Origin of the sequence: Labrys sp. KB_33_2 (assembly GCF_052114505.1) — a bacterium.
Classification (GTDB): domain Bacteria; phylum Pseudomonadota; class Alphaproteobacteria; order Rhizobiales; family Labraceae; genus Labrys.
In genome coordinates this window covers 168,241-224,780 of the sequence record NZ_JBFREW010000006.1, presented here as the reverse complement: position 1 = coordinate 224,780, position 56,540 = coordinate 168,241, and the positions used below count along the sequence as shown (strand labels likewise).

Here is a 56,540-nt window from a genome sequence, read left to right as displayed (position 1 = left end):
CTGTGAAGACTTCGGCCGAGACGGCTCTGGACGAGGCGTTCGGCGGCCTGCGCGAGGCGCTGCCGGGCGCCGGCGCCGTGCGCGGCCTGCGCGAAGGGGCGATTGCCCGCTTTCGCGAAAGCGGCCTGCCGCACCGCCGGGTCGAGGAATGGAAATATACCGACCTGCGTACCCTGATGCGCGACGCCAACCCTGTCGCGACCCGTCCGCAAGGAATGCCCAACGCGGGCGGCAAGGCCGAGGATTTCCTCGCCGGGCTCGATCATATTCGCCTGGTTGTGGTGGATGGTGCCTTTTCGCCGGCGCTGTCGAACATTGCGGCGCTGCCGGCCGGACTGAGGGTGATTTCTCTGGCCGAGGCACTGGCCTCGACGGACGAGAAACTCGTCGCCGATCTCAGTGCCGGCGCGCCCAATAACGCCGTGCTCGACCTCAACACCGCCTTCATGAGCGACGGCGTGGTGGTCAGCGTCGAAGCGGGTATCGAGATCGGCTTGCCCGTTGCGATCGAAACCCGTCACACCGGAACGGTTCCTCAGGCGACCTTCACCCGTTCCCTCGTGGCTCTGGGAGCCGGCGCCAGGCTGACGCTGATCGACAGCTACGAGGGGCCCGAGGGCGTCGCCCATCAGACCAATGCCGCCCTCGCCGTGAAGTTGGGCGATGGCGCGCAGTTGCAACGCATCAGCTTCCAGGTGCAAAGCCTTGAAGCACAGCATATTTCCACGGTTCTAGCCTCTCTTGGCAAGGAAGCCCTGCTGCAGAGCTTTGCGCTGGAGGCGGGGGCTGCCGTGGCGCGCAACCAGCTCTTCGTCACTTATGAAGGCGATAATGCCAAAATTCTGCTGTCGGGCGCAACGCTGCTGGCCGGCAGCCGCCATGCCGACACCACTTTGGTGGTGGATCATACCGCGCTGGGTGGCGAGAGCCGTGAGCTCTTCCACGCCGTGATCGACGACGAGGCTCGTTCGGTGTTCCAGGGCAAGATCGTGGTCCGCCCCGGTGCGCAGAAGACCGACGGGCGCATGATGAGCCGCTCGCTGCTACTGTCGGAAACGGCCGAGGCCGATGCCAAGCCGGAACTCGAGATCTTCGCCGACGACGTCGTATGCGCCCACGGCGCGACCTGCGGCGCCCTCGACGAGGATCTGCTGTTCTACTGCAAGGCCCGTGGCATCCCGCAGAAGGAGGCCGAGGCCATCCTGGTGCAGGCTTTCGTCGGCGAGGCCATCGAGACAGTGGAGAACGAGGAACTGCGCGAGCGGCTCAACGCCCTCACGCTGGCCTGGCTCGAAAAGCGGGTCTGAGGGAGTGGCGGCCTCTGGCCGCCATCCCAGAATTGCGATTGATGGGGTTGGTGGTCCCGCCATCTCGGCATGCCGAATTGGCTTGAGACCGCCACTCCGAGCGAAGGAATGGGAATGTGAACAAGCCCGTCGCCGCACTTCCTTATGACCTGACCAAGGTCCGCGCCGACTTTCCGGCCCTGTCCCTGCAGGTCCACGGCAAGCCGCTGGTCTATCTCGACAACGGTGCCTCCGCGCAGAAGCCTCAGGCGGTGCTCGATCGTATGATGCATGCTTACACGCATGAATATGCGAATGTTCACAGAGGTTTGCACTATCTTGCGAATGCGGCGACCGAGGCGTACGAGGCCGGTCGTGAGAGCGTACGCAAGTTCCTCAACGCGCCTTCGATCGAGCAGATCATCTTCTCGCGCTCGGCAACGGAATCGCTCAACCTCGTAGCCGCCTCCATGGGGCGCCTGCTCGAGATCGGTGAGGGCGACGAGATCGTGCTTTCCATCATGGAGCACCATTCCAACATCGTACCGTGGCACTTCCATCGCGAGCGCGCCGGCGCCGTATTGAAATGGGCGCCGATCCGGGACGACGGTTCCTTCGATCTGGAAGCCTTTGAAAAGCTGCTGGGTCCGCGCACCAAGATGGTGGCTGTAACCCATATGTCGAACGTGCTCGGCACTGTGACGCCGCTTAAGGAAATCGTCGCGCTGGCCCATGCCCGCGGCATTCCGGTGCTGGCCGATGGCAGCCAGGGCGCCGTGCATCTCGACGTCGACGTTCAGGATCTCGACGTCGATTTCTACGCTTTTACCGGCCACAAGGTCTATGGGCCCACCGGTATCGGCGTGCTCTACGGCAAGAAGGATTGGCTGGAGAAGATGCCTCCCTTCAACGGTGGCGGCGAGATGATCGGCGAGGTGACGGAGGACCGCATTACCTATGCCACGCCGCCGCACCGTTTCGAGGCCGGCACGCCGCCGATCGTGCAGGCGATCGGCCTGGGCGCGGCGCTGGACTACATGATGGCCCTCGGCCGTGATAACATCCGGGCTCACGAGGAAAAGCTCCAACATTATGCCCAGGAGCGCCTTTCCAAGCTCAATTCGATCCGGATCTTCGGTGAAGCGCCGGGCAAGGGCGCTATCGTGTCCTTCGAACTGAAGAATGCCCATGCGCATGACGTCGCGACCGTGCTGGATCGTTATGGTATTGCTGTGCGCGCGGGAACACATTGCGCTCAGCCGCTTTTGGCGCGATATGGCGTAACCTCGACCTGCCGCGCATCCTTCGGGCTTTACAATACGCTCGACGAGGTAGATGCACTGGTCGAGGCGCTGATCAAGGCGCAGAGCTTTTTTGCATGACGGAGGCAGTGATGGCCGACGGAAATCTGGCCGAGACGCGGCCCAATGAACCGGCGGTCGCAGGGGCGACTGCCTTGCCGCCGGAAGAGATCGATCGGTTGACCGATGCGATCGTGGCGGCGCTCAAGACCGTTTACGATCCGGAAATCCCGGCCGATATCTACGAACTTGGCCTGATCTACCGCGTCGAGATTGCCGATGACCGCAAGGTGAGCATCGACATGACGCTGACCGCGCCTGGCTGTCCGGTCGCGGGCGAAATGCCCGGCTGGGTGGAAAATGCCGTGGCGAGCGTGCCGGGTGTCGCCGAGGTCCAGGTGAAGATGGTGTTCGACCCGCCGTGGGATCAGTCACGCATGTCCGATGAAGCGCGGGTTGCGCTGGATATGTGGTGAGAGCAGCTATTTCCGCTGGCCAAATGCACATGCCTCCGACTAAGGACAGCCATTGGTTGTTTGTAGGTGGGGCAATTGGGTATGGGGACTGCGAGCAGGGTGATTTCGATCGGCGAAAGGATCAAGGGTGCCGCCCTGATGCTTATCGGTGGCGTGATCGTATATTTCGCCGTCGATAATTATCTCAAAGTATCCAACGCCCAGATTGGAACCGTGATTCGGATGCCTCGCATCCTGGAATGGTCCTACGACAATTTCGGTCTCGTGCCGTCCGTCATTCTACAATCCATCCTGGGCGGTGCCGTCGTGCTTTTCGGGCTTTTCAAGCTGGTCGCAACGAGGCGTTGACCGTGCCCTGACCGGGCAGGCTTTTTGATCGCTCACGCACTCGCATTTCCAACGGGGCAAGCCTATATTCATGGCGTGATGAAGCACCGGGCCTTGAACCCGGTGTTCTTGGAGTGTTTCAGTGAACAAGGTCCGTCCCAAGTTCAAGGTCGTTTCGCTGACAGATGCGGCGGCCGAGAAGATCAAGGCCATCATGGCAAATGCCGAGCAGGCCTATGAGGGCGTGCGCGTCGGTGTCAAGAATGGTGGTTGCGCCGGCATGTCCTACACGATGGAATATGCTGAAGCTGCCAATCCGCTCGACGAAGTGGTCGAGGACAAGGGCGTCAAGGTTCTGATCGATCCCAAGGCAGTGCTGTTCCTGCTTGGCACCGAGATGGACTACAAGACGGACAAGCTCGCGGCGCAGTTCGTATTCAACAATCCCAACCAAACCTCGGCCTGTGGCTGCGGCGAGTCGGTGGCGATCACACCGGCCGCGAACGGCACCCTTTAAGCGACGAATTGAGGCTTTTGCCGGATGGATCACGAGCATCTGCGCGATCTCTTCGCCGGCATGCCGCGCCTTTCCATCCGCCGCCTGTTCGGCGGGATCGGACTTTATTCCGATGGTATGGTCTTCGCCCTTGGCGGAGCCGACCAGATCTGGATCAAGGCGGATGCGCAGACGCAGCCTCTGTTCGAGGAAGCAGGTTCCCGCCCGTTTCGCTATCAAGGCAAGAACCGGACGGTGCAACTGCCCTATTGGAGCCTGCCTGATAAGGCGCTCGACGATCCGGACGAGGCCCTGAAATGGGCTCGTCTGGGTTTGGCTGCGTCCTTGCGCGCGCCAAGACAGGCGTCTAAAGCAAAGCGTTCTAGGAAGAGCCCGCCGCAGCCATCGTGAGCGTGCTTGCCTCGTCGATATTGGATCATTGCCATGTCCATCGTGCTCTCGATCGCTCTTTTCTTTGTCATCTGGTGGATGACCCTGTTCGCGGTGCTGCCGCTTGGCGTGAAGAGCCAGGTCGAGGGCGGGGAGGTGGTGCCGGGCACCGAAGCCGGGGCGCCTCAAAAGCCGATGCTGTTGATGAAGGCGGGAATCACGACGGCCATCGCCGTCACGATATTCACCTGCGTCTATCTCGTCGTGTCCAAGCACTGGATGCCGCACCAGATCTTCGACGTGGTGCCGGATCTCAAGCAGTAATGGCCGTACTCTCGCGAGATATCAGTGCAGACGACCATGTGAAGGGGCTGGCCGACGCGCCGGTCACCCTGGTCGAGTATGGCGATTTCGAATGCCCCTATTGCGGGGAGACCGTGGGCGTCATCGACGGGGTCCAACGCCTGATGGGTGAACGGCTTCGCTATGTCTTCCGGCATTTTCCACTGATCGAACCACATCCCCATGCCCTGCACGCCGCCGGGCTTGCCGAGGCCGCGAGCGAAATTGGCCGGTTCTGGGAAGCCCACCGCATTCTCTATGACAATCAGCACGCGCTGGACGATCGCGCCCTGCGCACTTACGGTCGCAGGCTCGGTCTCGGCACGGACACCGTCGAGGCTGCCCTGGCTGGTCACTATGCGGGCAGGATCGAACTCGATTTCCAGAGCGGCATCGCCAGCGGCGTGAATGCCACGCCCACTTTGTTCATCAACGGCGTTCGCCACGATGGTCGCCGCGACCTCAGGGGCCTGCATGCGGCCTTGCTGGCCGCGGCGGAGCAGCGGGGCTGAAATCATTGCGGGCTGTGGCTGTTGCCTCAATGCCGAAGCACGATCTTGCCGAAATGCGATCCTTCTTCGAGATGACGCAAGGCTTGGGCGATGTCGGTCCAGGGATAGCAGCGATCGATCACCGGTCGGAGCTTGCTGGTGTGGATTGCCCGATTCATGGCCTCGAAGGAGGCACGTGAACCGACCGGAATGCCCCGAACCGTCACCTGGCGCCGGAAGATATCGAGTGGATTGATCGCCCCCTCGGTGCCACCCAGATAGCCGATCACGCTGATCTGGCCGCCTCGACGCACCGCCTTCAGCGACTGGGCAAAGCTTTCGGGGCCGCCGACTTCCAGGATATGGTCGACACCGCGCCCGCCCGTTAGTTCGAGCACGGCCTCGCCCCAGTGCAGACGCTTCCTGTAGTTCACCCCGGCCGTCGCCCCCAGCGCCTTGGCGCGCTCGATCTTCTCGTCGCTGCTGGACGTGACGATCACGCCGGCGCCGGCATTGACGGCAAATTGCAGGGCGAAGATCGAAACCCCACCAGTGCCGAGCACGAGAACGGTGTCCCCGGCTTTGAGGTGTCCCGCCGTGACCAGGGCGTGCCATGCCGTTACACCGGCGCAGGGCAGGGTGGCTGCTTCGAGGTCGGTGAGGTCGGCGGGGGCGGGCACGACAGCCTGTTCATCGAGAGCCGCGTATTCCGCCAACAGCCCGTCGAGCGGACCACCGCGCTGATAGCTCGGTTCCGCCATGTCGAAGCTGCCGCCGACCCAGCGCTGCCAGAAGGTGCTGCAGACCCGGTCGCCGACCGCCACGCGGGTGACGTCCTCGCCGATCGCGACGACTTCGCCGACCCCGTCGGAGATCGGGATGAGCGGAAGCGGAAAACGCGTATGGTAGCTGCCTCGGACGATTTCGAGATCCCGGTAGTTCAGCGCGGTTGCGCGGACTCGGACCACGACTTCCTGGCGCCGCGGTGCCGGTATCGGTCTGTCGACCAGGCGCAGATTGCCGATGCCCGGCTCGCCGTCGACGATGATTGCCTTCATTGGGCTCTCCTTGCCTCACTCTGCTTGGCAAGGATGCGCATGCGGCACATAATATTCAAATTCATAATAGTAAGAATTAATATGCAGGAAATGTATGATGCTGAGCGAGATGCGCACCTTCGTCCTGTTCGCCGAGGAAGGATCGATCCAGCGGGTGGCTGAACGCCTGCCCCTGACCCAGCCGGCGGTCACTCGCCAGATCCAGCGGCTCGAACAGATCCTTGGTTTCGAATTGCTCGATCGTCGCCTGAAACCGCCCACTTTGGCACCCCTGGGTGTCGAGGCACTAGCGCGGTGTCGGAAAGTCCTGGCTGCCTATGACGAGTTGACCCGGATGGCAAGGCGGCGTGAGCCGGAGGGCGTGCTGCGACTCGGCATTGCGCACGGCATCGCCAGTGGAGCCCTGGCGCCGATCATTCACGATCTGCGGTTAAGATTTCCGGGCGTGATGCTGCGCTTGACCACCGGGTGGAGCCAGCCTTTGTCCGAGCAGCTTGCGCGCGGCACTCTCGACGCCGCCGTGTTGCTTTCGGCCGAGATAGTCGCCGAGCGCCTGACCATTCTCGGAAAAGAGCATCTAGCAATCATCACCGCCAGCGCCGATGCTGCCGGGAAGGGCGGCGTTTCGATAGACGAGGCTGGCTGGATTCTCAGTCCCGAACCATGCGATGCCCGCAAACGCCTGGCTTTCGAAATGGCTCGGCGGGGGCGGGCGCTGCAGGTGGTTGCGGAAGTCCAGGATTCCAGCCTGCAACTGGCCCTGGTGCGAGAGGGGCTCGGCCTCAGCCTGTTGCCGCGCCGGATCCTGGAACGGACCGCCAATGCGGGCATTGCCGTGCCGGAAGAGACAGGCGATTTCAACCTGGTTCTCGATGTGCAGATGCAGCGTTCACCGCATCTTCGCCTGCTGGATCCGGTCGTCGATATCTTTGCGCAGGCCGTCAGTGCCCAATTGCGGTGACGCGAGAGTGCTGCTCTTACCCCTTGGGCTTGCCCCTGGGCTTTTCCATCCACTTGATGATGAGCATGGCCGGGAAGACCCAGGCAAGGCCCAGAATGGCGTAGAGGATGGGCTGTAGCCAGGCTGGCGCGTCGGTGATACGACCTTCCGCCAGCGCCATGGCGAGGAGGGCGTAGACCACCACCAGGACCAGCATCGCCAATGAACCGACCAGTTTGCGCAGGGACGGGCGCTTGTAGTCCTGGGCCATGATCTCGAACTCCGTGGTCGGCGTCGTCTTCGCCAGCTGGAACGGCGTAAGCCGACATGCCGTCGGAGTGCGACGCGAGCGCGCGTTGCTCCAGGCCGGCGATTTCTATATTTGTGCGCCCTAGAGCAAAGCGCGTTCGTGACCGAACGCTTGTTTGCCCTAACTCTTTGTTTCGACGCGTCTTTGCGATTCTAGGTGATTTCCTATAATCACAAAACGCTTTAGAGCAAAGCGCGTTCAAGTGTGAGCGCTTATTTGCTCCAACTTTCTGTTTCCGAGCCAATCCGCTGGATTGGCTCGTGCGTTATTGCCCGTCCTGACGGTCCCGTCAGATCGCAAAACGCTGTCAGCCGGTCGATCAGGAAAGGCATGCGCGTGGCCGCCATCGCAGACAATCCCGCCATCATTGGCATGAGCCGCGGCCATCTCGCCGCTGTCCGAGCCTGGCTCGTCATCGTGGCCGTGTTGGTGATTGCGATGGTGGTGGTCGGCGGCGCCACGCGCCTGACCGAATCCGGGCTTTCGATCACCGAATGGCAGCCGATCAAGGGAACGATTCCACCGCTGTCGGACGGCGAATGGGCAGCCGAATTCGAAAAATACAAACAGATCCCGCAATATGTGAAGCTGAACCTCGGCATGTCGCTGGAGGAATTCAAGTTCATTTATTGGTGGGAATGGAGCCACCGCCTGCTCGGGCGCCTGATCGGCATCGTCTTTGCCGTGCCGTTCCTGATCTTCTGGCTGCGTGGCTGGCTGACGCCAAGGCTCACCGTGAAGCTGGTCGGCTTGCTGGCGCTCGGGGGCAGCCAGGGGTTGCTGGGTTGGTGGATGGTGAAGTCGGGCCTGGCCGACCGTACCGAGGTCTCGGAATACCGCCTGGCGATGCATCTCAGCCTGGCCTGTCTCATTCTCACAGCCATCGTCTGGGTTGCATCCTCGCTCAGGAATGAACGAGACAGCGGGGCCATTCCAGGGGCGGCGAAGGCGATTGCCTATCTGCTGGTGCCGCTCATCCTGGTGCAGATCTTCATGGGCGGGCTGGTGGCTGGTTTGCGGGCAGGGCTTGCCTACAACACCTGGCCGCTGATGGACGGCTATTTCATCCCGGCCCTGAACAATCTCTACATCATGGCGCCGACCTGGGTGAATCATTTCGAGAATGCGCTGACCGTGCAGTTCCAGCACCGCATGGTGGCCTATCTTATCGTGGCGCTGGCCCTGCTGCAGGCCTGGCTGGCGGTTCGAGGAGGCAACGGCCCGGCGCGGAGCCGGGCCCTGCTGGTGGCGGCCGCGGCGCTTGGCCAGGCCGCCATCGGCATCGTCACGCTTGTGCTGGTCGTGCCGCTATGGGCAGGCATCCTGCACCAGCTTGGCGGTGTCCTCCTCCTGACCGCTGCGACGGTGCACGCGCAGCGGCTGGTCGCAGGATCTGCTGCTCAGTTTCCGGCGAGGGCCTGATCGAGGTCGGCGATGATGTCCTTGACATCCTCGATGCCCACGGAGATGCGCACCACGTCCGGACCGGCGCCCGCTGCTTTCTTCTGCTCATCGGACAATTGCCGGTGGGTGGTGGAAGCCGGATGAATGATCAGCGAGCGGGTGTCGCCGACATTGGCGAGATGCGAGAATAGCTTGACGTTCGACACCAGCTGGATGCCGGCGTCATTGCCACCCTTCAGTCCGAAGGTGAACACGGCCCCGGCGCCCTTGGGGCAGTATTTGCGGGCGAGGGCGTTGTAGCGATCGCTGTCGAGGCCGGGATAGGACACCCAGGCCACGCTTGGATGCTCGGCAAGATAGTGTGCCACCGCCAGGGCGTTGTCCGAGTGCTTTTGCATGCGCAGCGGCAGCGTCTCGATACCCGTCAGGATCAGGAAGGCGTTGAAGGGCGACAGCGCCGGGCCGAGATCGCGCAGGCCAAGCACGCGCGTGGCGATGGCAAAGGCGAAATTGCCGAAAGTCTCGCCGATGACGATGCCGTTATATTCGGGGCGCGGCGCCGACAGAAACGGGTAGCGGCCGGAAGCCAGCCAATCGAACTTGCCGCCGTCGACGATGACGCCACCGATCGAATTGCCGTGTCCACCCAGGAATTTGGTGGCCGAATGCACCACGATGTCGGCGCCGAAGTCGATCGGACGGGTGAGATAGGGCGAGGCGAGCGTGTTGTCGACGATCAGGGGGACGCCGGCCTTCTTGGCAATGGCCGCGATCGCGGCGATATCGGTGATGATGCCCCCAGGATTGGCGATGGATTCGATGAAGATCGCTTTGGTCTTGGGCGTCACCGCGGCGGCGAAGCTGGAGGGATCGTTGGCATCGGCCCAGCGCACGTTCCAATCGAACGAGCGGAAGGAATGGTTGAACTGGTTGATCGAGCCGCCATAGAGCTTGTTGGAGGCGATGAACTCGTCGCCCGGCTGCAGCAAGGTGTGGAATACCAGCATCTGGGCGGCGTGCCCGGAGGCGACCGCGAGGGCGGCAGTGCCGCCTTCCAGCGCGGCGACGCGCTCTTCCAGTACGGCATTCGTGGGATTGGTGATACGCGAATAGATGTTGCCGAAGGCCTGCAACCCAAAGAGCGAGGCAGCATGGTCGACATCGTCGAAGACGAAGGATGTCGTCTGATAGATCGGGGTGGCGCGGGCGCCGGTGGTCGGATCGGGCTGTGCGCCCGCGTGCACCGCAAGCGTTGAAAACCCTGGTTGTTGCTCAGCCGACATCATGATCCTCCTTGGATGTTCTTGCAGGATATTTGGCCGCAATGACACGGCGTTGGTGAATTGGTGTCATTGCGAGCGCAGCGAAGCAATCCAGTTTTTGCAGGAGGGCTCCGGATTGCTTCGCCGTGCTCGCAATGACAGGCAGTATCAACAGCCTACCGGCGCAGGCCGAGGCGCTGGAAGCCACGCGGATCGCGGGTGGCGCGTTTGGAGGAAATCGCTCCGGAATTGACACCGGCCCAGCCGATCTCGCCGGAAAGCCGGCCATATTCGATCTTGGGGCAGCGGTTCATCACCACCTCGATGCCGGCGGCTTCGGCTTTCGCGGCTGCGGCATCATTGCGCACCGTCAGTTGCATCCAGATCACCTTGGGCAGGACAGGCAGAGCGAGAACCTCGTCGACGACCGCACCGGCTGCTTCGGAATTGCGGAAGATGTCGACCATGTCCACGGGACCGGGCAGGGTCGCCAGGCTGGCGTAAACCGGCAGGTCCAGGATGGTCTTGCCGGCGAGGCCCGGGTTGATCGGGAACATCTGATAGCCGCGCAGGTTGAGATATTTCAGCACGAAATAGCTCGGCCTGACCTCATTGGCCGAGGCGCCGACCATGGCGATGCTGTGAACCTTGCGCAGGATGTCGCCGATATAATCGTCAGAATAGCTGTCGTGGTTCATTTACAAATCCGCCGGTCGTCGACCGCACAATCAATTGGCTTCGGCTATCGGTTTGAGTTTGTCGAGGAAGGGCTTCACTACTTCGGCATTGCCGGGAAGCGGCGTCAAGGCTTGCAGCGAAGCAAATTGCTCGTCGAGTTGCTGCAACGCTTCCTTCTTCTTTTCGGGGGCGAGACTGTGATCCGCCTCGATCTCGGCCCTGGCCTTGGCCTTGTCGGCTTCGGGATCGTTCGGGGCGTTGTCGGCCGTGCCGTTGTTGTCGGGGACGTCGGCCTGATAGGCGAGCATCACCGAATTGGTAACGACATCGAGCGTGTCGAGATCCTTGAATTCATATTTGGCCAAGATGGCGTCGATGCGCGTCTTGGCTTCGGCGATATCCTGGAACGCGGGCAGGGAAGCGACCGGATCATCGCCGGGCGTGTCGGAACGGTCGCCATACTTCTTGGCAAGATCGGCAGCAAGGACCGTCAATTCACCACGGGCTGCGATGAATTTCTCCACCATCGACGGGGTCAGCCTGATTTGATCGTCACTCGCACCCGCAGAGCCGGCCAGGAAACACGCCGATAGAGCAAGGCCGGCAGCGAGACATAAACGATGGGCAAATTGCCTGACGGGAGAGGCGTGCATGGTGGCTACCAATCGAATTGTTCGCGCAGAATGCGTTCGTCGAGTGAGTGCCCGGGATCGTGCAGCATGATGAGGTCTTGCGACAAATCCATGGCTATCTCGACGCGCTGCACGTCCTTGACCTCGACATTGTCGCCGACCGCATTGACGGGCCGCTTGCCTGCCTCCAGAACGTCGATGGTGACGCGGGCGCGCTGCGGCAGGATGGCTCCACGCCAACGGCGGGGGCGGAAGGCCGAGATCGGGGTGAGCGCCAGCAAGGGCGCCTCCAGCGGCAGGATCGGGCCGTTGGCCGACAGGTTATAGGCGGTCGACCCGGCCGGAGTCGCCAAGATCAGGCCATCGCAGATCAGGCTTTCCAGCCGCACATGTTCATCGATCGAGATTTTGAGCTTGGCGGCCTGGAAGCGCGCACGCAGCAACGAAACCTCGTTGATGGCATAGGATTTCGACTTCTGGCCGTGCGTGTCGACCGCGCACATGGCGAGCGGATGCACCACGCTGCGCCGGGCCTTGGCCAGGCGGTCATGCAGATCGTTCTCGCGGAACTCGTTCATCAGGAAGCCGACAGAACCGCGATTCATGCCGTAGATGGGAAGTTTGCGCCCCATCAATTTGTGCAGCGTCTGCAGCATGAGGCCGTCGCCGCCGAGAGCGACGACAACCTCGGCCTCCTCGATCGGAACGTCGCCATAGCGAGCGGTGAGCGATTTGAGCGCCTTGCGTGCCGACGTTGTCGCGGTGGCTACGAAGGTAATCTTCTCGAAATGATGTTTGCTGGTCACGAATGAAATCGCATTGGGAATGTTCGCTGGACCAGGGGACAGACGCGCGCCCGGATCCGATGAGTGAGGCAGGCGACGTAAGCCCGGCGCCAGCCTATCGCGAAAGAATGCCGGCTGCCAATGCTCAAAGCGTTTGACGATCTGGCGGAAACACTGGGTGAGGAAAGAATGACCTGCGGTTGATAGGCCCGGCATAAGAAAACGCCGCACTGAAGACCAGTGCGGCGCCTCCAATGATCCTGGGGGATCATGTCATTTCTTCGACCACCATCCGGCCTTCTTCGGCTTGGCCGGGTCGACGGCGTCGACATAGACATAGGCCGAAGGGTTGGACACCACGACTTCGCGCACGGCAGTGGCCACGACCTCTTCCGGTGCCGGCTCGGGGATGGGCTCGACGACAACGGGAGCCGGCGCCGGAGCCTTTTCGGCCTGGACGAGTGCGGCTTCCTGAGCGGGGGCCGGTGCCGGTTCACTGTCTGCTTCGGTCTTGATCGCCACCTGCTTGCGACCCCGGCGCTTGGGCTTCGGCTTTTCCTCGGCAACCGCCTCTGGCACGACTTCGGCGACGGCAGGGGCCTCGACGGCTTCCGCTGCCACGGCCTCGACGGCTGCGGGGGGCGCTGCTGCGGGTGCCTCGGCTTCGGCAACAGCCGCCGTTTCGGCTTGGGCAACAGTCGCCGTTTCGGCCTCGGCCTCGCGACGGCCGCCGCGCCGTCCACGGCGCCTGCGCTTGCCGGCTTCGGCTCCGTCATCCTCGCTCGGCGCCACAGCTTCGGCCGCGGGCGGCGGCGTCACGTCCGCCGCGACAGGGGGCTCGGCGACGATTGGCTCACCGGCAGACACGGTTTCCTCGCCCTCATCTTCACCGTCGTTGTCGTTCTCACCGGCCGCGGCGTTCTGCGTATCCGCCTCGGCGCCGACACCATTGCCCCGACGCCGACGACGACGGCGACGCTTGCGGTTGCGGTTGCCTTCCCCGGATTCGGCTTCGCCATCCGCGACTTGCTGGCGCGGCTTGCGGCCACCCTCGGTTTCCTTTTCCTTCTCGTCTTCCTCCTCGGCCTCGCTTTCGACCTCGGCAATTTCCTCGGCCGGCGGGAAGGAGTCGACCTGAACCGTGGTCGCGACGGGACGCACTTCCAGCGGCGTCGCGATATCGCCGCGCTCGATCAGGTAGTTCTGGCTGCCCACGATGGTTTCATCGGCACTGACGGTGATCAAAACGCCGAACCGGGCTTCCAGCGCGTAGAGATGGCCGCGCTTGTGGTTGAGCACATAGAGTGCGGTGGCCGTCCGGGTGCGCAGCACCAGATTATGCGTGGCGCTCTTGAGAAGCTGATCCTCGAGCGCGCGCAGGATATGCAGCGCCACCGAGGTGACCGAGCGGACATGGCCGCTGCCGCCGCAATGGGCGCACACTTCGGTGGAGGATTCCAGCACGCCGGTGCGGATGCGCTGGCGCGACATCTCCATCAGGCCGAAATGCGAGATGCGGCCGACCTGGATGCGCGCCCGGTCATTCTTCAGGCAATCCTTGAGCTTGCGCTCGACGGCCCGGTTGTTGCGGCTCTCGTCCATGTCGATGAAGTCGATGACGATCAGGCCGGCAAGGTCGCGCAGGCGCAGCTGCCGGGAGATTTCCTCGGACGCTTCCAGATTGGTCTTGAGGGCGGTGTCCTCGATATTGTGTTCGCGCGTGGCGCGGCCCGAGTTGACGTCGATCGAAACCAGCGCCTCGGTCTGGTTGATGACGATATAGCCGCCCGATTTCAGGTTGACCGAAGGCGAGAACATCGCATCGAGCTGGGCTTCCACCCCAAAGCGCTGGAACAGCGGCGCCGCCTCGCGATAGGCCTGGACGTTCTTGGCATGGCTCGGCATGAGCATGCGCATGAAGTCCTTGGCCTCGCGATAGCCATCGTCGCCGGCAACGATCACCTCGTCGATGTCCTTGTTGTAGAGGTCGCGGATCGAGCGCTTGATCAGCGAACCCTCCTCATAGACCAGAGTCGGGGCAGCCGACTTCAGGGTGAGGTCGCGGACATTCTCCCACAGGCGCAGCAGATATTCGAAGTCGCGCTTGATCTCGACCTTGGTGCGCGAGGCACCGGCTGTGCGCAGGATCACGCCCATGCCATCTGGCACGTCGAGCTCACCGGCCACGGCCTTGAGGCGCTTGCGGTCGACGGCATTGGTGATCTTGCGGGAAATGCCGCCGCCACGGGCGGTATTGGGCATCAGCACCGAGTACCGGCCCGCCAGCGACAGATAGGTGGTCAGCGCCGCACCCTTGTTGCCACGCTCTTCCTTGACCACCTGGACCAGCAGCACCTGGCGGCGCTTGATCACTTCCTGAATCTTGTACTGCTTGCGGGTGCGCACCACGCGCTCGGGGATATCGTCGGCGACATCGCCCCCGCCGAGCGCCTCGACATGCTCCTCGTCGCTGCCGGAACCGACCTCGACGATGCCGCCTGAGCCGCCTTCCTCGTCGGAGGTTTCGGCTTCGGGCGCAGGCGTGGAAACGGTAGCATCCGCGTCGGTGGCTTCGGCCGCCTCGGCGCGCTGCGGGCCGCGGTTGCGACCACGACGACGATCACGTCCGCCGCGCCGGCCGCCTTCGCCGCCACCGCCGTTGCCGTTTTCGTCTTCGTCATCCTCGTCCCGATGCGAGCGCTGCTCCTCGGCCAGGAGCGCGAGACGGTCGGCGACCGGAATCTGATAGTAATCGGGATGGATTTCCGAGAAGGCCAGGAAGCCATGGCGGTTGCCGCCATATTCCACGAAGGCCGCCTGAAGGGACGGTTCGACGCGGGTGACCTTGGCGAGATAGATATTGCCGCGCAGTTGCTTGCGATTGGCTGCTTCGAAGTCAAACTCCTCGACGCGATTGCCGCGGACCACCACGACCCGGGTTTCCTCCGGGTGGGCGGCGTCGATCAACATTTTGTTGGCCATTATTATTTTCTCTCTGGCAAGCGCGGCCGGGATCATGCACGGGGCTGCAGGCGACGAACGCCGATACAGCCCTGCCAAGGCGGCAGGCGCTTGCTCTGTTGGCTGGGACAAGGCTCGATGAGGGGCGAATGGTATGTCCCGAAAGCGAAAGCGGCAGTGTTCGTGCAATCCGCTCGGGGAGTGCACGCTGCTTCACTTCACGACGTCCGGGGGATGCTATTGTTTGCATCGCTCCATCACCGGGTTCGGGTCGCGGGACGAATCCCGCGACGGCGCTCTCGGTCGATGGGCGGGACAGGATATCCGACCGGCGCTCGCGCCGATCCGGATCGCTAGGCGATCCGCACGCCACCCGTGATTCTCCTTATCCTCTAAGGACACATCAGTAGCCGAATAATCTCGGCTTGGCCGGCACCGCATACGATCGTCACGCTTTCACGGCGCAACCGGTCTGCAGGGACCATTCTGATGCTCGAATTCGGCATGGTCGGAGAACCATTCGAGAGCAGAATTGTTTTATCGAGTTATTGTTCGATTTGGCAAGGATTTCCGTTGGCTGTTGCAAGAAGGACACGGACAATGTGGGGGCTGCGTTAACGTTGGGGATACCCTTCGGCGCCAGCATCATTGTTTCGCCACTTCCAAGCGGATATTGGCGGGGCTGAATTCCGTGTGGGATTCCGCCTTGCAGCGACAGGGGGCGTGACCGAGTGTCCTGCGTGGCTTTTCGATCTGCCGGGCCTGCCTGTGCGGCAGGCCTGTTCGACGCAATTTGGAGATGATGGGCGGAATGAGGCTCGCCGCGATAGGCATGCTCGTCTTGTTGGGGGTGGGGCTGGTCCAGGGGGCTCGCGCCGCCCAAGGCCCCGTTGCCCCTCCGGCTACGGCCGAGCCGGCAGCGACGCAGCCACCCGCCGCCCAAGCACCTGCTGCTCCCACGCCGTCCGCCCTGACGGCCAGCGACGCACGGCTGGCTGGCGACGACAGGCGCACGCGTCTGATCGTCGATCTTCACGGTCCCGTGAGCGGTCTGAATTTTCGCGTCTTCGTGCTGCCCGATCCCTATCGCGTGGTGGTCGATCTGCCGCAGATCGAGTTCGGCATACCTCCTGAGACAGGCAAGCACGGACGCGGCGTGGTCAGCGCCTATCGGTTCGGTCTGATCGCGCCCGGAAAGTCGCGTATCGTTCTGGATCTGACCGGACCGGCGGCGGTGGACAAGTCCTTCCTCCTTGATGCACTGGACGATCAACCCGCCAGGCTGGTCATCGATCTGGTCAAGACGGAGCGGGCTGCCTTCCTGCGCACGGCGGCGAGCCAGAAGAACTCGGATATGAGTGTGCATCCGCAAACGCCGCAACCCTCGCCCCCTCTGCTGCCGGAAAACCAGCCGGGCCTGCCCGTAGTCGTGGTCGATCCCGGTCATGGTGGCATCGACATGGGGGCGACATCCAAATCGGGTGAGCAGGAAAAGACCATCGTGCTCGAATTTGCCAGGAGGCTCGCCGACAAGATCAACGGTTCCGGCCGTTATCGGGCGGTCCTGACCCGAGACAGCGACACTTTCATCACACTCGCCGGCCGCGTTCAGTTCGCCCGGGCCAACCGGGCATCGCTGTTCATTTCCGTGCATGCCGATACCCTGCACGACCCCTTCGGTGTCAGGGGCGCGACGATCTACACTCTCTCGGACCGGGCATCCGACGCCGAATCGGCGCGCTATGCCGAGCAGGAGAACAAGGCCGACGCGATCGCGGGCGTTGACCTGGCATCGGAGCCTGGCGATGTGGCCGATATTCTGATCGATCTCACGCGGCGCGAGACCAAGTCCTTCTCCAACGGATTTGCCAAGGTCCTCATCGATCAGTTTCAGGCGGCCGCCACGCTCAACAAGAATCCGCACCGCTCGGCTGGCTTCAAGGTGCTGACTGCGCCCGACATCCCCTCGGTGCTGTTGGAACTGGGCTATTTGTCGAGCCGGGACGACGTGAAACTGCTGACATCGGATGACTGGCGCAACCGCGCCGCCGATGCCGTGGTGACGGCGATCGACGGCTTTTTCCAGCAGCGTCGCGCCAACCAGCCCGCGGCATCGAGCGGCTCTGCGCCCGCGACGCCTTGAAGCGTTTTGCGATCTGCTTGGCAGTGTTCAAAAGGCCTTCCTGTAAGCTCCGTGCACAGGCATGTTGCCGGAGAGCCGCAGTTTCTCCACAAAAGCCCTGCAAAAGCATGCAGGTGCGGACGCCGCCCTTGGGTTCGGCTGGCCCGGCATGTTAGACGTCAGTGGAATGTGCCGGGGCTGCCGGTGTGAAAACGAACGGCTTCGGCCCAAACCCGGCAATGGCAGGGCAGGGAAGATAGTGCCGATGAAAGCGTTGTGATGAGACTTTTCGTTCGGTTCCTTGGATTTTTGTTCACAACGGCATCGATGTTGTTCCTTGTCGGGGGATCGTTCGTGGCCCTCTATGTCTGGGCCAACACACGCGACCTGCCCGATACTGCAGCGCTCAAGGATTACGAACCGCCGGTGATGACCCGCGTGCATGCGGGTGATGGTGCGCTCCTGGCCGAATATGCGCGCCAGCGCCGCCTTTATCTGCCGATCGAAGTGATGCCGCCGCTCCTGACCCACGCCTTCATGTCGGCGGAGGACAATGATTTCTACAACCATGTCGGCATCGATCCCAAGGGCGTGCTGCGCGCGATGATCGCGAACGTCACGCATAAGGGTCGCCGCCAGCAGGGTGCATCCACCATCACGCAACAGGTTGCCAAGAATTTCTTCCTCGCACCCGACCAGAACATCGTGCGCAAGATCAAGGAAGCCATCCTGGCCCTGCGGATGGAGCAGACCTATTCGAAGGACAAGATCCTCGAGCTTTATTTGAACGAAATCTACCTGGGCATGGGCAATTACGGCGTGGCCGCCGCTGCCCTCAATTATTTCGGCAAATCCGTCGACGAACTCGGCATCGCCCAGGTCGCCTATCTCGCCGCTCTTCCGAAGGGGCCGAACAACTACAATCCGATCCGCAACCACGATGCGGCCGTCGGTCGACGCAATTGGGTGATCGACCAGATGGTTTCCAATGGCTACATCTCCAAGGAAGAGGGACGCAAGGCCCAGGCCGAGCCTCTTGCGGTGACGCCGCGTTCCTTCGAAGGCGCCCAGAGCTACGCGGCCAATTATTTCACCGAGGAGGTCCGGCGCGAAATCGCCGAGCGCTATGGTGAGGACAAGCTCTATGAAGGCGGCTTGTCCGTGCGCACTACGCTCGATCCGAAGCTCCAGCGCCTGGCTCGTGATGCCATGGTGGCGGGGCTGGTGCGCTTCGACGAGCGTGGCGGCTTCCGCGGCCCGGTCAAGAATGTCGACCTCGGCGAGGATTGGGGCGTGACGCTGGGGGCGGAGAAGCGTCTAAGCGATATCAAGCCCTGGCAACTCGCCATCGTTCTGGATGCCGGCGACAACTCGGCCCGTATCGGCCTGCAGCCGCCACTGGACCGGTTCGGCTCGATTTCCGCCGACCGACCGACCGGCTCGATCAATTTGGACGGCGTGAAGTGGGCACGTCAGCGCGGCCGGGCCGCCAACAAGGTGAGCCAGGTCCTGAAGGTGGGCGACATCGTCTATGTCGAACCCAAGACCGATGGCACCTATCGCTTGCGGCAGATCCCGGAAATCTCCGGCGCCATGGTGGTAATGGACCCCTATACCGGCCGCGTGCTCGCGATGGTCGGCGGCTTCTCCTTCGATCAGAGCGAGTTCAATCGCGCCACCCAGGCGCAGCGCCAGCCCGGTTCTTCCTTCAAGCCCTTCGTCTATGCCACCGCCATCGACAATGGCTACACGCCGGCCTCGGTGGTCATGGACGCGCCGATCGAGATCAACCAGGGCAATGGCGAGACCTGGCGCCCCTCCAATTACAGCAACAGGTTCTACGGCCCCCAGACGCTGCGCTTCGGCATCGAATATTCGCGAAACGTCATGACGGTGCGTCTCGCCCAGGACGTGGGCATGCCACTGATCGCTGAATATGCGCGACGCTTCGGCGTCTATGACGATCTTCCGCCTTACCTGTCTGGCGCGCTTGGGGCTGGCAACACCACGGTGATGCGCATGGTCGCCGGCTATGGCATGCTCGAAAATGGCGGGCGCCTGATCAAGCCGACCCTGATCGACCGCATCCAGGACCGCTGGGGCAAGACCATCTACAGGCATGACGAGCGCATCTGCCAGGGCTGCAATGCCGATGCCTGGAGCAACCAGGACGAACCGCATCTGCTCGATCCGCGCGAACAGGTGCTCGATCCGATGACGGCCTATCAGGTCACTTCCATGCTGGAAGGCGTTATTCAGCACGGCACGGCCCAGTCGCTGCGTTCGCTCAATCGCCCGATCGCCGGCAAGACAGGCACCACCAACGATGAGAAGGATGCCTGGTTCATGGGCTATTCGCCCGATTTGGTCTGCGGTCTTTATGTCGGCTACGACACACCGCGCCATATCGGCAATGGTGTCACCGGCGGCAGTCTCTCCGGGCCGATCTTCGGCTCCTTCATGAAGGCCGCCCTGGCGGACAAGGCGCCGGTGCCCTTCCGCGTGCCGCCCGGCATCAAGCTGATCCGCATCGACCGCAAGACCGGCATGCGCTCCGATGGCGGCGGTGCCATTCTGGAAGCCTTCAAACCCGGCACGGCGCCGCCCGACAACTACACCGTCATCGGCTCCGGCGGTGGCACGGAGGGCGGTGGTGGCGGGCCCGTCTCGATGGGGACGGGCGATCTCTACTGATTGTCCTTTCCCTCACCCGGTAGCTTGCCTATATGAAGCCCGACTAGAGCGTTTTGCGATTTGACGGAATCATCTAGAATCACAAAGACGCTCTAGCCAATCCGTTGGATTGGCTTGGAAACAAAGAATTAGAGCAAATAAGCGTTCACACTTGAACGCGCTTTACTCTAGCAATCCCGAACGAGCGATTCATTCATGCGCGCTGAAATCCTGTCCTTGGCGGACGAAATCAAGCAGTCTGCTGGACTGCTGAGGAGGCATCTTTGACTGGGATACCTCCTACGCCCGCCTGCAAGAACTGAACCACCTCTCCGAACAACCTGACTTCTGGAACGACGCCGAGAAGGCACAGAAGCTGATGCGTGAGCGCACCGATCTCGATGATCGGCTGTCTGCTCTCGTGCGCATCGAGAAGGATCTGGATGAGACGCTCGAACTCGCCGAGCTCGGCGAGGCCGATGGCGACGAGTCGATCGTCGACGAGGCGGAGAGCGCCCTGACCGCGCTCAAGAAAGAGGTCGTCGAACGCCAGTTCGAGGCTTTGTTCTCCGGTGAAGCCGACAACAACGATACCTATATCGAAATCAACTCCGGGGCCGGCGGCACCGAGAGCCAGGACTGGGCCAATATGCTCCTGCGCATGTATACGCGCTGGGGCGAGCGGCACCGCTTCAAGGTCGAGTTGATGGACTTCACGGACGGGGAAACCGCCGGTATCAAATCGGCCACCATCCTGGTGAAGGGCACCAAGGCTTATGGCTGGGCCAAGGTGGAGTCGGGCGTGCATCGCCTCGTGCGCATTTCGCCCTATGATTCCAACGCACGCCGGCATACGTCTTTCGCCAGCGTCTGGGTCTATCCGGTGATCGACGACTCGATCAACATCGAGATCAACGAGTCCGATTGCCGCATCGATACCTACCGCGCCTCCGGCGCCGGTGGTCAGCACGTCAACCGGACGGATTCGGCGGTACGCATCACCCACAATCCCTCGGGCATCGTGGTGGCCTGCCAGCAGGATCGTTCGCAGCACAAGAACCGTGCGACGGCCTGGGCTATGCTGAAGGCGCGCCTCTACGAGGCGGAGCTCAAGAAGCGCGAGGAAGCGGCAATGGCGACCCATGCCGGCAAGACCGACATCGGCTGGGGCCACCAGATCCGTTCCTATGTCCTGCAGCCCTATCAGATGGTGAAGGACACCCGCACGGGCTACACCTCGGGTACGCCCGGCGACGTGCTGGACGGCGACCTCGACGATTTCATGAAGTCCGCCCTGGCCCAGCGCGTCTATGGCGGCGGGCCCGACGCGGTCGAAGACATCGACTAGTGAGAAGCCGGAGCTGCGCTCCGGCTTTTTCTTTTGAATAGAGCACGTTAGAGATGAGTTCCGATCCGATCTATCAGCGCTACTCCTTTGCCCACGGCCTGATCAAGGAGGCCGGTGCCCTGGCGCTCGGCTATTTCAACGAGCTAGGCAGCCTGACGGTGAAGAGCAAGGGATTGCAGGACGTGGTCAGCGAGGCCGACCTGCAGACCGAGCTGCTGATCAAGAAGCGTATCGCCGAATCCTATCCGGACGATGGCTTCTTCGGCGAGGAAACCGGGCCGAGCGGCATTGGGGACAGGCGCGGCATCTGGGTCGTCGATCCTATCGACGGCACCCAGCCTTTCCTGAGCGGCCTGTCTTCCTGGTGCGTGTCGATCGCATTCGTCTATGATGGCGCATTGCAGTTCGGGCTCGTCTACGCGCCCAAGGACGATGAACTGTTCGCCGGCGGGCTGATCGCGCCGGCCACGCTCAATGGCCGGCCGATCGCTCCTCACAAGGGTAGTGCTCTCAGCGAAGGCGTGGTCAGCGTCGGCTACAACAACCGCATCAAGCCGAGCGAAGTTCTGGCCGTGCTGGCGCGGTTGCTCGAAGCGGGCGGCATGTATCAGCGCAACGGTTCGGGCGCGCTGTGCCTGTGTTATGTCGCCTGCGGCCGCCTGCTCGGCTATGTCGAATCCCACATCAACTCCTGGGATTGCCTCGGCGCCATCGCCATCATCCGCGCCGGCGGCGGCCAGACCAACGATTTCCTTGCCGGTGACGGCCTGGTGCAGGGCAACGCCATCATCGCGGGAGGGCCGGCGATCTATCCGGCGCTCGTGGAAGTGCTCGGCTGAAGCGAGATTCAGGCCGGCTCTCATCCCGGCCTGGGGAATATGTCATCCCAGCACCATGGCGGTGAAGGGATAGACATAGGCTTGCAGGGTCACGAACAGGCCGACGAGGCAGGCCAAAATGATCGAGTGCAGGAAGACGTAGCGCAGGATCGTGCCTTCATGCCCATACCAATTGGTCGCGGTGGAGGCCACCACGATCGATTGTGCATCGATCATCTTGCCCATCACGCCGCCGGAGGAATTGGCGGCTGCCATCAGCACCGGTGACAGGCCCAATTGCTGCGAGGTGATCTTCTGCAGGTTGCCGAACAGCACGTTGGAGGAGGTGTCCGAGCCGGTCAGTGCGACACCGAGCCAGCCGAGCAACGTTCCAAAGAAGGGATAGAACACGCCCGTCGCCGCAAAGGCGAGACCAAGGGTGGCGTCGACGCCGGACAGGCGTGTCAGCGTGCCGATCGCGAGCATGGCCGAGATAGTGATCAGCGAGATCGCGCACACCTTGATGGTGCGGCCATATTCGACGATGAGCTTGGCGGGCGAAAAACCCATCAGCAGGCCGGACACGAGGGCTGCCAGGAGCATGCCCGTGCCCGTGAAGGACAGATAGGTGAAGGAGAAGATCGCGCTTTCCGGCGTGGGTTTGGGGACGACGGGCGCCACCCTGCTGATCTGATTGTGAAGGTCAGGCACCTGGTAGTTCCAGGAGAAGATGGCGTTGGCCCAGGTCTTGAAGGCCCCGGTGCCCCAGATCAGCATGAAGATGCAAACCAGGATCCAGGGAAGCAGGGCACCCCAGAGCTGCTTCTGGGTCAAGGCGGCGCGATCGGCCTCCGTGCGAGGCCTTGCCAGATTTGCCGAGGGGTCGTTGCTGCGCAGGGCCGGCGAGAGCCAGAGCTCTTTCGGCTGCCAGACCTTGAGGAAGAGGATCAGGCAGCCCATCGAAATCAGCGAGGCGCCGATGTCGACGATCCAGGGATTGATGTAGTTGGAGATCAGGAATTGCGGCACGGCGAAAGAGATGCCGGTGACCAGGATCGCCGGCCATACGCCGATCATGCCGCGCCACCCGGCGAAGGCTCCGATGACCCAGAAGGGCACGATCAGGGAGAACAGGGGCAATTGCCGGCCGACCATGGCGCCCAGCATATAGGGATCGAGCCCGGTCACCGATGCCAGTCCCTGGATCGGCGTGCCCAAGGCGCCGTAGGCGACCGGTGCGGTGTTGGCGATCAATGACAGGCCGGAAGCCGCCAGAGGCGAGAAGCCGAGGCCGATCAGGATCGCGCCGGTGATGGCAACGGGCGTGCCGAAGCCGGATGCCCCTTCGAAAAAGGCACCGAAGGAGAAGGCGATCAGCAGCAATTGCAGGCGTCGGTCTTCGGTGACACCACCGATGGCCCGCTGCAGGAGTTCGAACCGGCCGCTTTCGACGGTGATGCGGTAGAGGTAGATCACGTTGAGAACGATCCACCCGATCGGGAAGAACCCGGTGACGACGCCGAGCAGGGAGGCACGGATCGACAGGCCCGCGGGCATGGTAAAGATGAAGACCGTGATGAGATTTGCGGCGATGAGGGCGACCACCGCCGCGATATGGGCTTTGACCTTGCCGCTGGCGATCAGAACTAGCAAGGTTACCGCGGGGATGGCGGCCGCTATGGTGGAAAGTACTTCGTTGCCGAGGGGGTTGTAAGTCTGATTCCACATGTCAGGGCTTCCCGATTACGACTTGTATCGTTGGGGTATGCCATGTGGAACGTCGGACGATTTGACCGTAAAATCAAGACAGGTATTCAGATGCGGCCCTGCTACATGCGCGGGGCCGCATGATCCGTCTCGGTTCGCCTTAAGACTTCACACGCACATAGCTGCCGGGGGCATCGCCGAGTGGCTTGCGACGTCCGCCAGGCTTGCGCTTGTCGGCAGGGACTTCCTCGGGCGCCTGCTTCTTCAGCCAGGTCAGCCAGTCCGGCCACCAGGAGCCGGGGTGTTCGGTGGCTCCCTCCAGCCAGTCCTCATAGCTGCCCGTGGTGGGGCCGCCCAGCCAGTATTGGTACTTCTTGCGGGCCGGCGGGTTCACCACGCCGGCGATGTGGCCAGAGCCGGACAGGACATAGCGCACCGGCCCGCCAAAGGCCTGCGCTCCGATGAACACGGAATTGGGCGGGGCGATGTGGTCTTCACGCGTGGCCAGTTCGTAGATCGGGATCTTGACCTTCTTGAGGTCGAGGGTCTCGTCACCCACCGTCATGCGCCCGCGCGTGAGGTTGTTCTCCAGATAGCAATTGCGCAGATAGAAGGAGTGGTTCTTTTCGGGCATGCGGGTGGCATCCGCATTCCAGTAGAGCAGGTCGAACGGGGTAGGTTGCTTGCCGCGCATGTAATTGTTGACGAGATAGGGCCAGATCAATTCCTGGCTGCGCAGCATGTTGAAAGCGGCCGCCATCTTGGAACCGGGAAAATAGCCGTGCTCGGCCATGGTTTTCTCGATCCATTGGATATGGTCCTCATCGGCGAAGACCTTGAGATCTCCAGCCTTGTCAAAATCGACCTGCGTAGCGAACAAGGTGGCGGATGCGATGCGTGTGTCGCCCTTGGCGGCCAGCCAGGCCAGCGTCACCGACAGCAAGGTGCCGCCGACGCAGTAGCCGATGGCGGAAACTTCCTTCTCACCGGTGATCTTGCCGATCTCGTCGAGGGCGGTGACCGGACCTTCTTTCATATATTCGAGGAAGCCCTTGTTGCGCTGCTTTTCGTCCGGGTTCACCCAGGAGATCACGAAGACGGTCAGGCCCTGGTCGACGCACCATTTGATGAAGCTCTTTTCGGGCGTCAGGTCGAGGACGTAGAATTTGTTGATCCAGGGCGGACAGATCAGGATGGGTCGCTTCAACACGTCGGCCGTGGTCGGCGTATATTGCAGCAACTCCATGGTGGCATTGCGGAACACCACCTTGCCCGGTGTGGTGGCGAGATTGACGCCCACCTCGAATTTCGAGGTGTCGGATTGACGGATCTTCAGCTCGCCCTCGCCGGCGTCGATATCCTCCTTCAACATCTCCAGGCCGCGCACCAGGTTTTCGCCGTTCTCGGCCAGCGTGTCGCGGATGAGCGCAGGATTGGTGGCGATGAAATTGCTCGGCGAGATCGCGGCCGAGACCTGCCGGACATAGAAATCGGCCTTGTGGCGCATGCGAGGCTCGAGCCCGTCGGCCTCGTGCACCAATTTTTCCGCCCAGCGGCTGGTGATCAGATAGGCCTGCTTGAGCAGGTCGAAATATTGGTTCTGGCTCCATTCGGGATCGCGAAAGCGTGCATCTTTCGGGTCAGGCTCCGCCACAGGCTTGGCTTCCTCGCCGGCCATGCGCTGCAACGAGGAGGTCCAGAGGGACATGAAGCCGCTGGCAAGGCTGGTCTGGGCCTGCATCGCGCGCTGCGGATCGGACAGCCAATATTGGGCGAGATGGCCGATGGAATTGACGGCGTCGGTGACTTCCTCGGTGATGTCGCTCTTGACCCTGCCATCCTCCCGCGGGCGCAGATAGGCCGCCAGAGCCTTGCCGCCTTCTTCCACGGCTCGGCCCATATTGCGGGCGAGCACCTCGATATCGACCGGTCCGAAAGCTGCCACGGTTTCGGCTGAGGGGGGCGGATTGGCGGTTTTGTCGTTCTTCATCGCGTCCCTTCTTGGCTTCTCACGGCCCTTCATTAGAACATGTTTTTCCTTCCTGTGAATGCTTCTTCGCATGGCTTTGTGAACCATGACGTTGATTTCATCGATTTTCCCTGTTTGCCGATCGGCCGGCGCTCTATAAGAGGGGGGAGAAATTGCGAGAACGTCATGCGGATCCATTCCTTCCTCGTCGTCGCCGTCTTGGCCGGCATCGGGCTTGCAAGCTGTGCAGGAGGCTCTGGCCAGACCAGCAAGCGCTTCGGGCTGACCTCGGGTCCGTTGCCGACGCCCCAGCCTTTCGTCACTCAGTCCCGCGCGAGCCAACCCAACGCCTATCCGAGGATCGGCGCGCTGCCGCCGCCCCGCGGCGACCAGATCCTGTCCATGAGCGAGCGCAAGGCACTGGAAGCCAGCCTGCTGGCGACGCCGGGGCGGCAGCCCAGTCCTGAGGAACTCAAGGCGCGTTCACAGGCCAACCGCAAGGTAGCCTCAAAGCGTGTTCCCCCGTCGCAGCGCAAGCATGTCGGCTTCTTCCCACCGCAATGATCGATATCGCGCTGCCGTAGATCGATTTTCACGATTGGCGCAGATTTTTGGCATTTCTTTTGCCATCATTCATCGAAATGATTTAGAGGTTCGCTCCCCGTAACCCTGAATGCGCCGTCGCGCGAAAGCACCGTCATGTCCGACTTTTACTCAACCCGCCGTTTGCCGCCCTATGTCTTCGAGCAGGTCAACCGGGTAAAGGCGGCAGCACGCGGGCAGGGGGCAGATATCATCGACCTGGGCATGGGCAACCCCGATCTGCCCACGCCGAAATTCATCACTGACAAGCTGATCGAAACGGCCCAGAAGCCGCGCACCAATCGCTATTCGGCCTCCAAGGGCATTCCGGGCCTGCGCAAGGCCCAGGCCAACTACTATGCCCGCCGCTTCGGCGTGAAGCTCAATCCCGATACCCAGGTCGTCGCCACGCTGGGGTCCAAGGAAGGCTTCGCCAATATGGCGACCGCCATCACCGCGCCCGGCGACGTGGTGCTCTGCCCCAATCCGTCCTACCCGATCCACGCTTTCGGCTTCCTGATGGCGGGTGGCGTCATCCGCTCGGTTCCGGCCGAGCCGAACGAGGATTTCTTCCGCTCGGCCGAGCGGGCGGTGAAGCACTCGATTCCCAAGCCGATCGCGGTGATCGTCTCCTATCCCGCCAATCCCACGGCCTGCGTCGCCAGCCTCGATTTCTATCGGGACCTGATCGCCTTCGCCAAGACGCATGAATTGTTCGTGCTCTCGGATCTTGCCTATTCGGAAATCTATTTCGGCTCGGAGCCGACACCCTCCGTGCTGCAGATCCCGGGCGCGATGGATGTCGCGGTCGAATTCACCACCCTGTCCAAGACCTTCTCGATGGCCGGCTGGCGCATGGGCTTTGCGGTCGGCAATGAGCGCCTCTGTGCCGCGCTCGCCCGTGTGAAATCCTATCTCGACTACGGCGCCTATACGCCGATCCAGGTCGCGGCGGCCGCGGCGCTGAACGGTCCGGAAGATTGCATTGCCGAGATGCGCGAGACCTATCGCAAGCGTCGCGATGCCCTGGTCGAAAGCTTCGCCCGCGCCGGCTGGGAAGTACCGATCCCGCCGGCTTCGATGTTCGCCTGGGCGCCGATCCCGCCCAAGTTCAAGGAGCTGGGCTCGGTCGAGTTCTCCAAGCTCCTGATCGAGAAGGCGTCCGTTGCGGTCGCGCCCGGTATCGGCTTCGGCGAGCATGGCGACGATTTCGTGCGCATCGCCTTCGTGGAGAACGAGCAGCGCATCCGCCAGGCGGCGCGCAATATCCGCAAGTTCATGGATGGCGCCGACCAGACCCTGCACAATGTGCTGCCTCTGACGAAATCAGCGTGATGCGGTGTGCCGGTCCTGCTCCACATCGACGGAGCTGAGAGGACCGGCACACCGAAATTTCCTCTCACGACGAAAAATGCATGGCTGACAGGCAGTAAAAAGACGGCTGCCCGTCTTTCCCTTGTCGATTTCAAATGGTAAACGATCACGCCAACCCAGCTCCGGCGGCACGAATTCCTGCCCCCCGAAGCCGGATCGATTCTGCTTTTCCTGATTGAGAGTTGGCAATGACACGCATCGTTGATTCATCGCTTTTTCCTGAAGCGCTTACCTTTGACGACGTGCTGCTGACACCCGGACATTCCGAAGTGTTGCCGGCTCAGGCCGACATCCGTTCGCGCGTCACCCGTTCCATCTCGGTCAATCTGCCGTTGCTGGCTTCGGCCATGGACACGGTAACCGAGGCGAACATGGCGATCGCCATGGCGCAGAATGGCGGCATCGGCGTGATCCACCGCAACCTTACCCCCGAAGAGCAGGCCGAGCAGGTCCGCCAGGTCAAGCGTTTCGAGAGCGGTATGGTGGTGAACCCGATCACCATCCCGCCGGAAGCGACGCTGGCCGATGCGCTGGCCCTGATGAAGCGCCATCGCATCTCCGGCATCCCGATTGTCACCGGCGCAGCGCCGGGCGTACCGGGCATCCTGGTCGGTATCCTCACCAATCGCGACGTGCGCTTTGCCGACAAGCTCGACCAGCCCGTGGCCGAACTGATGACCAAGGAACGCCTGATCACGGTGAAGACCGGCGTGGAGCAGGAAGAGGCCAAGCGCCTGCTGCATCAGTTCCGCATCGAGAAACTGGTGGTGGTCGACGAGGATTATCGCTGCGTCGGCCTGATGACCGTCAAGGACATCGAGAAGGCGACGCTCCATCCCAATGCCTGCAAGGACGGTGAGGGGCGCCTGCGCGTCGCGGCGGCTTCCACTGTCGGCGATGGCGGCCATGCCCGCTCCGAAATGCTGATCGATGCCGGCGTCGACATGATCGTGGTCGATACCGCCCATGGCCATTCGCAGAAGGTGCTCGACGCGGTCGCGCGCATCAAGCGCCAGTCCAATTCGGTGCAGGTGGTTGCCGGTAATGTCGCCACCGGCGAGGCGACCCGCGCCCTGATCGGTGCGGGTGCCGATTCCATCAAGGTAGGCATCGGTCCCGGCTCGATCTGCACCACCCGCATTGTGGCGGGCGTCGGCGTGCCGCAGCTCACCGCCATCATCGACTCGGCCAATGCGGCGCGCGAGCATGATGTACCGGTGATCGCCGACGGCGGCATCAAGACCTCCGGCGATTTCGCCAAGGCGATCGCGGCCGGCGCTTCGGTCGCCATGGTCGGCTCGATGCTGGCCGGTACCGACGAGACGCCCGGCGAGGTCTATCTCTATCAGGGCCGCTCCTACAAATCCTATCGCGGCATGGGCTCGATCGGTGCCATGTCCGCCGGCTCGGCAGATCGCTATTTCCAGGCCGACATCAAGGATTCGATGAAGCTGGTGCCGGAAGGCATCGAAGGCCAGGTTGCTTACAAGGGGCCCGTCTCGGCCGTGCTGCACCAGCTCGCCGGGGGCCTGCGCGCCTCGATGGGATATGTCGGCGCCGAGACGATCGCCGATTTCCAGGAGCGCGCGCGCTTCGTACGCATCTCGAATGCCGGCCTGCGCGAGAGCCATGTGCATGACGTGACCATCACCCGCGAGAGCCCGAACTATCCCGGCCGCAACTGATGTCGATTGCAGCCGTTCTCACGCCCGTCTTCCTGCAGGTCCTGCTGACGTTCGCATTGTTGTTTCGCCTCGGCATGGTGCGGGCTGCGGCCTTGCGTCAAGGAGGTATCGACCTTGATGATGTGCGGCTCAACGGGCGCGCTTGGCCCAAGCTGCCACTGCAGGTGAGCAGCAGCTTCGACAATCAGTTCCAGATCCCGGTATTGTTCTATGCGATCACCGCCCTGGAATTGATCACGCATGCCACGGATATCTTCTTCGTCGTGCTCGCCTGGATCTTCGTGGTTTCGCGCTATGTGCATGCAGGCATTCACATCACGTCCAATCGCGTAAAGTTTCGTTTCCGGGCTTATTCCGTCGGTGTGGCGGCGCTGATCATTGCCTGGTTGCTTTTTGCCTTCAAAGTTTACACAGGCGCCTGATCGATGATCCCTGCTGCCCGCATTTCCGCCGGCTTCGAAATTCTCGCCGATATCGAGGCCCGCCGCCGTCCTGCTGCCGATGTGCTCAAGGACTGGGGGCTCTCGCATCGCTTCGCCGGCTCCGGCGACCGTGCCGCGCTGGCGGGGCTGGTCTATGACACCTTGCGCCGCCGCGCCTCGGCGCGCTGGCTGATGGACAGCGAGACACCACGCGCCTCGCTGATCGGCATGCTGGTCTTGCAGCGCGGAGAGACGATCGAAACGCTCGACGCGCTGTTCACCGGCGAACGCTTCGCGCCCGAACCGCTGACGGATGACGAGCGCAAGGCGCTGGCCGGACGCAAGCTGGCCGATGCCGAGCCGGACATCCAGGCGGACGTGCCGCGCTGGCTCTGGCCTTCCTTCGAGGCGGCTTTCGGGGAGGATGCGATCGCGGAGGGGCGGGCCCTGGCCGAACGCGCGCCGGTGGATCTGCGCGTCAACACGCTGAAGACTTCGCGGGACAAGCTGCTCGCCGAACTGGAGCCTCTTGGCGCCAGCGCCACGCCGCTATCACGCTGGGGCGTGCGCGTGCCGCTCGGCGCCGACGGCCGCAGCCCGGCTGTCCAGGCCGAGGAGAGCTTCCAGAAGGGCTGGTTCGAGATCCAGGACGAGGGCTCGCAATTGGCCGGCCTCGTCGCGGCGGCGAAACCCGGCGAGCAGGTGCTCGACCTGTGTGCCGGCGGCGGCGGCAAGACGCTGGAATTCGCGGCCGCGATGGAGAACAAGGGCCAGGTCTTCGCCACCGACAGCGACAAGCGCCGCCTGGCGCCGATACATGACCGGCTCGCCAGGGCGGGTGTGCGCAACGTTCAGGTCCGTACGCCAAGAGGACGTGTATCTGGTGGCGCCTTGGCGATCGACGATCTCGACGGCCGCATGGATCTGGTGCTGGTGGACGCGCCCTGCTCGGGAAGCGGCACCTGGCGCCGCAGCCCCGACACCAAATGGCGCATGCGCCCCTCCAGCCTGGCCGATCGCCAGAAAGACCAGGCCGCCGTGCTCAGGGCCGGTGCCCGCGCGGTGAAGCCGGGCGGGCGGCTGGTCTTCGTCACTTGCTCCGTGCTGCCCGAAGAGAACGATGCCTCGGTGAAGGCCTTCCTGGCCGACCATGCCGATTTCACCGCTGCCTCCTTGCCGGAACTGGCCAAGGGCGCGGGGCTCTCGGCTTTCGCGCGTTTCAGCTCGTCGGGCGGCACCGGCTTGCAGCTTTCGCCCCATCGTTCCGGCACGGATGGTTTTTTTATCGCCCTGCTGCACAGGAAGTAGATGGTGTGCCGGTCTTCAGACCGGCATGGAACTGCGGTGCTTGCCTGAGTTATATTGCCGGTCTGAAGACCGGCACACCAATTCACGCTCATCGCTGCGAATTGGCGCCAGCGCAAGATCTTATGCAAAATCTTGCTGAATACTATGCGACGTTGCAAGATTTTGGCCTTCCTTCGGTTGCATCAAAAACCTAGGTCGACTACCTCCCTGCCATGACACACAACGCCATCCTCATCATCGATTTCGGTTCGCAAGTCACCCAGCTGATCGCACGCCGCGTGCGCGAAGTCGGTGTCTATTGCGAGATCCATCCCTTCCAGAGCGCCGCCGAGGCTTTCGAGAAGCTGAAGCCGAAGGGCGTGATCTTTTCCGGCGGCCCGGCCTCGGTGACGACGGCGGGCAGCCCCCGCGCACCGCAGGCTGTGTTCGACGCCGGCGTGCCGATCCTGGCGATCTGCTATGGCCAGCAGACTTTGGCAACCCAACTCGGGGGCAAGGTCGAGGGTGGGCACGCCGCCGAGTTCGGCCGCGCCGATGTCGAGATCCTCGAGGCGAGCCCACTGTTCGAAGGCTTCTGGGAGCCGGGCAAGCGCTATCCGGTGTGGATGAGCCATGGCGACCGGGTTACCCAGTTGCCCGCCGGTTTCAGGGTGGTCGGCACCTCTGAGAACGCCCCCTTCGCCATCGCGGTGAACGAGGAGCGGCGCTACTACACCACCATGTTCCATCCCGAAGTGGTGCATACGCCCGATGGCGGCAATCTCCTGAAGAACTTCGTGCAGAAGATCGTCGGTATCGAGTCGGATTGGACCATGGCGGCCTATCGCGCCGAGATGATCGAGAAGATCCGCCAGCAGGTCGGCAAGGGCAGGGTGCTCTGCGGCCTGTCGGGTGGGGTCGATTCCTCCGTTGCGGCTGTGCTCATCCATGAGGCGATCGGTGACCAGCTTACCTGCGTCTTCGTCGACCACGGCCTGCTGCGGGCCGGGGAAGCCGATCAGGTCGTCGGCCTCTTCCGCGAGCACTACAACATCCCCCTGGTGCATGTGGACGCGTCCGAGCGCTTCCTCGGCGAGCTTGCCGGCGTCACCGATCCGGAAGTGAAGCGCAAGACCATCGGCCGTCTCTTCATCGAGGTCTTCGAGGAGGAGGCGCGCAAGATCGGTGGCGCCGAATTCCTGGCCCAGGGCACGCTCTATCCCGATGTGATCGAGAGCGTCTCCTTCTCCGGCGGCCCCTCGGTGACGATCAAGTCGCACCACAATGTCGGCGGCCTGCCCGAGCGCATGAACATGAAGCTGGTGGAGCCGCTGCGCGAACTCTTCAAGGACGAGGTGAGGGCGCTCGGCCGTGAACTCGGCCTCACGGAAGCCTTCGTCGCCCGCCATCCCTTCCCGGGCCCGGGCCTGGCCATCCGCATCCCCGGCGAAATTACGCGGGAAAAGCTCGACACGCTGCGTGCGGCCGATGCCATCTATCTCGACGAGATCCGCAAGGCCGGCCTCTACGATAAGATCTGGCAGGCCTTCGCCGTGCTGCTGCCGGTGCGCACCGTGGGCGTGATGGGCGACGGGCGCACCTATGACAGCGTCTGCGGCCTGCGCGCCGTGACCTCGGTCGACGGCATGACCGCCGATTTCTTCCCCTTCGACATGAACTTCCTCGGCCGGGCCGCGACCCGCATCATCAACGAGGTGAAGGGCATCAACCGCGTGGTCTACGACGTGACGAGCAAGCCCCCCGGCACGATCGAGTGGGAGTGATAGGTAGTAGAAACGGCGGTGTTCGGCGGTAAACGGCGGTTTCGAAATCGCTCTGCTGCTGATAGAAGGCGAAAGAAAACAGGCGATCCGGACAGTCGCCCCGGGGCATGGTTCCATTCGCTATCCTTGATTGGCGACTTCGCGAGCAAGGTCAATGAACGCTCTGAACGCTGCCGAGGGATTGCGTCGACTTGGGTAGTATAGGCACAGTGGCGCAAGTGGTGGCGTCCAATCTTCCAGGACGCGGACAAGACGCCCCCTTGCAACGTCGTCGCGAACGTCCGATTCCATGAAGAAGCCAATGCCGAAATCTTCCAACACGGCAATCCGCGAAAGGCTCGCCTCATCGAGCGTAATCGGGCCGTGAACGTCCATCAAGACCGGTTGCCCATCTTTCTCGAAGTGCCACCTGTAAAGCGCCCCATTGGGTAGCCGGACGCGGATACAGGAATGAGCAGCGAGGTCGGGAGGAACATCCGGTCTCCCTTTGTTCTGGAAGTAAGCAGGCGAGGCGACCACCGCATAGCGACGGGGAGGTCCCAGCGGGATTGCGATCATGTCACTGGGAACGAGATCCGCGTTCCGGATGCCGATGTCGAAGCCATCGGCGACGATATCGACAAGTCTGCCCTCCGTGACGAGATCGATATGCACCTGAGGATAGCGGCGAAGGAACTGCAGAAGCAGCGGCGACAGGATTTCGCGCGCGGCGGTTGCGTAGGCATTTATCCGCAGCGTTCCCGATGGCGTCTCCTGCTGTGATCGCGCACCTTCAATTGCGTCGTGCAGGTCTTTTAGCGCAGGACCGATCTTATCGACGAAGTTACGCCCGGCATCGGTAAGGGAGACGCTTCGCGTCGTTCGGTTGAACAAGCGGACCCCTAGCTGGCGTTCCAGCTTGCCAATGGCGTTGCTGAGCGCAGTCGTCGACATGTCAAGATCCAGCGCCGCCGCCCGGAACGAACCCCGGCGAGCAATGACGAGAACGGAATCGAACTGGATCAAACTACGTCCGGCCATTGTCCTGCTTTTCGCAACGTCGCATCACACTTTATCCTGATTATCAACGCCAACGTCCATCTCTAAATTGGCGTCAGGGTCGAGCGCAGATTGCTAACGACCCGCCACCCGACCAAACTCACGACGGAGAAGAACAATGGCTGTCGAACTCCCCAAAACAATTGCCGAATATTTTGCCGCGGACCGAGCACAAGCCGCAGGAGCTCTCTTGCAATGCTTCACCGAAAATGCGGTGGTCCGAGACGAGGGGAATACCTATGCCGGTCGCGGTGCGATCCGGCAGTGGAAGGCAGGTGCTTCCCAAAAATACCCTTACATCGTCGAACCTTTCTCGATTGGGCGCGAAGGCGATCGGACGGTCGTTACGGCCCATCTCGTCGGCGATTTCCCCGGCAGCCCGGTCGACCTGCGCTACTTCTTCGTTCTGGAGGGCGAAAAGATCGCGGCGTTGGAGATTGTGCCGTGAGCGCAGATGCCCAGAGCCCGAGGAAGGACACGAGCGGCATCCCATTTCTTACCTTGAAGGGGAAACGGGCGTTGATCACGTCCGGCACGCGCGGTGCCGGTGCGGCGACAGTCGCGCTCTTTCGTGAACTCAGCGCTCAGGTGCTGACGACGGCACGCACCCAGCCCGCGGACTTGCCTGACTCGCTATTCGTCGCTGCCGATCTGACCAGTGCCGATGGCTGCGCCGCATTGGCTGCCGCCGTACGGGAGCGAATGGGAGGCTTGGACATCATCGTCCATATGTTGGGCGGCTCTTCTGCTCCCAGCGGTGGTTTCGAGGCTTTGACCGATGAGATTTGGCGCAAGGAACTTGATCTAAATCTCATGCCGGCGGTTCGCCTGGATCGCGAATTCGTTCCAGACATGGTGTCGCGCAACACCGGCGTCGTCATCCACGTGACATCCATCCAACGTGAACTGCCTCTGCCGGAAGCAACGACGGCATACGCGGCGGCAAAGGCGGCTCTGTCGACTTACAGCAAGAGCCTTTCAAAGCAGGTATCCCCCCACGGCGTCCGCGTCGTTCGGGTGTCCCCCGGCTGGATCGAAACCGAGGCATCCATTCAGTTGGCGACGCGGCTGGTCGCGGACCATGGCGGGGACGTCGAGCAAGGCAAGAAGATGATCATGGAATCGCTCGGCGGGATACCGATAGGTCGGCCCTCGAAACCGGAGGAAGTCGCAAGCCTGATCGCTTTCCTGGTGTCCGATCGTGCAGGCACCATCACTGGGACCGAATATGTAATCGACGGCGGAACCGTGCCGACAGTTTGAAAACCCAATTGGCGGCCTAGACAAGACCGTCTTACGCAGGCGCGGATCGGCGCTTGTCGCGATTAGCGGGGGAACATTCTTGGTGGGCAGATAGGTAAGTGGTCTAGATTATCACGCATTTCAGATGCGCGATAATCCGACGGTATTTTTAGGACGAGCGATGTGCTCACGGTATTTGCTGGCGTGATTTTTGTTAGCAAAAGTGCAGTTTTGAAGGTATTTCTGAAGCACAGTTTGTGGGGCTAGTAGCCATCCTAAGAATTGCCAAACTTCGACCAACGGGACGAATTATAGCGATTGATCTCGAAACGCCGACTTCAAGGAAGGTTGCAAAATCGTCAATGAAATCAATAGCTCGAAATTTTGACGGCACACGCAACGGCATCCCAAAACACGAAAAATACTTTGACCAAGGAAATCAACTATTTATGATAGGTGGCCCTGGCGTAGAATTTCGCAGAAGATGTAATGATTTGCGGGCAGGGTAGACTGATAGCGCGGGGCACATCATCAATGGAATTGACAAACCAATCAAGTCATTGAAATCGTTAAATTTATCGGAGCGCCTGGCGCGGCTCGCAGCTTGTAGCAGATCACGCTGACGGTACTTTCCTGCGCGTCAATGCTTTGAAATATATAAGGAAAATTGCCCGGAGCATGACATTTCCGCGCTGACGGCACTTTAGTTGTCGACATACATAGTTCCAGCTTTGGCTGCGGTGCCGGTCGATGTTCCGGACCCGATCGCATGTCGTCGGATGGCGCCGTCGCATCACATATCAGATGTTGTTCCGACTGCTGCTGGATCTGCGATGGAGAGAAGCGTCGACCGCATCCAGGCGGGAGCTTGGACTGCGGTGGATGCCGGCGTCCTTTTATCGTTGGAAGAAAGATGAGGTGCTGCGATCTGTGCAAGCTCGGCAGCGCGCGCCGGCCCAGCATGACGAAGCGCATGGACGACGGTCCCAGGCAAGCTGCCCGGAGCAATCAAATGCTTATCCTCCCGCGTGGTCGTTGCCACCGTGCGCGGCGATGAACATGGCGACGGCGGACCGGCAAAAGGATTCGATTTCGTTGTCGTCCTCTGCTCTCGCCTGATCGAAGCGTGCGATAATCAAGAGATCGGATCCTTTGATAAGCGCGGCAAACAAGCGGGCGGATCGGAGAGGATCGGGCACGTTCAGAACCGCCTTCGCGTGCAACTGACGCAACAGGGCCTCGATTTGGGCGATGACATAGGCGGGGCCGGCTTCGTAATGGAGCTTGCTTAACGACTTTTGCTGCGTCTTGTCGGCCATAATCAGGGCTTCGACACTGCGGACGTCCGGGCTCAACAGCGTGCGAAGCAGGGATGTTCCCACTGCCATGAGCTGATCTTCGGCCGAACCGTCGACGCCCTCAATAAGGGCCTGTGGTGCAAACTGATGGCAGTGGGCCGCGATGGCCGCGCTGAACAGCGCCTCCTTGTTCTCGAAGTGCCGATAGATGCTGAGCTTGGATATCCTCGCTCGCTGGGCGACCTTGTCCAATGTCGTCGCTTGAAAACCCAATTCCACAAAGAGTTCGCTCGCGGCGTCGACTATCGTTTGGCCCAGCGCCTCGTTGGCGGGCCGGCCGCGCCGGCCCTGGCTGTTTTCGGTCACAACAATTCCAGTCCTTGACAGTATCCTAATTCATGATTTATGATACCATATAGTATCTAAAAGATGCAAGCGAATGCATAGGTGTCCTCTAAATCAAGTTTCCCCGGGCCGCCCGGCGATATCGAATGCGGCATCGTCCGGCCGGTCAACACAGTGATGGGCGGCTTTCTCGTCGCTGTCGAAGCTCTCGCTGCCCGTCTCGAGCGCGTATCGCTGGACGCTATTTCGCGCTAGGCCCAGCCCAACCCCCTCCATCCACAACACGGAGCCCATCACCATGGATGACGTCATCATCATCGGCGGCAGCTTTGCCGGTCTCGCCGGCGCCCTGCAGCTCTGCCGTGCCCGCCGCAAGGTCACCGTTCTCGATACCGGCCTGCCGCGCAACCGCTTCGCTGGCCACTCGCATGGCCTGCTCGGCCACGATCACAAGCCACCGCTGGACATCCTGGCCGAGGCGCGGCAGCAGCTGGCGCGTTATCCCACGGTCAGGCTGGTCAATGCCCGGGCCGACAGCGTCTCCGGCGCCATCGACGACTTCTCCGTCCTCACTGGCGATGGCGAAAGCCTGGGGGGGCGCCGCCTGATCCTGAGCTATGGCGTTGCCGATCAGATGCCTGATGTTCCGGGCTTTGCCGAAAGCTGGGGCACATCCATCGTGCCCTGCCCCTATTGCGATGGCTTTGAAGTCGCCGACCAGCATTGGGGCCTCGTCTGGTCCGGCCCGCCGTCGCACAATTATGTCAGGCTGTACCACGATTGGACCGACACGTTGACGGTCTTCGCCGATGGTTACGACATTGCACCCGATATCCGGGCCGATCTGGCGCGCCGCAACATACCTGTCGTTGATGGCCGGATCACCGAAATCGCCCGTCACGGGGGCCATAATGCCACCGTCAAGGTCGATACCGCTCCCGATGTCGCAGTCGATATCTTGTTCGCGCATCCGCGCAACAAGCCGTCCGCAAGCCTGCATGAATCACTGGGACTCGCCACGGTCAATACGCCCCTCGGCATCGCCCTCAAGGTCGACGAGCGCCGCGAAACCAGCACGCCCGGCATCTACGCCGCCGGCGATCTTGCAAACCCGGCCATGGCGTCGGTCACCACGGCAATATCGCAGGGCGCGACGGCCGGTATCTCTGCCCAGCAGTCGATGCTCGCTTGAGTGCAAGCAGCTTCGATCACCCCAGTTGCAATTTCACAATGGACAGGAGTGCCACCAGGGCCGCCATAAAACATTCAAACCTCTAGACGAGAAGTTTCCGTTTGAGCGCCAACTCGGTATCGCGGCGGCGCCTGTCGCTCATCAACCTCTTCACGGTCGATCCCGCCGACGAAGCGGGCTTCCTGGACGCTTTCAAGGCGGCTGCCGAGATCATTACGAAGCAACCGGGCTTCATTTCCATGCAACTGCATCGAGCGATCGGCGATAGCCCGACTTACCTGAACTATGTGGTGTGGGAATCCACCAAGACGGTCCACGCCGCCTTCACCCATCCCGAATTCGTCGCGAAACTTCCAACATATCCGTCATCCGTTGTAGCGAGCCCGCACCTGTTCCAGAAGGTCGCCGTCCCCGGCTTTTGCACGGCTTGACTCCGGAAATATGGCAAGGCGCGATGGCGGGTATCTTCGCCAGCAGTCGATGCTGGTTTGAGAGCACTGATTGGAGATGAGCATGGCCGTCGAAGCGGACAGCGCTGGTGTGCGCTTCCCTCCGCCTTTCGTCTATCTGGGAGCGCTGTTGTTGGGGCTGGCGGCGGAGCGGTTCGTCACCATCCGCTCTTTCGGTATCGACTGGCAGTTGCTGGTCGCGACGGGCGCGCTGCTGTTCGTTGCCGGCGCGGCGATGATGCTTGCGGCGGCGGGGCTGTTTCGGCGGCTGGGCACCAACGTTCCGCCGTCGCAGCCAACGACCCTCATCGCAACGACCGGTCCTTATCGGTGGACCCGCAATCCCATGTATCTCGGCATGGCGCTTAACTATGCCGGCCTTGCAATCGGCTTCGACGGGCCGATCGCCTTCGCCTTGCTCCCGTTGGTGCTTATCGGGATCCAGACGCAGGTTATTGCCCGCGAGGAGCGCTATCTCGAAGCGAAGTTCGGCGACGACTACCGCCGCTACAAGGCCGAGGTTCGCCGATGGCTCTGACTATTCCGCCGCTGCCGACTGCGGGACCGCGAAACCAGCATACCCGGCATAGCCGCGGGCCACCCTGAAGGTTGCGGGCCTGTATCACGACCAACCGACTGGCCGACTGACCTCTCAGTACACCCCGCGCGGGAGGAGGCGCACATGTCCAAGACCAGAAACACCGAAGCCCGCATCAGCAATTCTCGTCCGACCATTCTTGGAAAAGGCTGACACACATGGAGTTCGAACACGTCACCTTTCACGCTTTGCAGGGTGGTGATCCCGATGGCCAACCGACGATCGTCTTGCACGGCTTCCCGGACCAGCCGCCGACCGCGAAGCCCTTCCTTGCCGACCTCGGAGCCCTTCGACTTCGCAGCTGGAAAACAGGAACGGTCAGAGGCAACGCTTCAATGTTGTGCCTGCAGCGCTCGCGCGGGTTGGAGAACCCATCGTCATTGGCGCGGTCCTTGCTGGGCATCGCCTGCAGACGACCCCGTAAGAATGTTCTCGGCGGCTGCTTGCAGGAATCGCTTCGACAGTTCCTCGTCGTTGACGGCCCTCGAGAGGACCATCGCACCGACCATGGTCGAGAGAATTGCCATGGCCTTGTCGCTGGCTTCCTTGCTGTGGGCCTCGCCAACCCATGGGCCGAGCATTTTAAGGTAATCCTCGATGCCGGCTTCGAACGATGCCTTCACCTCCGCGCCCTGCCTGGCGGCATCCGAGCCGAGCGCAACGACCGGGCAGCCCTCCATCTTTTCCCCGCGATGGTCCATGCTGAGATAGAACGCGATCACCGCAGCAAGCGGGTCTTGCGGATCGGCGGCGGCCGCGGCTGACCATCGGAGAAAGGCACTCTCCAATGCCCGCCTGGACGCTTGGGCAGCCAGGTCGTCCTTGGACGCGAACTGCTTGTAAAACGCGCCCTGTGTCAGCCCGGCGCTCTCCATCAGATCCTTGAGGCCAATGCCGTCAAAGCCGCGTTCTCGAAAGAGGCGGCTGGCAACATCGATCACAGTCTGCCGGTTTTTCTCAGCCTGAGCGCGACTCACACGCATTGCCCATCTCCAAAATTAGATTGCGTTCAACATCTATATTCAATATAGAGTGTGAATGCAATCTAATTTGGCGAGACGACGGGCATGAAAAAGAGACCCGCAATTATGTTGGCCGGCGCCCTGATCGCAGGGCTGGGGGTGGTGGCATTCGTCACGCATTCCCTTCTCGCACAGGAGGCTGCCGTCGGGGGCGACCCGAGACAGGAAGCTCCGATCGTCAGACTGGTGACGGCCACGCGGGTGACTGCTTTTGAACGCGGCTTCACGGGCATCGTCGGGGCCAGGGTGCAGAGCAATCTTGGTTTTCGAGTTCCCGGCAAGATCGTGGAACGGCTGGTGAATGTCGGTCAACGGGTCGAGGCCGGTCGGCCATTGATGCGCATCGACGAAACGGACCTGCACCTTGCGCTGACGGCGAAGCTCAATGCTGTGGCGGCAGCACGCGCTGTCCTGGCTCAGGCGGGCGCGGACGAGAGGCGCTATGCTGTTCTGGTTAAGGACGGATTGGCGGCAACACCGCAGCGTTATGAGCAGGCGAAGGCGGCGTTCGATACCGCGACGGCACAGCTTGCTGCCGCTGAAGCCGATGCGAGGGTCGCGGAAAATGAGGCGACCTATTCGGTCCTGGCTGCGGACACAGACGGCACCGTGGTCGACACGCTCGGCGAGCCGGGCCAAGTGGTTTCTGCCGGCCAGACCGTGGTTCGGCTTGCCCAACTGGGCCCACGCGAAGCGGTGGTTGCGCTTCCTGAAACGATCCGACCGGCGATCGGCTCGCTGGCAGAGGCCAGCGTGTATGGGAGCGATGAACGTCGCTACATGGCACATCTCCGGCAGCTATCGGATTCCGCCGACGCCCAGACCCGCACTTATGAAGCCCGCTATGTGCTCGACGGCGAGGCCGCGGCGGCACCGCTGGGAGCAACTGTAACCATTCAACTGGTCAATCAGGCGAGCCAGCCTGAGGTGGAGGTACCACTCGGTGCTGTGCTGGATAATGGTCAGAGCACTGGCGTCTGGGTTCTGAATGGCGCCACCTCGACGGTAGAATTTCAGCCCGTCAAGCTAGTGCGCGTGACCAGCGAAACCGCGGTGATTTCAGGACTGAGGTCAGGGGCACCGGTTGTTTCGCTCGGAGCTCATCTTCTGCAGGAGGGCGCTCGCGTCCGGACTGCTTCTGGAAGCGGGAGCAACCGATGAGCCTCAATCTGTCCGCGCTTGCGGTTCGCGAACGCGCCGTCACCCTATTCTTCATCGTGCTTCTAGCTGCCGCCGGCGTCTATGCTTTCGTCAAGTTGGGGCGGGCGGAGGATCCATCCTTTACTATCAAGACACTGACGGTCACGACCGTATGGCCGGGCGCGACCGCGCGTGAGATGCAGGATCTCGTCGCCGAGCCGCTCGAAAAGCGTATCCAGGAGCTGACGTATTACGACCGGGTCGAGACGACGACACGGCCAGGCTATGCCTTTCTGACGGTCACGCTGAAGGACAGCACGCCACCCTCCGCGGTTGAGGAAGAGTTCTACCAGGCCCGCAAGAAGCTCGGAGACGAAGCGCGGAATCTGCCGCCTGGAGTCCTCGGCCCGTTCGTCAACGACGAATATTCCGATGTGAGCTTCGGCCTCTACGCGCTAAAGGCCAAGGGCATGCCGATGCGCGAGCTTGTGCGGCAGGCCGAGGTGATCCGACAGGATCTTCTGCATGTGCCCGGCGTCAAGAAGATCAATATCCTCGGCGAGCGCCCCGAACAGATCTTCGTCGAGTTCTCCTATGCCAAGCTCGCCACGCTTGGAGTATCGGCGCAGGACATAGCCTCTGCCCTGCAGCGGCAGAACACCGTCACGCCGGCGGGTTCGATCGATACACGTGGCCCGCAGGTCTTCATCCGGTTCGATGGCGCCTATGACAGCGTCCAGGCGATCGCCGATACCCCGATCGTTGCTGGCGGACGCACGTTGAAGCTCTCCGACATCGCAGATGTGCGGCGCGGTTATGAAGATCCTGCGACTTACATCATCCGCCATGAGGGTGAGCCCACCGTCATGCTCGGGGCGGTGATGCAGCAGGGGTGGAACGGCTTGGAGCTCGGCAAAGCCCTGGATGAGAGATCGGCGGCCATCGCACAGACACTGCCTCTCGGAATGACGCTCGCCAAGGTCAGCGACCAGGCGGTGAACATCGAAGAAGCGGTTGGCGAGTTTATGCTGAAATTCGTGATGGCGCTCGGCGTCGTACTGTTCGTCAGTCTGGTCGCACTCGGCTGGCGGGTTGGTATCGTCGTGGCCCTGGCTGTCCCGCTGACGCTTGCCGTTGTGTTCCTCATTATGCTGGAAACAGGCCGGTTCTTCGACCGCATTACGCTCGGTGCGCTCATTCTGGCGCTCGGTCTTCTCGTCGACGACGCTATTATCGCCATTGAGGTGATGGTGGTGAAGATGGAAGAGGGCATGGACCGCATCAAAGCGGCCGCCTATGCCTGGAGCCATACGGCAGCACCGATGCTCTCGGGCACGCTCGTGACAATCAACGGGCTGATGCCGGTTGGCTTTGCCAGTTCGAGCGCCGGCGAGTACGCGGGCAACATCTTCTGGGTCGTCGGTTTCGCGCTGATTGTTTCCTGGATCGTGGCGGTGATCTTCACCCCTTACCTCGGCGTCAAATTGCTACCTGCGATCAAGCCAGTCGAGGGCGGCCATCACGCCATCTACGACACGCCGAATTACCGGCGCCTACGCGGCGTGATCAAATTCACCGTGCGCCACAAGTTCGTAACCTGCGCCGTCGTTGGCGTCGCCATGGTTCTCTCTGTCGTTGGAATGGGAGCGGTGAAACAGCAGTTCTTCCCGACGTCGGATCGTCCCGAGGTGCTGGTGGAAGTGCGCATGCCGGAAGGCACGAGTATCGAGGCAACGACGGCTGCGGTCGAAAAGCTCGAAGGCTGGCTGAAGGACGAGCCCGAGGCAAAGATCGTCACGAGCTACATCGGGCAGGGTGCTCCGCGCTTCTTCTTTGCCATGGCGCCGGAATTGCCGGACCCCGCCTTCGCCAAGATCGTTGTTCTAACCCCCGATGCGGCGGCACGTGAGACGTTGAAGCAGCGGCTCCGCGATGCGGTTGCACAAGGGCTGGCGCCCGAAGCCTTTGTTCGCGTCACGCAGCTCGTATTTGGTCCCTACACGGCATTTCCCGTCGAGTTCCGCATCACGGGACCGGATCCTGCACAATTGTATCAGATTTCCGAGAAAGCCCTCAACATCATGCGGGGCGTCGCGGACGTGCGGCAGGCAAACCGCGACTGGGGCAATCGTACGCCTGTGCTTCGCTTTATCCCTGACCAGGATCGGCTTAACCTGATTGGCCTTTCGCCGGCCGAGGCAGCCCAGCAGATGCAATTGCTGCTGACGGGTATTCCGATCACGCAGGTTCGCGAGAACATTCGCAACGTGCCGGTGGTGGCGCGCAGCGCCGGCGAAAATCGCCTTGATCCGGCACGCCTGGTCGATTTTTCGCTGATGAGCCGGGATGGCCGCCAGGTTCCGCTCGATCAGATTGGCCATTCCGAAATCCGGTTTGAGGAACCGATTCTGAAACGCCGCGATCGAACGCCGGTCATCACGATCCGGTCCGACATCAACGAGGCGACGCAGCCCCCCGAGGTCTCACAACAGGTCATGAAGGCACTTCAGCCTCTGATCGCTTCGCTTCCAGTGGGTTATCGCATCGAGATGGGTGGAAATATCGAGGAATCGCTCAAGGCCAATGTCGCGCTTGTCAAGATATTCCCAGCTATGATCGCTGCCATGTTGATCGTGATTATCGTGCAGGTTCGCAGCCTCTCGACGATGACCATGGTCATGTTGACGGCACCACTCGGTCTTGCTGGCGTGGTTCCGACGTTGCTTATGTTCAATCAGCCCTTCGGGTTCAATGCTATCCTCGGACTGATAGGACTGGCCGGAATCCTGATGCGCAACACCTTGATCCTGACTGAGCAGATCAAGGAGAATCAAGCGGCCGGGCTTGACGATTATCATGCCGTCATCGAGGCGACGGTTCAGCGGACGCGCCCCGTGATTCTGACTGCACTGGCTGCTGTTCTTGCGTTCATTCCACTTACACACTCAGTGTTCTGGGGATCAATGGCCTATACGCTGATCGGCGGCACGGCGGCCGGCACCGTGTTAATCCTGCTGTTCCTTCCAGCGCTCTATGCCGCGTGGTTCCGGATCAGGCCGCCTGCGGATGAAGTCCATGAGGGTTCGAAGGAGGAACCGGAACGGCAAGCAGCAATGGCCGCCGAGTAGGCTCTGTCGTCGGAGGAGACGGGTCGCAGATGAAGAGGTTGAGGGCGGTACCACCTTTGTCGCGAAACACTCTTCCGTCGCGATGGAAGTTTGCGTGCGGATCAGGAGTATGACCTCGCTTCCGTCGGCGTCTGCGAACGCTATCAGCACGCTCCCGTAATATGAATCCTACCTGCTGCGGGTAGAGAATTATCGGCGCATTGAGCTTGACTGCTGGCAGCCTCTCTGGCGGATCGCCGGCATATTGCTCAAGTGAACTTTTCGATCGTGTCCCTTGGAGCAGTAGGTCGACGGATCAAGATTGCTGGGCGATCAAACAATCGAGTGGGAATGATGGGGGGTGTACTGCTGAGTAGTATTGGATAGCATTGGACCCGAGGTCGGCCACGGCGGCGTCGAGCGCTTCCTGCCGGCGGCCGAAGATGAAGACGAAGGCGCCCTCTTCGATGAAGCGTTTCGCTGCGGCGCGGCCGATGCTGGTGGCGCCACCGGTGATCACGGCGGTCTTTCCATTCAATCTGTTCATGTGATGCACCCTTTGGTCGTTCGGGGACGCCCCGGAGAACCGCAGCATGGGTCCACCGCAGTCAGGCTTTGAGTGCGGAAGCGTGCACATAGGTGGTGCAAAAACGATCCGGTTGGACGACTGAGGCCAGCCGCGACGACTGGTATCGCCCGTTCAGAATTTGGCCGCGCTCGTTGACATAAGCTATGATGACCGCCCGTACTGCTGTATGGCGCATGAGATACGGGCTTTGGAAGGCGCACCGCGCGGTGCCGGATTGCACCATGATCGACTGGGATGACATTCGCTACTTTCTTGCCGTGGCGCGCGGAGGCTCGGTGCGCGCTGCCGCCGAGAGCACCGGGGTGTATCACTCGACCGTGCTGCGACGCATCGCACAGCTCGAGGAACGCCTCGGGGCACAGATGTTTGAAAAGTTGCCTTCGGGCTACCGCCTGACGGCTGCGGGCGAGGAGGTCCTCGAGCTCGCGAATCAGATGGAAGCGTCGTCGCACCAGCTGGAGACGCGCGTCTTCGGTCGCGACCAGAGCGTGCGCGGGCTTCTGCGGGTGACACTGGCACCGACCCTCGCGACACACCTGCTCATGCCGGACTTCGCCGAGTTCGCGCGTCTGCATCCGGACATCGAGATGGATATCTTGTCGTCCGGCGAGCTGGCAAATCTGGCCAACCGAGAGGCCGACGTGGCGATCCGCGTCGTCTACGACCGCAAAACCCTGCCGCTCAATCTTCATGGCCTGAAGGGACCGGAGCTATTCGGCGCCGTCTACATGTCCCGGGATCGACTAACCGCGTGGCGTGCGGGTGCGGCTGATCCCATCCGGTGGATCGTCATAAGCAGTCATGGCATTCCAGATTGGGCCAGCGAGGGTGAGGTTCGTACCACGGGTGTTCCATTCAGGACCACGGACGGCGAGGCGCAGATCGTTGCTGTACGGCAAGGGCTCGGGATCACGACACTGCCGTGCTTCGTCGGAGATGCCGACTCCTTGCTGGTGAGGGTGCCGGGTTCCGACCTGCACATGTACGGAACGCTCTGGCTTCTCACACAGGGCGAGACACGCAAGACGAAGCGCGTGCGGCTCTTCACCGAGTTCGTATCCCGCAGGCTCGCCTCGTACGCGCCGCTTCTCGCGGGGCTGTCCCTATCGCGCGACTGACGCCCGCTCGCCAGAGGCATATCGATGTAAAATGCTCGATATCCGACGGGAGTTCGCCGACGCGTTGCCATCGGCCCATGCGCCAGCACGCGGTGATCTCCAATGTCGATTTCAGTCGAACGAAGCAGGAGATTATTGAATGGCACTCGAACTCATCAACCCGGATGATCTGCCAGTTCCAGAAATGTACACGCAGATTGTCGTCGCGACGGGATCCAAGCTGGTATTCATCTCAGGTCAGCAGCCCGAAGACATACATGGCAAGCTCGTTGGGCATGGCGATTTCGCGGCGCAAGCGCGCCTGGCATTCGGCAATCTCGGCCGAGCGCTCACGGCAGCAGGTGCTCGGCCCGAGCACGTCTGCAAGATCACAATCTACATTGTCGATTATAACCGCGATGAACACGTTCCGATCATCGAAGAAGCGCAGATTTCGTTGTTTGGAGATCACAAACCAGCGAATGTGGTGGCCGGGGTAGCGATAATGTCTCCAGGTTACCTCATAGAGGTTGACGCGATAGCGGTCATTGACGAGGTCGTTAGAAACTAGGCGCCGCGGAAAATCTTCGCTGCTCATTGGACAACGACCTGTTGGCCTCCAGCCGCCGCCGTCAGAGAGCCTATTTCAGCGGCAGAAAAAGTTCCGCCACCACCTCATGCTCCGGTACCTCCGGGAAGAAGTTCAAGCGCTGGCAATAGATCGGAAAGTCGCGTGCTTCCTCGCCGCTGGCCGGAAGCCAGTCGCGATAGAGGTAGAGTGCGGCGGGCTCCAGATTGTCGGTGTTGCCGACCACGCGCAACACCGCGCAGCGCCCGCCGGGGATCTCGCCGGCCTTGATCGCCTCGCCATGCGCCGCGATCGGTTGGCAGGTCCCGGCGCATAGGTCTACGCTGTAATCGGCAGGCGAGGCGGGACGCCGCTCCGAACGCCAGACAGTGAAGGTCGGACTTGTCTTAGGATGCAGGCCCGTGGCCTTTCGCCACGTGATGAAGCGCTGGATGGTGGCGCTGAGCGTCGCCGGGTCACCCCGATGCTCCATGATTGCCACCGGGGTCGGTGGCACATCGCGGATCGTCACGTCGTCGTGGCTAAAGGTCTTCTGCATGAACTTGCTCCTGGCATTGTCGAAAGGCCCGAAGGCCGCAAGCCACGGCTCCCAGTCGGGAGACTTCCTGAACGAGGAAGGCGACTGCCCGAAGCGTTGCCGAAAGGCGCGGGCGAAAGCCTCCGGTGCATCGTATCCGGCATCCATCGCGATCTCCGTGACGCGTTCGTCGTATCTGTAGGCCAGCCGGTATGAGGCGCGCTTCATGCGGGCAAGCTGAACATAGCGATGCACGGATAACCCGAAGGTCGCCGTAAACTGCCGGTGGAAATGAAACTTCGAGAAGGCTGCGGCACCGCTCAGAACATCAAGATCGAGATCGTCACCGAGGTGCTGGTCGATATAGTCCAACACTCGCTGCATCCGCCCTTGATAGTTCCGAAGCGTTGCGGTCATTTCGTCCTGGTCTCCGTGGCAGCCCAAACTAGATCCCCCAGGCAACCCAGCGCTCGACCGATCTTGCGGTTTGGGTGATCCGCCGAAAACTTCCAACGACCGCTTGCCGGCGGACTGATTCAGGAATGAATGGGCGTAATGACTGCACCCCGCGCCATGGCGCATCGCCGCGTGCTTTTATCCGTCCCGTCTCATCGGGCATTAGCGGATGCGGTTCTGTTCGGCCATGTCGCGCGCGAACTTGCCTGGAGGGCAACCGAGACGTTTGCGAAAAGCGGTGCTGAATGCGCTGGCTGATTCATAGCCAATTTCATCGGCGATCCGATCCAGGGACTTCGCCCCATGCGTGAGAGCGTCCTTCGCGATCGCCATGCGCCAACGCACCAGATATTCGATTGGCCCACATCCCAAGACCTCCCCGAACCGTGCCGCGAAACCTGACCGCGATATGCCGGCCATCCTGGCAAGATCGGCAACCGTCCAGTTCGCGCGAACATCGGCATGCATCGCTTGCAGCGCCCGGGCGAGTGCCGGGTCCTGCATGCCGCCGAGAAGACTCGCAGGCATCGCCCGGTTGCCGATGCTACGCCAGCGAAGGGCTTCGACCAGCAGTGCCTCGAGCATACGATGGACAATCAGTTCCTTGCCCGGATAGTCGGTAGCGCATTCTTCAGCGAGCAGATCGATCAGGCGGCCGAAGCGTGTCGCTCGTCCCTCGGAAGCCGGGATGTGGATGAGGCGGGGCAACAGAGCCAGCAGGAGCGGTGCATTCACCCGAGCGAATGCGAAGCTGCCGCCGAGGGCGATCAGGTCCGGAGTGCCTTCCCGTTCGCCATGCCGGACCGCTTCGTTTCGCGGTTCCACCGGGACGCATTCGAGACCCGGCTCGCTGGACAAGGAGAATGCGGGCGTCGTCGGAAGGAGCACGAAATCGCCCTGTGCAAGCCGGAGCGGCTTTTCGCCGTCGAGGCTCAGCCAGGCTTGCCCCTCCAAGATGATCGTGAACCCGGGCGCGTCATGCGCTCGATAGCGCACGCCCCAGCGTCCGCGCGCCGTGATCGGCTTCGCGACTGCGGCAGTCGGCCGGAGCAAACCGATGATATCGCTGAGAGGATCCATTCTGGACGATTCATAATAGATACTGGATTATGAATTATATATCGTCCAGTCGTGCCTGTCTATCTTGGGAATATGAAACTCAAGGAGACAGACAATATGGGCAAGACGATCCTCATCACCGGCACGTCCTCGGGTTACGGCAAGGCGACCGCCGAGTATTTCCTTCAGAATGGCTGGCATGTCGTCGCCACGATGCGACGCCCCGACCCGAATGTGCTTGGCGGCGTAACCGGCCGGCTGCGAGTGCTGCCGCTGGACGTCACGAACGAAGAGAGCATAGCTGCACTGATCGACGCTGCGGGCCCGATCGATGCGCTTGTGAACAATGCAGGCGTGGGCGGTGTGGGCGCCTTCGAAGTCATGCCGATGTCGTTGATCCGTCAGCTCATCGAGACCAATACGATTGGCGTCATGGCCATGTGCCGCGCGATAATCCCACAAATGCGGACACGTCGTACCGGCACGATCGTCAACGTGACGTCGAGCGTAACGCTTGGGGAGTTCCCACTCGCTGCCGCCTACACCGCATCCAAGCAGGCGGTCGAGGGGTTCTCCGGTTCGCTCGCTCATGAGCTTGGTTACTTCGGAGTGCAGGTGAAGCTCGTCGAGCCGGGTTATGCGCCAACCACCCGGTTCGGCGCCAATGCCATCGTGCCGGTCGAGGAGCTGCTCCCGGGAGACTATGCTGAGTTTGCGCGGCCGATTCTTGACGCCTTCGTGAGGCCGGCAATGACCACGCGAGAAAGCGATGTCGCCCAGGCTGTGTGGGCTGCCGTCCATGACGCTTCCGGCCAGCTCCGCTTCCCCGCGGGGCCCGATGCCGTAGCTCTGGCACAAGCACGCTGACATGGCTCCGTCCCGGGCTCACCGGCCGGGACGGGCAATCGCCTTCCTCGTCGATATCACCTGCTCCGACGCGTTGAGCCCTTAAGGAGGCCAGCCCGCTTTCCGCGACGCTGGCATGTTGGCTTCTCAGACATCTAAATCATTAGCATTGATTAATTGATTAGTAGTTGCTAATTGATTCTCATGACTGAGACAGTTGCCATCGATGCCGTCATGCGCGCCCTTGCAGACCCCACCAGGCGGGCCGTGTTCGAGCGCATCGCCGGATCCGGCGAGATCACGGTAGCCGAGCTGACGCAGGGCAGCGGCGTGACCCAGGGTGCGATTTCCCAGCACCTCAAGGCGCTGAAACTGGCCGGCCTCGTCGCCGAACGGCCGGAAGGGCGCAAAGTCTACTATCGCGCCGAACCCGGCGGCCTCGAACCGCTGGCTGATTGGATGAGCCATTACAGCCTGTTCTGGCGCCAGCGCTTCGCCAATCTCAGAACTCTCTTGAAGGAGATCGATCCATGAATGATCTGGCCTTGAAGCCGCACACGCAGGAGATCGTCGTCGACGAGGTCTTCCCGCATGCACCCGAAACCATCTGGAAAGCGTTGACCTCGGGCGATCTGATCGCGCGCTGGATGATGGCGCCGGCCGATTTCGCAGCGATTGAAGGGCAGCGTTTCACCTTCACCACCGCGCCGGCCGGCGAATGGGACGGCGTCATCCACTGTCAGGTGCTCGACGTGCAACCGAATGAGCGGCTCGCCTATGCCTGGAGGGGCGGGCATGACAGCAATCCCGGCTATGGCTCCCGCCTCGACACGGTGGTGACCTGGACGCTGAGCGAGGCAGAAGGCGGTACGCGGGTGCGCCTCGTCCATGCGGGCTTCGTCACGCCGAAAAACGATACGGCCTACAAGAATATGAGCGATGGCTGGAAGAAGGTGCTGCGCAATCTCGGCACCGTCGTGGCCGGCAGCAAGGATTGAGGCGAGGAGGACGAGATGAGCAAGGCCTATACCGGCGGATGCGCCTGCGGGGCTGTCCGCTACGAGATCACGGCCGAACCGGTGTTCAGCAATGATTGCCAGTGCCGCGACTGCCAGCGCGAGAGCGGCACGGGCCATCAGTCCCACCTGACCTTCCCGCGGGAAGGCGTGACGCTTACCGGGGAGGGGCGGCCCTGGGACATGGTGGCCGATAGCGGCGACAGGAAGACCCGCTATTTCTGCCCCACCTGCGGATCGCCGGTCTATCTGACCTTCTCGGCCATGCCGCAATTTTTCGCGGTGCGTGCCGCGAGCCTCGATGAACCGAGCCGATACAAGCCGCAGGTGGTGACCTATACCGGCGTCGGTTATGCGTGGGACTATCTTGATCCGGCTCTGCCGAAATTCGAGGGGATGCCGCCCAGGTGAGGGGCTCTTCTATGGTCGGCTGGGCCGTTGACATGCGTTCTTGTTTTGTTCTAATGTTGACTGCAGACGCATAAGAACGGGAGGAAACGATGTCAGATACGTTGGATCTCTTCGGTGCTCCGCCACGCAGACCCAAACGAGGTGAGAGATTGTTCTACACACTGCTTCCCCAAAAGGAGGACGCGCATCGACTCGGACAGTTTGCCCGGCACTTTGTTGATGAGAATCATTTTTGCGGTCGCTTGCTGCGTGAAGATCGTCTCCATGTGTCAGTGCAACAAGTCGGCGATTACAGGCATCTCAAGACGTCGCTCATCCATGCTGCAATCATGGCAGGTGATCGTGTGTGCATGTCTGCCTTTGAGGCAACGCTCGATAGTGCCATGTGCTTTGATGCGATCCCAAAGCGAGAGAGGCCTTTGCGCTACCCCGTGGTTCTGCGCGGTCAAGGAAGTGGACTGTTCGAACTTCACTGCAGGCTAGGTGCTGCCATGTGGCAGCATGGCCTGCGAGCCTCCTTCGGCTTCACTCCTCATATGACATTGTTTTATGGTGAAAGGCCGATATTGACTCGGCCAATCGAACCTATTCACGTCCCCATTATGGACTTTTGTCTAGTTCATAGCAGGTTGGGATTGACCGAATATCGAATTCTCAAGCGCTGGCCGCTGGTCAAACGCAAGACATTGTTGCACTGACATGCCTTGTGCGTCGCCGTTCGGTCGTTGCTCTGGATGCAACCGGCTCGGATTGGTTGGAGGTAAGGGGCGAATATGGCCACAGATAAGACGGTCGGGGAACCCTGATGCCGCCCGTCACCGTCGATCCCGCCAAGGTCCGTGAATTCGTGGATGACGCGAGCTTCTATACCTGGCTCCGCGACCACCACGACAGCCAAAGCGAAGTTTGGATCAAGATCCACAAGGTGGGCTCGGGTCTCGCCTCGATCACCCCCAAGCAGGCGATCGACGTCGTGCTCTGCTGGGGCTGGATCGACGCGGTGCGCAAGGGGCTCGATGAGCGCAGCTTCCTGCAGCGCTACACGCCGCGCGGGCGCAAGAGCATCTGGAGCCGGATCAATGTCGACAATGTCGCCCGGCTGATCGCCGAAGGCCGCATGACCGAACACGGGCTGAAACAGGTCGAGGCCGCCAAGGCGGATGGCCGCTGGGACCGGGCCTATGAGAGCGGCAAGGATCTCAAGATCCCCGACGACCTCCAGGCTGCGATCGAGGCCGAGCCGGAAGCGCTGAAGATGCTGGGTGCGCTCAGCGCACAGAACCGTTTCGCACTGGCCTTTCGCATGCACAATGTGAAGACCGAGGCAGGGCGGAGGAAGAAGATCGAGGCCTTCGTCGCCATGCTCAAGCGCGGCGAGACGATCTATCCGCAATCGAGGAAATGAGGCAGCAGCCTCCTCGTACACTGCGCCGGCTCAGAAGAACTCGTCGAGCAGCAGATAGAAGGCCATGCGGTCCGGATCCGGCGTGATGCCGTAGCGGGCGAAAAAGCGCTCGATCAGAACCGCGCCAAAACGATCGCGAATGCTGCGCGTCGCCAGTGCCAGGTCCTGGTGACGGTCGGCAAGGCCGGCCCGGGCGCAATCGATGAAACCGGAAAAGACGCCCTTGTCCGCCAGCAGGTTTTCCAGCGTCGCATCGCCATGCGTGACGACGAGCTCTTCCAGCCGGGGGCGTTGGAGCTGCAATTCTGCGAAGACGTCGGCCGCGGTCTGACCGGTGCGCTCCTCGTCGAAGTCTTCCTCGTCGACGAGACCGGCCTTGACCCGCGCTTCGGCGAGGGCGATGCGGCTGTTGGCGCAGTGGTCGAACGGACAATCGGCAATATCGAGGGCGTGCAGGTGCCGCAGGGCATCGGCGGCGATATCGACCGCCTGCTCCGGGGTGAGACCGGTTCGAGATGACAGGACGGCGCCAGGAATGGCACTCATCAGCAGCCAGTGCCGCCCACCATGCCGGGCCTCCGCCAGGGGCTTTGGGCAGAGTATGCCGCGTGCGCTCAGCCATTCCAGGCGCGGCCCCTCATCCGGCAATTCGCCGAGGGATGAGAGCTCCTCGGTCTTGACGAACAGATCAGGCTTGCCCGGCGCTTCGAGGCGAAAGACGCCTGCGCCGGAGGCTCCCGCCGACTGGGTCTTCCAGCCATAGCCCTTGAGATCGCCGCGCCAGTCGGCGGGTATATCCAATGCCGGTTTCATCGGCGCGATCGTCCTGTTCCCATGCGATGGCCGTCTGGCCGACTCTCGTCACTCTGGCCCGATTCCCTGGACGGAAAGATGGCGACTGGATGAACGCTCAGGCGGGCAGAACCTCGGCGACGACCCCGTTTTCGGCAACGACCACGCCACCCCGCAGCACGAGCTTGCGGCGCGGGCGATTGATCACGGCTTCCTCTACGCTCGGCGTGTCGATGACGACGAGATCGGCCGGTGCGCCCGGTGCCAGGCCATAGCCCGCAATGCCGAGCGCCCTGGCCGGTTCGATGGTGGCGAGGTCGAGGGCCAGGCGCAAATCGTCATTGGCATAGAATTCCTGCCTGGCAGCGACGATGGCGGCACGATCGAGCATATCGCCATTGCCGAAGGGGGACCAGCAGTCACGAATATTGTCGGAAGCGGCGAAAAGGGTGACGCCGTGGCTGCGCAGTGCTTTCACCGGCGGCACCGGCACGGCGGCCGGGCTCGAGGTCATGATCGCCACGCCGGCGCGCGCCAGGGCGTCTGCCGTTCTGGCGAAGCTCTCGGGAGACTGATCGCCAAGGGAAAAGGCATGGCTCACCACCACTCGCCCCTGCAGGCCGAGAGCTTCGGTACGCCTGGCGATGTCGCGCAACTCGGCGCCGCCGGTTTCGCCACCGTCATGCAGGTGGATATCGACAGCCTTGCCATGCTTTTCAGCGAGAGCGAAGACGATGTCGAGCTGGCCCGGGACGTCATGGTCGAAGCCCTCGGGATCGAGCCCACCGATCAGGTCCGCACCGGCGGCGAGGGCTGCATCGAGCAGGTCGGGGGCGCCGGGCTCGCTCACGACGCCGCTCTGGGGAAAGGCGACGATCTCGATGTCGGCCCAAGGTCTCCAGCGTTCCCGCACGGCGAGCAACGCCTCCAGATTGGCGAGCTTCACGTCATTGTCGATGTCGACATGGCTGCGCACCCTCGTGGTGCCGTTGGCGACGAGGCGGCGCAGGAGATTGGTGGCGCGGGCTTCGACGGGCAGAGGCACGGCATGACGGGCGACACGCTCAGCGGCGATGCGCTCACGCACGCTTTCCCCCGGCACATGCGGGACTAACGGCGCCCCCATATGGGTCTTGTCGAGATGGATATGGCCGTCGATGAAGGCCGGAAGCAGCAAGGCACCGGCGAGATCGCGCCGATCCGGATCGGTAGCCGGGAGGCCAGGCGCTGTGATCGAGGCTATCCGGCCGTCGACGATTTGTACATCTGCCCGGCGTCTGTCGGGCAGGGTGGCATTGGCAAGCAGCATCAGATGAGTCCGAGACGTTTGGCGGCAACGTAGTTGTAGAGCGGATCGCGATAAAGCTTGAACTCCTCGGAGGCCGAGAAGCTGAGGCTGAGATCGTGCTCGTCGTCATGCTTGACGGCCTCGGCGAAGATCTCCGGCCAGTCCGGCACCTTCTGCCGACGCCATTCTTCCACTTGTTCGGCAGCCGGAATGTCGGGAAAGCCGATCTTGGGAATAAGCGAGGCGATGGCCTGCCAGAAGCGGCGCATCGGCACGGCCGGATCGGGCGAGCGGGGCGCCATCATGCGCAACCAATGGGTGCCGGTTAGGGCGTGCAGGAGAGAAAAGTCGCCGGTCGCAGCGAAGAGCGCGAGCGACAGGCGGGCGAAGCGGTCCATGGTGTCGGGACCGATGGCCAGCATGTCGTGTACGTGGGCGAATTCGGGCTTGGCGGCGACCGCTCGCATAGTGTGCCAGAGCAGGTCGCATTCGGTGACGATATGGCGGAAGGAGGCAGGCCCATACATATAGGCCAGCACGTCGAGCGGATCGCCGGTTGTACCGGCTTCGCCCCGGCCTGTGCCGAGGTCGAGATAGGTAGCTGCCCAGTAGGCCAGCGCGATGGCGGTCTCCTCGTCATTGTCTGTCCAGGTCGCATAGGCCATGCGCATGAAGGCATGCATGGCACTGGCGGCAAAGCCGTCGAACAGGAGCGGCAGATAGAGCCGGGCCGCCGGCGTAGCGCCGAGCCGCCTGACTTCCACCTGGAAGAAGGTGCGATAATCGCCCTCCCTTTCGCGATCGCCGAGAGCGTCTCGCCAGTTTTCCCGGCTGATCGTCTCCTTGGCAACGGGCACCGGCACGAGGCCGTTCTGCACGCGATAGATCTCGCAGAACTCTTCCAGCCGCCGGTCATTGGCGCCCATCCGCTGCATCGCCACCAGGATCATAGGCAGGTGGTTGGCGAGCATATACGGAAACTCAGCGCTCCATTGCTGCGACCAGCCGATGCAGCGCATGAGCGTATCGCTTGTCCCGGCTGCTCTGTGTGGTGCCGACATCGAATCCTCCCCAATCCGAACATGCTTGCTTTGCCGACGAGGCCGGCTGTGCGTTCCCTGATGCTTGCGGGGGAATCTACCTTGTCCTTGCCGACCAGAAAAGCACCATGCGCAACAAACCAAACAAAATTATGAAAGATTTTGTCCGAAGTTGCGAGAAATGGTGATTGTCCTTTTGCTAGGTTGCAAAAAAATGTTTGAGTGTGGTCGAATTTCTCACATTCTGATTGCGCGCAGAAAATGCAATGATAGCCTCCCGGTTGCGAGGGTGTAACGGAGGGGACCCACGATGAACATGACGGCAAAATGCCGCTCTCTTTTGCTGGCGGGATTTCTAGTGTTTGCGGGCGCGGCGCAGGCCCAGGAGCGCTTCGACGGCGTCACGCTCAGCCTGGCATCGCAGAACGACCAGTTTGCGGTGATACTGGCTGCAATGGCGCCGGATTTCGAGAAGGCGACCGGCGCCAAGGTCAATGTCGAGATCCTGAGCTATCCAGAACTCTTGACCAAGATCACGGCCGATTACGTTGGCCACACCAAGGGCTACGACATCGCCACCACCGACATCGTCTGGTCGGGGCAGTTCGCAGAAGCCGGCTACACCGTCGACCTGACCGAATGGATCAAGCGCGATGCCGCCGAGATCAAGGTCGACGACATCTATCCCAGCCTGATGAAGGGGCTCGGCGGCTACAAGGGCAAGCAGGTTGCCTTTCCTTTCGCCGGCTATGCCAATGTGCTGGCCTATCGCAAAGACCTCTACGAGGCTGCCGGCCTGAAGCCGCCGGCGACGATGGAAGACTACATCGCCGACGCGATCAAACTGACCGATCCGGCCAAGAAGACCTTCGGTTTCGTGGCCAATGGCCAGAAAGGACCGGCGGTGGCGCAGGACTGGATGCAGTACAACTTCCAGCTCGGCGGTTCGATCCTTGGCCCCGACGGCAAGCCGGCGCTCAATTCGGCGGCGAATATCCAGAGCGTCGTCGACTACAAGAAGCTGTTCGACAAGGCGGCTCCTCCCGGCGCGGCCGACTATGACTGGGGAGCGCGCGAGGAGAGCTTCCGCCAGG

53 protein-coding genes and 2 pseudogenes (2 of these 55 only partly in view) are annotated in these 56,540 nt (G+C 61.9%); 37 read left to right on the top strand and 18 right to left on the bottom strand.

The features are described from left to right. From sufD to AB4037_RS13320, 8 genes are all read left to right on the top strand, one after another. A protein-coding gene (gene sufD, locus AB4037_RS13355) for a Fe-S cluster assembly protein SufD (RefSeq protein ID WP_441771850.1) crosses the window boundary here: on the top strand, positions 1–1,307 show its 3' portion. It extends 16 nt beyond the left edge of the window; the window shows 1,307 of its 1,323 coding nt (coding positions 17–1,323); its start codon lies off the left edge, out of view; it ends in the stop codon at positions 1,305–1,307. A gap of 116 nt (positions 1,308–1,423) precedes the next feature. Then, the gene (locus AB4037_RS13350) at positions 1,424–2,668 is read left to right on the top strand and encodes a cysteine desulfurase (protein ID WP_434956609.1); all 1,245 of its coding nucleotides are present in this window, start codon (positions 1,424–1,426) and stop codon (positions 2,666–2,668) included. Positions 2,669–2,679: 11 nt separating this feature from the next. Continuing rightward, positions 2,680–3,063 carry an SUF system Fe-S cluster assembly protein gene (locus tag AB4037_RS13345; protein ID WP_434956608.1) on the top strand — a complete coding sequence of 128 codons (384 nt, stop codon included), beginning with the start codon at positions 2,680–2,682 and terminating at the stop codon, positions 3,061–3,063. Positions 3,064–3,144: 81 nt separating this feature from the next. Then, positions 3,145–3,411 carry a hypothetical protein gene (locus tag AB4037_RS13340; RefSeq protein WP_441771849.1) on the top strand — a complete coding sequence of 89 codons (267 nt, stop codon included), beginning with the start codon at positions 3,145–3,147 and terminating at the stop codon, positions 3,409–3,411. Between the two features lie 121 nt (positions 3,412–3,532). Next, positions 3,533–3,907, top strand: coding sequence for a Fe-S cluster assembly scaffold SufA (gene sufA, locus AB4037_RS13335; RefSeq protein ID WP_441771848.1), 375 nt, complete (start codon positions 3,533–3,535; stop codon positions 3,905–3,907). Positions 3,908–3,931: 24 nt separating this feature from the next. Further along, entirely contained in the window at positions 3,932–4,297 is a 366-nt protein-coding gene (locus tag AB4037_RS13330) for a TfoX/Sxy family protein (protein ID WP_441771847.1), read from the top strand. A 33-nt stretch (positions 4,298–4,330) separates the two neighbouring features. After that, positions 4,331–4,600 carry a DUF1467 family protein gene (locus tag AB4037_RS13325; RefSeq protein ID WP_441771846.1) on the top strand — a complete coding sequence of 90 codons (270 nt, stop codon included), beginning with the start codon at positions 4,331–4,333 and terminating at the stop codon, positions 4,598–4,600. Further along, on the top strand, positions 4,600–5,130 hold the full coding sequence (locus tag AB4037_RS13320; protein WP_441771845.1) for a DsbA family protein: 531 nt from the start codon (positions 4,600–4,602) through the stop codon (positions 5,128–5,130). The genes AB4037_RS13325 and AB4037_RS13320 overlap by 1 nt, the downstream gene beginning before the upstream one ends. A 26-nt stretch (positions 5,131–5,156) precedes the next feature. Here the strand turns inward: AB4037_RS13320 and AB4037_RS13315 are convergent, their stop codons facing one another. Beyond that, entirely contained in the window at positions 5,157–6,167 is a 1,011-nt protein-coding gene (locus AB4037_RS13315; RefSeq protein ID WP_441771844.1) for a zinc-dependent alcohol dehydrogenase family protein, read from the bottom strand. A 97-nt stretch (positions 6,168–6,264) separates the two neighbouring features. On the opposite strand from AB4037_RS13315, the gene AB4037_RS13310 reads away from it, so the two are divergent. Beyond that, positions 6,265–7,128: a LysR family transcriptional regulator gene (locus tag AB4037_RS13310; protein ID WP_441771843.1), complete on the top strand. Its 864-nt coding sequence runs from the start codon at positions 6,265–6,267 to the stop codon at positions 7,126–7,128. A gap of 16 nt (positions 7,129–7,144) precedes the next feature. Here AB4037_RS13310 and AB4037_RS13305 read toward each other — a convergent pair whose 3' ends face one another. Beyond that, positions 7,145–7,378: a DUF2842 domain-containing protein gene (locus AB4037_RS13305; protein ID WP_441771842.1), complete on the bottom strand. Its 234-nt coding sequence runs from the start codon at positions 7,376–7,378 to the stop codon at positions 7,145–7,147. Between the two features lie 369 nt (positions 7,379–7,747). Between AB4037_RS13305 and AB4037_RS13300 the strand changes: the two genes are divergently transcribed. Further along, a complete protein-coding gene (locus AB4037_RS13300; RefSeq protein WP_441771841.1) occupies positions 7,748–8,839 on the top strand; it encodes a COX15/CtaA family protein in 1,092 nt (363 codons plus the stop codon). Here the strand turns inward: AB4037_RS13300 and AB4037_RS13295 are convergent. From AB4037_RS13295 to AB4037_RS13275, 5 genes are all read right to left on the bottom strand, one after another. After that, a complete protein-coding gene (locus AB4037_RS13295; RefSeq protein WP_434959643.1) occupies positions 8,818–10,104 on the bottom strand; it encodes an O-acetylhomoserine aminocarboxypropyltransferase in 1,287 nt (428 codons plus the stop codon). The two genes, AB4037_RS13300 and AB4037_RS13295, sit on opposite strands and share 22 nt — an antisense overlap. Before the next feature lie 155 nt (positions 10,105–10,259). Continuing rightward, positions 10,260–10,781 carry a CoA-binding protein gene (locus AB4037_RS13290; RefSeq protein ID WP_441771840.1) on the bottom strand — a complete coding sequence of 174 codons (522 nt, stop codon included), beginning with the start codon at positions 10,779–10,781 and terminating at the stop codon, positions 10,260–10,262. Positions 10,782–10,811: 30 nt separating this feature from the next. After that, a complete protein-coding gene (locus AB4037_RS13285) occupies positions 10,812–11,414 on the bottom strand; it encodes a hypothetical protein (RefSeq protein WP_441771839.1) in 603 nt (200 codons plus the stop codon). A 5-nt stretch (positions 11,415–11,419) separates the two neighbouring features. Then, on the bottom strand, positions 11,420–12,199 hold the full coding sequence (locus tag AB4037_RS13280; RefSeq protein WP_434956598.1) for an NAD kinase: 780 nt from the start codon (positions 12,197–12,199) through the stop codon (positions 11,420–11,422). Between the two features lie 252 nt (positions 12,200–12,451). Continuing rightward, positions 12,452–15,160: an Rne/Rng family ribonuclease gene (locus AB4037_RS13275; protein ID WP_441771838.1), complete on the bottom strand. Its 2,709-nt coding sequence runs from the start codon at positions 15,158–15,160 to the stop codon at positions 12,452–12,454. 811 nt (positions 15,161–15,971) lie between these two features. Here AB4037_RS13275 and AB4037_RS13270 point away from each other — a divergent pair. The 4 genes from AB4037_RS13270 (at position 15,972) to AB4037_RS13255 (ending at position 22,121) form a co-directional block, all read left to right on the top strand. Continuing rightward, positions 15,972–17,282: an N-acetylmuramoyl-L-alanine amidase gene (locus AB4037_RS13270; RefSeq protein WP_441771837.1), complete on the top strand. Its 1,311-nt coding sequence runs from the start codon at positions 15,972–15,974 to the stop codon at positions 17,280–17,282. Between the two features lie 258 nt (positions 17,283–17,540). Then, complete coding sequence (locus AB4037_RS13265) at positions 17,541–19,955, top strand: penicillin-binding protein 1A (protein WP_441771836.1); 2,415 nt, start codon at positions 17,541–17,543, stop codon at positions 19,953–19,955. Between the two features lie 195 nt (positions 19,956–20,150). Continuing rightward, positions 20,151–21,282 (top strand): peptide chain release factor 2 gene (gene prfB, locus AB4037_RS13260; RefSeq protein ID WP_441771835.1). Its coding sequence is split into 2 segments (ribosomal slippage): positions 20,151–20,219 and positions 20,221–21,282, totalling 1,131 coding nucleotides; the frame shifts between segments, so codons are not numbered across the junction. Positions 21,283–21,335: 53 nt separating this feature from the next. Then, positions 21,336–22,121 (top strand): inositol monophosphatase family protein, encoded by a 786-nt coding sequence (locus AB4037_RS13255; protein WP_441771834.1) that lies wholly within the window; start codon positions 21,336–21,338, stop codon positions 22,119–22,121. Between the two features lie 42 nt (positions 22,122–22,163). Here the strand turns inward: AB4037_RS13255 and AB4037_RS13250 are convergent, their stop codons facing one another. Further along, a complete protein-coding gene (locus AB4037_RS13250) occupies positions 22,164–23,828 on the bottom strand; it encodes an L-lactate permease (RefSeq protein ID WP_434956592.1) in 1,665 nt (554 codons plus the stop codon). 139 nt (positions 23,829–23,967) lie between these two features. After that, positions 23,968–25,797 (bottom strand): PHA/PHB synthase family protein, encoded by a 1,830-nt coding sequence (locus AB4037_RS13245; RefSeq protein ID WP_434956591.1) that lies wholly within the window; start codon positions 25,795–25,797, stop codon positions 23,968–23,970. Between the two features lie 165 nt (positions 25,798–25,962). Here AB4037_RS13245 and AB4037_RS13240 point away from each other — a divergent pair, with 165 nt between their 5' ends. The 6 genes from AB4037_RS13240 (at position 25,963) to guaA (ending at position 32,910) form a co-directional block, all read left to right on the top strand. Continuing rightward, entirely contained in the window at positions 25,963–26,340 is a 378-nt protein-coding gene (locus AB4037_RS13240) for a hypothetical protein (RefSeq protein WP_441771833.1), read from the top strand. A 135-nt stretch (positions 26,341–26,475) separates the two neighbouring features. Then, positions 26,476–27,693, top strand: a complete 1,218-nt coding sequence (locus AB4037_RS13235; protein WP_434956589.1) for an LL-diaminopimelate aminotransferase — start codon at positions 26,476–26,478, stop codon at positions 27,691–27,693. 227 nt (positions 27,694–27,920) lie between these two features. Beyond that, complete coding sequence (guaB, locus tag AB4037_RS13230; protein ID WP_441771832.1) at positions 27,921–29,417, top strand: IMP dehydrogenase; 1,497 nt, start codon at positions 27,921–27,923, stop codon at positions 29,415–29,417. Continuing rightward, positions 29,417–29,839 (top strand): MAPEG family protein, encoded by a 423-nt coding sequence (locus AB4037_RS13225; protein ID WP_441771831.1) that lies wholly within the window; start codon positions 29,417–29,419, stop codon positions 29,837–29,839. The genes guaB and AB4037_RS13225 overlap by 1 nt, the downstream gene beginning before the upstream one ends. Positions 29,840–29,842: 3 nt before the next feature. Further along, positions 29,843–31,147, top strand: coding sequence for an RsmB/NOP family class I SAM-dependent RNA methyltransferase (locus tag AB4037_RS13220; RefSeq protein WP_441771830.1), 1,305 nt, complete (start codon positions 29,843–29,845; stop codon positions 31,145–31,147). A 212-nt stretch (positions 31,148–31,359) separates the two neighbouring features. Further along, complete coding sequence (gene guaA / locus AB4037_RS13215; protein WP_441771829.1) at positions 31,360–32,910, top strand: glutamine-hydrolyzing GMP synthase; 1,551 nt, start codon at positions 31,360–31,362, stop codon at positions 32,908–32,910. 120 nt (positions 32,911–33,030) lie between these two features. Here the strand turns inward: guaA and AB4037_RS13210 are convergent, their stop codons facing one another. Next, the gene (locus AB4037_RS13210; RefSeq protein ID WP_441771828.1) at positions 33,031–33,930 is read right to left on the bottom strand and encodes a LysR substrate-binding domain-containing protein; all 900 of its coding nucleotides are present in this window, start codon (positions 33,928–33,930) and stop codon (positions 33,031–33,033) included. 136 nt (positions 33,931–34,066) lie between these two features. Here AB4037_RS13210 and AB4037_RS13205 point away from each other — a divergent pair, with 136 nt between their 5' ends. Further along, positions 34,067–34,396, top strand: coding sequence for a nuclear transport factor 2 family protein (locus AB4037_RS13205; RefSeq protein WP_441771827.1), 330 nt, complete (start codon positions 34,067–34,069; stop codon positions 34,394–34,396). Positions 34,397–34,434: 38 nt separating this feature from the next. Beyond that, positions 34,435–35,211: an SDR family oxidoreductase gene (locus tag AB4037_RS13200; RefSeq protein ID WP_434959642.1), complete on the top strand. Its 777-nt coding sequence runs from the start codon at positions 34,435–34,437 to the stop codon at positions 35,209–35,211. A gap of 995 nt (positions 35,212–36,206) precedes the next feature. Here AB4037_RS13200 and AB4037_RS13195 read toward each other — a convergent pair. After that, positions 36,207–36,854 carry a TetR/AcrR family transcriptional regulator gene (locus AB4037_RS13195; protein WP_441771826.1) on the bottom strand — a complete coding sequence of 216 codons (648 nt, stop codon included), beginning with the start codon at positions 36,852–36,854 and terminating at the stop codon, positions 36,207–36,209. Between the two features lie 81 nt (positions 36,855–36,935). Here AB4037_RS13195 and AB4037_RS13190 point away from each other — a divergent pair, with 81 nt between their 5' ends. From AB4037_RS13190 to AB4037_RS13175, 4 genes and pseudogenes are all read left to right on the top strand, one after another. Further along, positions 36,936–37,088, top strand: coding sequence for a hypothetical protein (locus AB4037_RS13190; RefSeq protein WP_434956581.1), 153 nt, complete (start codon positions 36,936–36,938; stop codon positions 37,086–37,088). Positions 37,089–37,131: 43 nt separating this feature from the next. Next, entirely contained in the window at positions 37,132–38,025 is an 894-nt protein-coding gene (locus AB4037_RS13185; protein ID WP_434956580.1) for an NAD(P)/FAD-dependent oxidoreductase, read from the top strand. 25 nt (positions 38,026–38,050) lie between these two features. Continuing rightward, a pseudogene (locus AB4037_RS13180) lies at positions 38,051–38,456 on the top strand (antibiotic biosynthesis monooxygenase family protein). Between the two features lie 82 nt (positions 38,457–38,538). Continuing rightward, positions 38,539–39,012 (top strand): methyltransferase family protein, encoded by a 474-nt coding sequence (locus tag AB4037_RS13175; protein WP_434956579.1) that lies wholly within the window; start codon positions 38,539–38,541, stop codon positions 39,010–39,012. Positions 39,013–39,449: 437 nt separating this feature from the next. Here the strand turns inward: AB4037_RS13175 and AB4037_RS13170 are convergent, their stop codons facing one another. Next, positions 39,450–40,055 carry a TetR/AcrR family transcriptional regulator gene (locus tag AB4037_RS13170; protein ID WP_441771825.1) on the bottom strand — a complete coding sequence of 202 codons (606 nt, stop codon included), beginning with the start codon at positions 40,053–40,055 and terminating at the stop codon, positions 39,450–39,452. A gap of 84 nt (positions 40,056–40,139) precedes the next feature. On the opposite strand from AB4037_RS13170, the gene AB4037_RS13165 reads away from it, so the two are divergent. Then, positions 40,140–41,255 (top strand): efflux RND transporter periplasmic adaptor subunit, encoded by a 1,116-nt coding sequence (locus tag AB4037_RS13165; RefSeq protein ID WP_441771824.1) that lies wholly within the window; start codon positions 40,140–40,142, stop codon positions 41,253–41,255. Then, on the top strand, positions 41,252–44,362 hold the full coding sequence (locus AB4037_RS13160) for an efflux RND transporter permease subunit (protein ID WP_441771823.1): 3,111 nt from the start codon (positions 41,252–41,254) through the stop codon (positions 44,360–44,362). The genes AB4037_RS13165 and AB4037_RS13160 overlap by 4 nt, the downstream gene beginning before the upstream one ends. A 364-nt stretch (positions 44,363–44,726) precedes the next feature. Here the strand turns inward: AB4037_RS13160 and AB4037_RS13155 are convergent. Continuing rightward, positions 44,727–44,888, bottom strand: a pseudogene (locus AB4037_RS13155) (SDR family NAD(P)-dependent oxidoreductase); the annotation flags it as partial. Positions 44,889–45,151: 263 nt separating this feature from the next. On the opposite strand from AB4037_RS13155, the gene AB4037_RS13150 reads away from it, so the two are divergent. Then, entirely contained in the window at positions 45,152–46,048 is an 897-nt protein-coding gene (locus AB4037_RS13150; RefSeq protein ID WP_434956575.1) for a LysR family transcriptional regulator, read from the top strand. Between the two features lie 139 nt (positions 46,049–46,187). Beyond that, complete coding sequence (locus AB4037_RS13145; RefSeq protein WP_441771822.1) at positions 46,188–46,598, top strand: RidA family protein; 411 nt, start codon at positions 46,188–46,190, stop codon at positions 46,596–46,598. Positions 46,599–46,668: 70 nt separating this feature from the next. Here the strand turns inward: AB4037_RS13145 and AB4037_RS13140 are convergent, their stop codons facing one another. Together AB4037_RS13140 and AB4037_RS13135 are read right to left on the bottom strand one after the other, a co-directional pair. Continuing rightward, the gene (locus AB4037_RS13140; protein ID WP_441771821.1) at positions 46,669–47,550 is read right to left on the bottom strand and encodes an AraC family transcriptional regulator; all 882 of its coding nucleotides are present in this window, start codon (positions 47,548–47,550) and stop codon (positions 46,669–46,671) included. 201 nt (positions 47,551–47,751) lie between these two features. After that, on the bottom strand, positions 47,752–48,669 hold the full coding sequence (locus tag AB4037_RS13135) for an AraC family transcriptional regulator (RefSeq protein WP_441771820.1): 918 nt from the start codon (positions 48,667–48,669) through the stop codon (positions 47,752–47,754). Between the two features lie 96 nt (positions 48,670–48,765). Between AB4037_RS13135 and AB4037_RS13130 the strand changes: the two genes are divergently transcribed. The 6 genes from AB4037_RS13130 to AB4037_RS13105 all read left to right on the top strand — a co-directional run bounded on the left by AB4037_RS13130 (position 48,766) and on the right by AB4037_RS13105 (position 52,326). Continuing rightward, complete coding sequence (locus tag AB4037_RS13130) at positions 48,766–49,515, top strand: SDR family oxidoreductase (RefSeq protein ID WP_441771819.1); 750 nt, start codon at positions 48,766–48,768, stop codon at positions 49,513–49,515. A 183-nt stretch (positions 49,516–49,698) separates the two neighbouring features. Beyond that, positions 49,699–50,028 (top strand): ArsR/SmtB family transcription factor, encoded by a 330-nt coding sequence (locus tag AB4037_RS13125; RefSeq protein WP_434956570.1) that lies wholly within the window; start codon positions 49,699–49,701, stop codon positions 50,026–50,028. Next, the gene (locus AB4037_RS13120) at positions 50,025–50,492 is read left to right on the top strand and encodes an SRPBCC family protein (protein ID WP_434956569.1); all 468 of its coding nucleotides are present in this window, start codon (positions 50,025–50,027) and stop codon (positions 50,490–50,492) included. The genes AB4037_RS13125 and AB4037_RS13120 overlap by 4 nt, the downstream gene beginning before the upstream one ends. 15 nt (positions 50,493–50,507) lie before the next feature. After that, positions 50,508–50,921, top strand: a complete 414-nt coding sequence (locus AB4037_RS13115; protein WP_441771818.1) for a GFA family protein — start codon at positions 50,508–50,510, stop codon at positions 50,919–50,921. Between the two features lie 89 nt (positions 50,922–51,010). Then, on the top strand, positions 51,011–51,619 hold the full coding sequence (locus tag AB4037_RS13110) for a 2'-5' RNA ligase family protein (protein WP_441771817.1): 609 nt from the start codon (positions 51,011–51,013) through the stop codon (positions 51,617–51,619). Between the two features lie 107 nt (positions 51,620–51,726). Then, positions 51,727–52,326 carry a YdeI/OmpD-associated family protein gene (locus AB4037_RS13105; protein ID WP_441771816.1) on the top strand — a complete coding sequence of 200 codons (600 nt, stop codon included), beginning with the start codon at positions 51,727–51,729 and terminating at the stop codon, positions 52,324–52,326. A 30-nt stretch (positions 52,327–52,356) separates the two neighbouring features. Here AB4037_RS13105 and AB4037_RS13100 read toward each other — a convergent pair whose 3' ends face one another. The 3 genes from AB4037_RS13100 to AB4037_RS13090 all read right to left on the bottom strand — a co-directional run bounded on the left by AB4037_RS13100 (position 52,357) and on the right by AB4037_RS13090 (position 55,467). After that, positions 52,357–53,139 carry an APH(3') family aminoglycoside O-phosphotransferase gene (locus tag AB4037_RS13100; RefSeq protein ID WP_441771815.1) on the bottom strand — a complete coding sequence of 261 codons (783 nt, stop codon included), beginning with the start codon at positions 53,137–53,139 and terminating at the stop codon, positions 52,357–52,359. A 97-nt stretch (positions 53,140–53,236) separates the two neighbouring features. Then, positions 53,237–54,427, bottom strand: a complete 1,191-nt coding sequence (locus tag AB4037_RS13095) for an amidohydrolase (protein WP_441771814.1) — start codon at positions 54,425–54,427, stop codon at positions 53,237–53,239. Further along, complete coding sequence (locus tag AB4037_RS13090) at positions 54,427–55,467, bottom strand: questin oxidase family protein (protein WP_441771813.1); 1,041 nt, start codon at positions 55,465–55,467, stop codon at positions 54,427–54,429. The genes AB4037_RS13095 and AB4037_RS13090 overlap by 1 nt, the downstream gene beginning before the upstream one ends. A 289-nt stretch (positions 55,468–55,756) precedes the next feature. On the opposite strand from AB4037_RS13090, the gene AB4037_RS13085 reads away from it, so the two are divergent. Continuing rightward, positions 55,757–56,540, top strand: partial view of an ABC transporter substrate-binding protein gene (locus tag AB4037_RS13085; RefSeq protein ID WP_434956562.1) — the 5' portion only. Its footprint extends 491 nt past the window's final position; the window shows 784 of its 1,275 coding nt (coding positions 1–784); its start codon is at positions 55,757–55,759; its stop codon lies off the right edge, out of view.

What these genes read in the sequence shown, in the direction of transcription:
- AB4037_RS13310 (WP_441771843.1), top strand. Translation starts at nt 6,265, where the DNA reads ATGCTGAGCGAGATGCGCACCTTCGTCCTGTTCGCCGAGGAAGGATCG.
- AB4037_RS13140 (WP_441771821.1), bottom strand. Translation starts at nt 47,550, where the DNA reads ATGACCGCAACGCTTCGGAACTATCAAGGGCGGATGCAGCGAGTGTTG.
- AB4037_RS13225 (WP_441771831.1), top strand. Translation starts at nt 29,417, where the DNA reads ATGTCGATTGCAGCCGTTCTCACGCCCGTCTTCCTGCAGGTCCTGCTG.
- guaB (WP_441771832.1), top strand. Translation starts at nt 27,921, where the DNA reads ATGACACGCATCGTTGATTCATCGCTTTTTCCTGAAGCGCTTACCTTT.
- AB4037_RS13340 (WP_441771849.1), top strand. Translation starts at nt 3,145, where the DNA reads ATGGGGACTGCGAGCAGGGTGATTTCGATCGGCGAAAGGATCAAGGGT.
- AB4037_RS13090 (WP_441771813.1), bottom strand. Translation starts at nt 55,467, where the DNA reads ATGTCGGCACCACACAGAGCAGCCGGGACAAGCGATACGCTCATGCGC.
- AB4037_RS13305 (WP_441771842.1), bottom strand. Translation starts at nt 7,378, where the DNA reads ATGGCCCAGGACTACAAGCGCCCGTCCCTGCGCAAACTGGTCGGTTCA.
- AB4037_RS13320 (WP_441771845.1), top strand. Translation starts at nt 4,600, where the DNA reads ATGGCCGTACTCTCGCGAGATATCAGTGCAGACGACCATGTGAAGGGG.
- AB4037_RS13205 (WP_441771827.1), top strand. Translation starts at nt 34,067, where the DNA reads ATGGCTGTCGAACTCCCCAAAACAATTGCCGAATATTTTGCCGCGGAC.
- AB4037_RS13175 (WP_434956579.1), top strand. Translation starts at nt 38,539, where the DNA reads ATGGCCGTCGAAGCGGACAGCGCTGGTGTGCGCTTCCCTCCGCCTTTC.
- AB4037_RS13210 (WP_441771828.1), bottom strand. Translation starts at nt 33,930, where the DNA reads ATGGCCGGACGTAGTTTGATCCAGTTCGATTCCGTTCTCGTCATTGCT.
- AB4037_RS13160 (WP_441771823.1), top strand. Translation starts at nt 41,252, where the DNA reads ATGAGCCTCAATCTGTCCGCGCTTGCGGTTCGCGAACGCGCCGTCACC.
- AB4037_RS13235 (WP_434956589.1), top strand. Translation starts at nt 26,476, where the DNA reads ATGTCCGACTTTTACTCAACCCGCCGTTTGCCGCCCTATGTCTTCGAG.
- AB4037_RS13330 (WP_441771847.1), top strand. Translation starts at nt 3,932, where the DNA reads ATGGATCACGAGCATCTGCGCGATCTCTTCGCCGGCATGCCGCGCCTT.
- AB4037_RS13290 (WP_441771840.1), bottom strand. Translation starts at nt 10,781, where the DNA reads ATGAACCACGACAGCTATTCTGACGATTATATCGGCGACATCCTGCGC.
- AB4037_RS13245 (WP_434956591.1), bottom strand. Translation starts at nt 25,797, where the DNA reads ATGAAGAACGACAAAACCGCCAATCCGCCCCCCTCAGCCGAAACCGTG.
- guaA (WP_441771829.1), top strand. Translation starts at nt 31,360, where the DNA reads ATGACACACAACGCCATCCTCATCATCGATTTCGGTTCGCAAGTCACC.
- AB4037_RS13270 (WP_441771837.1), top strand. Translation starts at nt 15,972, where the DNA reads ATGCTCGTCTTGTTGGGGGTGGGGCTGGTCCAGGGGGCTCGCGCCGCC.
- AB4037_RS13345 (WP_434956608.1), top strand. Translation starts at nt 2,680, where the DNA reads ATGGCCGACGGAAATCTGGCCGAGACGCGGCCCAATGAACCGGCGGTC.
- AB4037_RS13110 (WP_441771817.1), top strand. Translation starts at nt 51,011, where the DNA reads ATGTCAGATACGTTGGATCTCTTCGGTGCTCCGCCACGCAGACCCAAA.
- AB4037_RS13125 (WP_434956570.1), top strand. Translation starts at nt 49,699, where the DNA reads ATGACTGAGACAGTTGCCATCGATGCCGTCATGCGCGCCCTTGCAGAC.
- AB4037_RS13130 (WP_441771819.1), top strand. Translation starts at nt 48,766, where the DNA reads ATGGGCAAGACGATCCTCATCACCGGCACGTCCTCGGGTTACGGCAAG.
- AB4037_RS13240 (WP_441771833.1), top strand. Translation starts at nt 25,963, where the DNA reads ATGCGGATCCATTCCTTCCTCGTCGTCGCCGTCTTGGCCGGCATCGGG.
- AB4037_RS13220 (WP_441771830.1), top strand. Translation starts at nt 29,843, where the DNA reads ATGATCCCTGCTGCCCGCATTTCCGCCGGCTTCGAAATTCTCGCCGAT.
- AB4037_RS13265 (WP_441771836.1), top strand. Translation starts at nt 17,541, where the DNA reads ATGAGACTTTTCGTTCGGTTCCTTGGATTTTTGTTCACAACGGCATCG.
- AB4037_RS13255 (WP_441771834.1), top strand. Translation starts at nt 21,336, where the DNA reads ATGAGTTCCGATCCGATCTATCAGCGCTACTCCTTTGCCCACGGCCTG.
- AB4037_RS13300 (WP_441771841.1), top strand. Translation starts at nt 7,748, where the DNA reads ATGCGCGTGGCCGCCATCGCAGACAATCCCGCCATCATTGGCATGAGC.
- AB4037_RS13135 (WP_441771820.1), bottom strand. Translation starts at nt 48,669, where the DNA reads ATGGATCCTCTCAGCGATATCATCGGTTTGCTCCGGCCGACTGCCGCA.
- AB4037_RS13170 (WP_441771825.1), bottom strand. Translation starts at nt 40,055, where the DNA reads ATGCGTGTGAGTCGCGCTCAGGCTGAGAAAAACCGGCAGACTGTGATC.
- AB4037_RS13250 (WP_434956592.1), bottom strand. Translation starts at nt 23,828, where the DNA reads ATGTGGAATCAGACTTACAACCCCCTCGGCAACGAAGTACTTTCCACC.
- AB4037_RS13295 (WP_434959643.1), bottom strand. Translation starts at nt 10,104, where the DNA reads ATGTCGGCTGAGCAACAACCAGGGTTTTCAACGCTTGCGGTGCACGCG.
- AB4037_RS13100 (WP_441771815.1), bottom strand. Translation starts at nt 53,139, where the DNA reads ATGAAACCGGCATTGGATATACCCGCCGACTGGCGCGGCGATCTCAAG.
- AB4037_RS13095 (WP_441771814.1), bottom strand. Translation starts at nt 54,427, where the DNA reads ATGCTGCTTGCCAATGCCACCCTGCCCGACAGACGCCGGGCAGATGTA.
- AB4037_RS13105 (WP_441771816.1), top strand. Translation starts at nt 51,727, where the DNA reads ATGCCGCCCGTCACCGTCGATCCCGCCAAGGTCCGTGAATTCGTGGAT.
- AB4037_RS13315 (WP_441771844.1), bottom strand. Translation starts at nt 6,167, where the DNA reads ATGAAGGCAATCATCGTCGACGGCGAGCCGGGCATCGGCAATCTGCGC.
- AB4037_RS13120 (WP_434956569.1), top strand. Translation starts at nt 50,025, where the DNA reads ATGAATGATCTGGCCTTGAAGCCGCACACGCAGGAGATCGTCGTCGAC.
- AB4037_RS13285 (WP_441771839.1), bottom strand. Translation starts at nt 11,414, where the DNA reads ATGCACGCCTCTCCCGTCAGGCAATTTGCCCATCGTTTATGTCTCGCT.
- AB4037_RS13275 (WP_441771838.1), bottom strand. Translation starts at nt 15,160, where the DNA reads ATGGCCAACAAAATGTTGATCGACGCCGCCCACCCGGAGGAAACCCGG.
- AB4037_RS13165 (WP_441771824.1), top strand. Translation starts at nt 40,140, where the DNA reads ATGAAAAAGAGACCCGCAATTATGTTGGCCGGCGCCCTGATCGCAGGG.
- AB4037_RS13150 (WP_434956575.1), top strand. Translation starts at nt 45,152, where the DNA reads ATGATCGACTGGGATGACATTCGCTACTTTCTTGCCGTGGCGCGCGGA.
- AB4037_RS13115 (WP_441771818.1), top strand. Translation starts at nt 50,508, where the DNA reads ATGAGCAAGGCCTATACCGGCGGATGCGCCTGCGGGGCTGTCCGCTAC.
- AB4037_RS13145 (WP_441771822.1), top strand. Translation starts at nt 46,188, where the DNA reads ATGGCACTCGAACTCATCAACCCGGATGATCTGCCAGTTCCAGAAATG.
- AB4037_RS13185 (WP_434956580.1), top strand. Translation starts at nt 37,132, where the DNA reads ATGGATGACGTCATCATCATCGGCGGCAGCTTTGCCGGTCTCGCCGGC.
- AB4037_RS13325 (WP_441771846.1), top strand. Translation starts at nt 4,331, where the DNA reads ATGTCCATCGTGCTCTCGATCGCTCTTTTCTTTGTCATCTGGTGGATG.